We start from the raw sequence: 57671 nt of genomic DNA, 5'->3' as shown, positions 1-57671 counted from the left end.
GTATTAATACGGTTCGAAGCACGCGGATTTAGTTCGAAGATACTTGTCTGGTTACTTAGCTGAATACATTGCATTCCTATGTCAATGATGATGATACCGGCGATGATACCGACAAAGGTGTTTTCACCGACGAAGAACAACAACCATGCAAAGAGAATCAAACCGCAGCCGATAAAGTTGAAGCGGCGTACGCCTACCCGTTTTACGTATCTTCCGACAAAAGAAGCAGTCAGTGCACCGGCTACTCCGCAAAGTCCCAGCATACCGATTACATCGCTGTTGGCGAAGAACGGAGCTTGTCCCATTTTAAAAGCCAGACAGGACCACATGGCAAGGAGGGAACCGAAATTCAGTGCCGCCCGAATCGAATAAATGCGTAGTTGCGGATATTCTTTCACTAAGGCTAACAGAGATTTCATCAGGTCGCTATATTTTCCTTGGAAGTTGGTTTGAATATCGGGAAGGACTTTTAATACAACAATCGCGCAGATAAACATCATGCCTGCAGCAATGTGATACATTTCCCGCCAGCCAATCAGTTCACCGATAAATCCGCTGACGACACGTGAAGCCAGAATACCGGTCAATAGTCCTGATAAGACAATTCCTACGTTTCTGCCTTTATGTTCCGGACGGGAAAACTGGGCGGCTATGGGAATGAATATCTGTGGAATCATGGAACAGACTCCCGTGAGGAATGAAGCGATGAGTATCAGATGGAAGCTGTGTGTCAGGGCAATCGTCAAGAGGGAGAAGATCAGGACGGTGAAATTGACAAGGATGATTTTCTTTCGTTGATATAAGTCGCCTAAGGGGGTGATGAACAACAGTCCTGCCGCATAGCCTATTTGCGTGACCATGGCAATCAGGTTAGTTCTGAACTCTGATATGCCAAGTTCATGGCGTATCATATTTAATAGAGGTTGGATATAATAGATGTTGGCTACCGAGACACCTGCCACAATAGCAAGTGTCCAGAGGATGGATGCCGGTAGTCCTCCGTTTTCTTTTAATGGCTGTTTCATGCGGCAAAGATAATAAAATAAGATGTTTATTCGATGAAGAAAGTAGTGGAAACTGTGTTGCCTTCTCCGTCTACTGCCGTCAGGGAATGTTTGCCGGGAGCGGGTTGCAGGGAAATTTTGTGGAAATCCTGCGTCTGTGTCTGATAAGTGTCGTCAAGATGCCAAAAGATAGTCGCATTGGGGTTGCTGTGTGCCAGTTCGACCGTGAGAAACCCTTTACTGCCGTCCAATTGTTTGGGCAACTTGATATGGGCGTTCATCGGAGGGTAGATGAACTGCATGGATTGGAAAGAATCTTCTCCACAGCCGGCTTTGAAAGGTGGCAGTGGTTTGTATTCCGGATGGTGCTGCTTATAGTACCATTCCCATACAGGTGGCAGGGCAAACCATGATTTCTGAATGGTAGGTTCGGTATTTGCACAGTTTTCATAGATGCGGTGGCTTTCGTCAGCAGATAGAGTGACGAGATGATGGTAAGGACAAGCCTCTGTCCGTAATCCGGCAGGAAGAATCAATACGGTATCAGTTTCTTCACAGAAACGTCCTTTCAGATGACCGGACTGGCGGCATATTTCTGCATCAACGAAAACGCCTGTGGGACGTTCGAACCACGGTGAAGAAGGGAGGTAACTGAATATATCGAATAATACAGGACCGGCTGTTTGTGCACCAACCAATCCGGGCTTTCCTTCTCCGGTTGCATTGCCTACCCATACGCCTACTGTATAGCGCGGAGTCACCCCCACTGCCCACGCATCACGGAATCCGTAGCTGGTTCCGGTTTTCCATGCGATAGTTTGCATGGATGGAATTGATTTCCAGTCAATCTCTTCGGGACGGTTGACTTCTGTTAAGGCGGAGAGGGTGAGCCAAGCTGCTCCTGTTTTAGCCGAAGTGGTTTCTTCCGAATCCTCTTCTACGGAGAGAGGACTGGAGTTACTTTGTTCTCGTTTTTCCTGCTTGTTATGATTGCTTTTATGATTACGGCTTGTTTGCTTCGTATCATTGTTTATTTGCTCTGTATTTTCTGTTTCCAGTAGTATCTGTGCTTCCTTTCCTTGAGATACGGTCGGGGAGGGGCTGCTGGAAAGGCTTCGTCCCATTTGTGCATAGGCATTCGTTACATCCCATAATGTTGCTTCTGCACCTCCTAAAATTAGTGACAAACCATAATGAGAGGCTGTCCGATTGATGGTCTTGAATTCCATCTGTTGCAACAAATGGTGAAACTTGGGTACTCCATATCTTTGTAACATGGTTACAGCCGGGATATTCAACGAACGGGCAAGGGCTTCGGAAGCGGGGACTGCTCCTTCAAACTGCATACTGAAGTTTTGAGGAGTAAATCCGTTGATATTAACCGGTACATCCGGCAACAGCATTTTCGGCAGTAAACTTCCTTCCTGTAGCATGGCATTGTAGAGAAAGGGCTTTAAAATACTACCTGTACTTCTGGGAGCTTGGATCACATCTACTTGGCTTCCTCCTTGTTTACGGTCGAAATGTACATTTCCGCAGTATGCTACTACTTGATTGGTGGGAATGTCGATAACCAGAATTGCCAGGTTGCGGATATCACTTCGATTAAACTCGTTGCTCCACCGTTCTGCCAAACTCTCTATGTGGCTTTGTATTCCTCTGTCTATGGTTGAACGGGTATATAGCCCGTTTCTTTCCTGATAGAAACGACTGACTAGGTGGGGAGCTATTTGAGGAAGCGGATGCGGCTCGTCGGGTAACGGTTCGCTGACAGCTAATTCATAGGTGGATGCGTCGATAATCTCTTCTTCAAGAAGTTGCTTTAATAGACGGTTGCGTTTGGAAAGCAGTGTCTTTCGTCCTTTGGATAGATGGATCATGGCAGGGGCATTGGGGAGGACAGCCAGCATAGCCGATTCCGCCCATGATAAATCTTCGGCAGAATGACCGAAGTAACGCCAGGCAGCAGCATCCAATCCTACAACATTTCCTCCGAATGGTGCATGAGAGACATACATGGATAAGATTTCCTCTTTGGAAGCCCGAAATTCCAGACGGGTAGCCCATATCATTTCAACGACTTTCTCTCCGAGAGTTCTAGGTTTGTTCCGGGCGAGACGAATGGTTTGCATGGTAAGGGTACTTCCTCCGCTTACGACACGTTTGTTCTTTAAATTTTGATAGAGTGCCCTTCCGGTAGCTAACGGATTAACTCCCCAGTGGTGATAAAAGTGTTTGTCTTCAAAGGTAATGAGGCATTGCTTGATTTTTTCGGGTGTTGTCTTTCGGGGAGGAAACCGCCATTGACCGTCCGATGCGATACGTGCTCCCAATAATTCTTCATTTCGATCAGTCACAACGGTAGAGTAGGGTACATGAAACAGTTGCCGGGGAAGGCAAAAGATGTATCCTATTATCAAAAGAGTAATGCTTATAGTCATTACTTTCTTAGTGACAGATAATCGTTTGAAGAATTTTATAGGATTCATTTAAATATTAAAAGCTAAGAGACATATCTTTGTGACAAATGATTAAGTACGAAATAATAAGGTACGAAATAATTAGGCACGGATTACACGGATTACGCGGTTTAAGTGAACGAGTAGAACCGTGAAATCCGTGTAATCCGTGCCAAATATTATCGGCTGACAGTTGTTCTTCCTGCTTTGCTTCGTGCCTGTACGTTTACATCATACATTGCTTCACATTGAACGGCAGGGAGAATAAAGTTACCGGCATAGGTCGCTTGTAACCTGACAGTGAATACCTTTGTCTCACCGCGGCGCAGATTGAAATAGGTCAATACCCTGTCATCACGTATATCCTGATAGCTGTACTTGCTGACTGATTGACCGGAGCCGTCGGCTGCTGCGTTTTCCGTTTCGGGAGCAACCATTCTTTCATTGTATATTTCCCAACCGGACGGTATGATATGCGTCAGTGCCAGATTAGTGTAATCGGAAGTACCGCTAATATTGGATATTGAGGTGATAGCCATAAAGTCAGTTCCCTGTATGATGTCATTGACAGAGAGCGGTGTACCGTTTAGGTTAGCATATCTTATATCCATGCGGAGGTTATCGCTGATAGCTGGTAACGTATCGTTTAATAACTGCGTACGTGTGATAAGGTCTACGCTAAGTGCTCCCTTTCCTTGATTCTTCACAGAAACAGTGCCGGATTTTGGAGTGGTAGCGATCTCTTTTTCAAACACAGCTTTGGCTGATTTTACAGCCGGTTGCTGTTTATCGTTCCATGACCATACAAAATCCAGTGTGCCTGATAACTTTTCTGCCAGACGTCCCATTGCCATCAGAGCAAAAGCGGTAGATTGTGTACTGAACCAATCCTCTTGTGACAGATTCTTAGAAACGACTTTCGCTTGTTGTAAAGCATCCCGTTCCCGGTTCATCAGGATGAGTGTTTCCAAAATCATTGCTTCGTCACGATCGGAAGAACCGTAAATCTGATTCATGGAAGAGTAGGGGTTCACCGTTGTTTCTACATTATACACAAGTTCTTCAGCCGGTTTCATCTTTCCGGTCAGTGCGTATGCGGCTGCCAGTCTCCATTTGGCCTGAATTGATAATCCGGTCTGTTCTTTCATTCGGTTCATAGCTCCATATTCCGGTACTCCTGCCAATGCAAGGGTATATAAACGGAAGGCTTGTTGCAATTCCGACTGCCATTGCTGCCAACCGCTTGCCTCCTGTGGCATACGCCAGTTTTGTGCGGCTGCACGTTGGAAGCGCTTCCACTTGTTCAGTACATTCGCATGAACGGCATATCCTTTTTCTTGTGCCAGCGTCAGGAACATTCCAGCATAAGAACTAATCCATTCGTCGGCAGCAGCATTCCCCGGCCAATATACAAATCCGCCGTTGGGGAGCTGACGACCATAAATCTGCCGGATAGCTTCCTGTACATTCGTCTTTATCTTTTCGGCTTCCGTCTTATCTATCGTCTTGAATTGAGCGACAAACAGAAGAGGCAGAGCCTTGGAAGTCAACTGCTCCGTGCAATGGTGCTGATAATTGTATAAGAAGTCGAACCGACGGCTGATATCTACCGAAGGTATGCGGGATACTTCCAGCTTGATCTGATTATTTGCGGAAGAACTGCTTAGGTTGTATGACAATTCTTTGCTTTGTCCGGCTTCTATCCATTGACTGTTGCGCAGGGTTACTACCGGATTCGGATTGCGTACGTCTATTTCAATGGTTTCTTTGGTTTGTTGTCCGCTGCCATTTGCTGTCAGGTGGATCGTAGCCTTTCCGGTTTTGCTGCCTGTTTTTAAGGTAAAGAAGACAAGCTGGTCTCCCGGTTGGGTGAATTTGAGCGATTGTTGGTTAGTTCCTACAATCTGTACTCCTCCACCGGATGCCTGAAGGGATACGGTCACATTCTTTACTTGATTCTCCATCGCAAAGATATTGACCGGAACGGTAATTTCTTCCTGAATACTAAGCACACGGGGCAAAGTAGACAACATCATCAATGGAGTTCGTACGAAGGCAGTCTTTTCCGCATTGCCATAAGCACCGTCCTGTCCGGCAACCACCATGGCACGTACCGAACCTACGTACATCGGAAGTTTCAATGTATGCGTCTGGCTCTTTCCTTTTCCCAGATAGAAAGGACCTATAAACTTGACTACCGGTTTAAAACGGTTTGCTTTAGCATCGGCAGGTTTCAGTGTGGCGTCTCCACCTGTGCTGAAAAGCGAACTGTAGCTTCCGGCAGAAGCTCCCAATACATTATCATACATATCCCATGTCTGGATGCCAAGCGCTTCGCGTGAATAGAAATCATTCCATGGGTCCGGGGTCTTGAAGTTGGTAAGATCCAATAAACCGTCGTCTACAATCGCCAATGTATAAGTCATCGGTTTACCGCTCTTTTCGCTGACGGTCACGTTGAAGTTGGTTTCCGGGCGTAACACTTCCGGCATCTGTATCTGCGGTTGCAATACTGTCTGACTGTTAGTGACAAATACTGGAACAACACCGTACATACGGATAGGCAGGTCGTTGACTGTTTGCGCATGAGGCTGTAACAGACTGATATGCAAATATACGTTCGGAGTCATCTCCGGCGTAATCTTGAATGTATATTTCGTATCTCCTCCGTTGGAGACTTCTATCCATTCCTGACGTAATACTGTCGAACCGTTTTCGATAGATACCAGTGCACGTCCTCCCGCTGCTGCAGGAATAATGGCTGTGGCTGTTTCTCCAATTTCATACAAATCTTTGTTCAGAGAGAAAGCAAGCATCTTGATACCGCTGGGATCTGTTTTGCTCGAACGTCCGCGCCATTCCGGCCAGTCTATATAAACGGTTCCTCCAGTGGCATGTCCGCTCTCTTTGTCTTTTACGTAAACCAAATATCGTCCCCATGACGGATAATCGATGCGGAACTTGAAGGATGCTTTCCCGCCTCTTGTCTGTAAGTTGCCGCTGGCAACAGGTGTGATGGAACTGTTGTTGATGTAAGTGCCAAAAGATTCACCGCTGTTCTCCCACCACCAGCTCCAGCCGATGCGGTATATTTTGTATTCTAGATTAGTACGGTTCACTAACTGTCCCTGCGTGTTTACAGTCACAATATCGAATACGTGATCTTTGTCCGTTTCAATATATTTGCCTTTCGGTTGGTTCAAGTTGATACCGACGTAAGATGTAAATGGCGAGAACGGGATTGTTTGGGTGTAGATGCTGGCATCTCCTCCCGGTTCGAATACACGGGTGGTGAAAGTTGCATTCAACATACCCGGTGCTTCGGTTGCGGTCGGAACTTTCAGTGTGACGCTGGTTTTTCCTTCTGCATCCAGTGTACCGTCGAATATATCAGTTTTGATAGTTGTGAAATTCGTGGCCGGATTATTGAAGATATATTGTCCGTAATTCTTAAACTGTGTATTCACTTTAGATAAAGACATTTCTATTTTAGCTTTCAATTTGGAGGCAGTGGCTCCTGTCAGCCAGGTTGAAGTGAGTGGGGCGTAGACATCCTTGTCCGTAGCTTGAAGAATCTTCGGCAATGCCAGGTTTATTTTCAAGCGGTTGGGCTTTATGGTTTCGATACGCAGACCTTTGTGGAAGGTGGTTCCTCCTACTTTAATATATGCATTCCAGAGCCCGGTTGGATCTGTAGCCTGTGTCGGAACGTCGAATGTATAAAATCCGTTCATTCCTTGCGTTGAAATCATTTTGGTGTAGAACTGTCCTCTCGGATTGTATATTTCCAGTGCTACGGGATGCTTGTCGGGGATTCTCTTTTCGCGGTCCTCCAATATAAAGGAAATGTACAATGTGTCTCCCGGTCGCCATACTCCTCTTTCGCCATATATGAATCCTTTCAATCCCTTTTGAATATCTTTTCCTCCTACATCGAATCTGCTGACGGACTGTTCTTCACCGTCTACGACACGCACATACGCCTTTTGCTTTTCCGATTCTGCCACGATAATGAAAGGTACGCCCTTCGGAGTGATTTCAACGAACCCGTCTCCATTGGTCTCTCCCTTTCCTATGGGCTGTAACTGGAAGTTATATGCTGTTACTTGTGCTTTTCCTATCGGTTTGGTGTCCAAAATATTGCTTACGGCAATCCATAGTTTGTTCAGTGAATTCCGTTTTACAATCATCCCCAGATTGGAAGCAAACACATTACATGCAGCAATTCGGTCTGAATTCATATAATAAGATGGATGGCATGGATTGTCGCGTTCCGTCCATCGGTACACGCTCCAGTCCATTGTTCCTCCGTTGTAATAATAGTAAGCTTCGGGCGTATTCCAGATGGCTTCATCTTCTTCAGACAAGACACTTCCGCTTACTTTGGTCAACCCGTCGGATGTGTTACTGTCGGCGAATTTCATATCCTGATTCTCGTTTCCTCCACAAGGATAAGCGGAGTATTCCTGACGGAATGAAAGTATGACACGGTATATGGCACCCGGCTCCTGATGAATCAACCCGGCAAGGTCTATTGAGTAATCTCCCCAATGATGAATATCTTTGGAAGCATCTTTGGCAAGCCATAATGTTTTCTTGTAAACCAGTCTTCCCGAGCGGCGTAGTTCATTGGTCGAGGCGAGTGAATTGGTTTGCATGAACATCAATACATTATTCTCGAAGATACGAATCACGCTCAAGTCCACAGCATACAGGTTGACAGCCCTGAAAGGAATAATCAGACTTTTCGAGTCGGGCAGGATGGCGGCGGAGGTAGACATTTCTACTTGTGGTTTCAGACTAACTTCACTGAACGAGATCGTATGTGAAGTTCCCAGCGCTTTACCTTGACTGTCTTTGACTCCTTCATGGATATTCAACGTCAGTTTGTTCTGTGTGTTTGCTTCGAAATAGATGAAGACTCTGTTCTCGCTGATTTGGAAGATAGATGAAGAGACTTCCGGAATCTCAATCAGTCCTTTTAAATCCTGGGTAGTGGATAAAGGAGCGGAGAAAACAATCTCAATTCCGTTTTCCGGTTGTTCAATGCGTTCGGCAGACATAAAACGGAAGCAATCTTTAGCCGGTATCAGCACTTCTTCGCTTTGTTTACGGTCAATGCCAGCCGGGCTACCATTGGCTGTAATGGTTAATGGGTAATCATCAGCTTCTCTGGGTATTTGTCTGATGTTGAACTGATACCGGGTAAGGTTGTCTGTCGCGGTGACTTCTACCGGATAACTCTTCTTGCCATCGCTGGCAGTCAGCATCTTTTCCACTTCCTCTTTTTTCACTACATCGCTGAAGCGTATTTCTCCTTTAATATTTATTTCATCCGGTTGGGCAGCTGTAATTGGTAACGACTCCAACTGCAAAGTGAAGTTACGTTCCTGCACACGGAATGAGAAGTTGAACTCTTTTAGTTTTTTGTCCACTTCAATGAAGTCTCCAAGCCGGAAAGTTCCTTCGTAGAGCGTTCCCGGTTTCAATGCTCCTTCTTCCGGCACAAACTCAATGGTGTTGTTGCTTACCCAATATGCTTTTCCTTTTAATGAAGGGGAAAAGCTGAACGGATTGTTTTTTAACTCACTGTTCAGATCCACCATGGGTTGGTCATGGGTCAACTCTATGCGTATGGTTGAATTCTGTGAAATAACTCCTCCCGTATACGCATTTACATACGGTGCATAATCGGCAGAAGGAATGATGTCTTTTTGAGTACGTGTGCATGAATATAGGCCCACAGTCATCATGATAAGTAGGAGTAGTCCGGTAGCACTAATGCTACGTGTAGTCTTTGTTAGTCCCATAGCGATGAGTTTTTTTATAGTTCAACAAACAAATATACAGTTTTTATGCTAAATCCTTTGTTATTCTGATTATTTTTGCAAGTTCTTAATCAATTTATTTATGGGGAAAAAGAAAGAATACAAAGATGCCAATCGACGATTTCTGAAAAAGCTGTCATTTCAGGAAGGTGTTTTCGCATTGCCGTGTGGAATTTATTACAAAGTTTTGGAAACTGGTGAAGGTACGATTTCTCCGGGTGCGCGGAGTATTGTTACCGTGCATTACAAAGGAAGTCTGATTGATGGCCGGGTATTTGATAATTCTTATGAACGTACTTGTCCCGATGCCTTACGTCTTAGTGATGTAATAGAAGGGTGGCAGGTAGCACTTCAGAAAATGCACGTTGGGGATAAATGGATCATCTATATACCTTATGCAATGGGATATGGTATTAAATCTTTTGATTCTATTCCTGCTTACTCGACATTGATATTCGAAGTGGAACTGCTTGGAGTTGCATAGAGGTGAGCTATATACGATCAGATGCATGGATATTTTTCTTTTAGCTTCTTCATAAAGGATTTGCTTTTGCAAAGGTAGCTAAAAGTAGAAATATCCGGTAATAAAAATATGCAGCTTTGGAGACATTTAATAATGCTGACCTATCTTATAGTTCCTTTATGTCCTTGGCAGAATTATCTTCTGCCAGTTCTTTAATCTCTTTATTCAAAAACACAGAAAGTACAGTTCTTACTACAACAACTCCGCCCAAGATTGCCAGCTCATCCAAAGTAGGATCAACTACAGTTTTCAGAATGTCGGATGCGATTAGAAATTCCAGTCCCAGCAAAAGGTAACTGCCGAAATCTGCTCTAAGCTGCCGGATATTATTAATGGTATAAGTTCCGTTGAACCGTTTTATCTCATTGCGCAGGAAGGCAACGAAACCAACGAGCACACCATAGGTCACAATCAGTAGACTGATAACACTGATGATAGTGGCGAGTGTATTTAAGAATGTGAGTAGCATTGTTGTATAATGTTTAGTATCTGTTATATAAACAAGCGAAGTTGTATATTAGTTCTTAAATAGATCTTTCGTTAGGATTGAGTTCTCAATCTAATTTGTGTATCAATAAAATACAAATCTCCATCTATTCCATAAAGTATCGCCTGTGTACTCAAAGTTGTTCAGCTTTACAACTATATCTTCATCTCCTGTATAGACTCATTTTCTCCATCTTTACTTAAGAATTCTATATTCAAATTAGAGGGGGGATCCATAAATCGTCTGAATTGGCAAATGAAATTAACTCTTCAATTTGCCTTCTCTTATAGCTCTCTGTTGGTCCAAACGTTCTTGTTGCTTCCTTTTTTCTTCTAATGAGGCTGGCTGCTTGCTCCATAATGCTATTGACTTGCGAGTACGCTCTATCCATTGCTTGTGAAATTCGTTGATGTATTCCATAATTTTATTGATTATGAACTTATGCAGATATGGTTATTAGGTTTATATCCAACAAAGTTCAGTTGATAAATTAGCATTGTTATATAATAATTCTTTGGTGTTTATGCCAATATCTTTTTATAAATATAGAATGGAAACGCTATTCCAAAAGTTTTTGTTTTTAAATAAAAATAGGAGAGTGCTGTATTGAGGACTCTCCTTATGTATAAAAGTAATAAATTACTTACCCAAAGCCTGAGCTCTGTCAACAGCACAAGCTACTGTACAACCTACCATCGGGGTGTTACCAATTCCCAGGAATCTCATCATTTCTACGTGAGCAGGAACAGATGAAGAACCAGCGAACTGAGCGTCTGAGTGCATACGCCCCATCGTATCTGTCATACCGTATGAAGTAGCGACACTGCATCCCTATAATTCAATCAAATTAATCGTAAATGATTGTTTTACAGGTTAATATTGAAATGTTTTAAAGAACGCTCCAGATTATAAATCTCTCTGCTTTGAATAAATGGTCGTGAATAAGTCACAAACCTTATATATTTAGTAATGCTGTTACTTCATTTTTTAGTTTTGGCAAATGATTAATAACCATACTCCAAAGTATATCTACGGATAGACTATCATAGCCATGTATGATATAATTCCTGGCATCTACTATTTTACGAGAATTGGTTATAGCTATATCTTTATCAACTTTTAGTATTCTATTCATAGCTTCACCAATAATTTCTATGTTTCTTTCAACGGCTCGTCTAAGGCATAGGTTACTATAGAAGTCATCATAAACTTTAGGAGCATTGCCGAAGAAACTTTCTACTTCTTCAATGGCAGTTAGAATATCTTGCAAGTGTTTCTTTATTAATTCATCCATAGATTAAAGTTTTAGTTGCATCCACATTCTTCTTCAAATATGGATTCTTAATAGTCTGTTCTTCCAGTAAGTCTACTTTTCTACCAAACAAATTTTCTAAAGCATATTTGAAATCAAAGAAATTATCAAAGTAATCGCTTACTTCTGCCTTATTAAAATCGACAATTAAATCAACATCGCTGTTGTCATTAAAACGACTCGTAAGAACAGAACCAAAGACAAATAATTTATGTACCTTATGTTTTTTGCATAGGTCAATTATCTTTTGGATATTATTTTCAATCAGCTTCATAGGTGTATCTCCTTTCAATGCAAAGATAATTAATAACTCTTACTTTAACAAGGTATCATTAGGGATAGTTGTATTAATACTCTACTTTTTTTGCATTGGACTAATAAATACTTTCTTTTTTAGTTTAAAGTAGTATCTATATTCATCTTAGTAAAGTGAAATCAGTATTAGGTAGGAATACAAAACTAAACTATATTAGAAAGGTAGGAGAGAGGTAAATCAGCAGTTCAACCTACGAACATACTGAAAATAAAAATCCCCATAACCTTATCAGTTACAGGGATTTACTATATGGTAATTATTTGAATTACTTACTCAAGGCCTGAGCTACGTCAACAGCGCAAGCCACTGTACAACCTACCATAGGATTGTTACCAATTCCAAGGAATCCCATCATTTCTACGTGAGCAGGAACTGAGGATGAACCGGCGAACTGAGCGTCTGAGTGCATACGACCCATCGTATCTGTCATACCGTATGAAGCAGGACCGGCAGCCATGTTATCCGGGTGAAGAGTACGACCTGTACCACCACCTGAAGCTACAGAGAAATATGGTTTACCAGCAAGAACACGTTCTTTCTTGTAAGTACCTGCAACTGGATGTTGGAAACGAGTCGGGTTAGTAGAGTTACCTGTGATAGATACGTCTACACCTTCTTTCCACATGATAGCTACACCTTCGCGAACGTCGTCAGCACCATAACATTTTACTTTTGCACGAGGACCGTCAGAGTAAGCGATTTCGCGAACAACTTTCAGTTCACCAGTAAAGTAATCGAATTGAGTCTGAACGTATGTAAAGCCGTTGATACGAGAGATGATCTGAGCAGCGTCTTTTCCAAGACCGTTCAAGATACAACGCAACGGTTCTTTACGTACTTTGTCTGCTTTAGCAGCGATTTTGATAGCACCTTCAGCAGCAGCGAAAGATTCGTGACCTGCCAGGAAAGCGAAACATTTAGTTTCTTCACGCAGCAACATAGCAGCAAGGTTACCATGGCCGATACCAACTTTACGGTCGTCAGCTACAGAACCCGGGATGCAGAATGCTTGCAGACCGATACCGATAGCTTCAGCAGCTTCAGCAGCGTTTGTACAACCTTTTTTAATAGCAATGGCAGTACCTACAACATAAGCCCATTTTGCATTTTCAAAACAGATAGGCTGAGTTTCTTCACACGTTTTATAAGGATCAAGTCCATGAGCTTCACAGATAGCGTTAGCTTCTTCGATATCTTTGATGCCGTTAGCGTTCAAAGCAGCGATAATCTGTTTGATACGACGGTCTTGGCTTTCGAATTTTACTTCTCTAATCATTGTTTCTTTCCTCCTTATATTATTCGTGACGTGGATCAATAGATTTAACTGCTCCCTGTTCTGCTGTTACGCGTCCGTAAGTACCTGTAACTTTCTTCAAAGCTTCGTTAGCATCAGTACCCTTCTTGATTTCGTCCATGAACTTACCCATGTGTACGAATTCGTATCCGCAGATTTCGTCGTTCTTGTCCAAGAAGATTTGTTTGATATAACCTTCTGCCATTTCAAGGTAACGAGGACCTTTAGCCAAAGTACCATAAAGAGTACCTACCTGGCTACGCAGACCTTTACCCAAGTCTTCCAAACCTGCACCGATAATCAAACCACCTTCAGAGAAAGCTGATTGAGTACGTCCGTATACGATTTGCAAGAAAAGTTCGCGCATTGCAGTGTTGATAGCGTCACAAACAAGGTCAGTGTTTAATGCTTCAAGAACTGTTTTACCCGGAAGGATTTCAGAAGCCATAGCAGCTGAGTGAGTCATACCAGAGCAACCGATTGTTTCGATCAAGGCTTCCTGGATGATACCTTCTTTAACGTTCAGTGTCAGTTTACAAGCACCTTGTTGAGGAGCGCACCAACCGATACCGTGTGTCAAACCAGAAATATCAACGATTTCTTTAGATTTTACCCATTTGCCTTCTTCGGGTATGGGAGCCGGTCCGTGGTTAGGACCCTTCTTTACAACACACATGTGTTCCACTTCGTGTGAATAAGTCATAATTAGCTCTTTTTTTAAGTGATATAATTAAAAATACGTAGTCACGATTCTCTAAATCGCCCACAAAGGTAGTCGATTTATTTGTTTCTGCAAATCGCCTTTTATTACTTTTTTGTGAAAAGAGACAAATCTGTTTACGTTTTTTCGTCGTTTGTAAAGTCGGGATTGCATTTGTGAAAGATTGAGACCGCGAGAACTATCTATCCTGTGCTTTGTTGTTATTAGAAAAAGAAAATTTATGGAACTGAATCAGATAGATATACATTATTCAATAGCGGCAATTTGCGTTATTTCATCTGCGCTTGTGTTTTATACGATAGGTGTTTGGGGAGAACGTCTTCAAAGGAAATTAAAGTTTTGGCATATCATTTTCTTTCTTCTCGGGTTGCTGGCCGACACGGTGGGTACAAGCCTGATGGAGCATATTGCCGAACTTACTCATCTGCATGACGAAATGCATACGGTGACAGGGGCAATTGCTATTCTTCTGATGTTTGTACATGCGTTATGGGCGATATGGACCTATGTGAAGGGAACGCCTATAGAAAAGAGACATTTTAATCGTTTCAGCATTGTAGTTTGGTGCATTTGGCTTATACCTTATTTAATAGGAGTTTATTTGGGGATGCGATTACATGTATAATAAACAGCCTGAATAGAGCCGGCTATTCATAAATCACCTTACAATATTCTTGTCGGCTGACGATAGCCGGCGATTCGGACAACTATCGTTGTCTGATTAGCCGACTAGAGTTGACTGGATAGCCGACTGGAGTCGTCTGTTATTAAACAGTTGCTTTTCATTCGGGATATATATGCTATTTGCCTGTTTCTATTAATATAGCAAGTATTGGTTCTCACTATGTGGTGAAACTGTGAAATACATATTCTGTGAAGGATGTGAATACCGTGTTTTATATGATTTGTTCACAGGAAGTGTCTGTAAATGAGATGATATGGATCGTGTGAAGAACGTGGAGGACGGATAATGAAGTTAAGATTGGCAAGATTATGGAGAGATTATTACTGGATGTAGAATAAAATTCGTAGCTTTGCTGCATCATTATATAAAGAAGATTATGATCGAAGTTGTAGAATCAGCCTTACAAAAGGCTGCGGGTGAAGGAATGGATGAATTTATCCAGGCGTTTACAGATAAATATAAAGAGGTAATTGGTGGTGAATTGACTGCGGAAACGATGCCTTTGTTGACGGGAGAACAACATTCTTTGCTGGCTTATCAGATTTTTCGTGATGAGATGATGGTTGGCGGGTTCTGCCAATTGATTCAGAATGGCTATGGTGGTTATATATTTGATAATCCGTTTGCGAAAGTGATGCGTTTGTGGGGGGCGGAAGAGTTTTCGAAATTAGTTTATAAGGCTAAGAAAATCTTTGATGCCAACCGGAAAGATTTGGAAAAGGAACGGACGGATGATGAATTTATGGCTATGTACGAGCAATATGAAGCTTTTGATGAGTTGGAAGAAGCCTATTTAGAGATGGAAGAACAAGTCACAGCATTGATTGCAAGCTACGTAGATGATCATTTGGAACTTTTTGCAAAAATAATAAAGTAACGGATGCAGTATTTTTTAAGTACTTGCATTTATTAATTATGAATTAGAATTTATATCTTTGCAAAATCTAAAAAATATGTTTATGAAACAAGTGAAATTTTTCTTGGTGGCTTTGATGGCTGTGGTTATGGGTATGTCAGTTACTTCTTGTATGAATGGAGATGATAACCACAATGTTACAATGACTGTTCCTGTTAAGTATAATTATGGATCATTTCTGATGGGGGATGCAACTACGAAGTTGGTTCCAACTACAGAATTGGGCTTTTTGGATGGAAATATGTATATAATTTCATGCCAATATGACCAATCACAGGTGACAGCAAACAGTACTAGTATACCAGTTACTTTGCTATCTACTCCGCTTTGTATTGACCCTAAAGACAATGAGAGATTAAGTGCAATTAAATCAGAGCCTACTAATCCTCTTTATTCATTGGATAAGCAACAGTCAAGTCTGGTATATTATGACAAAAATACGATTGTTTTGACAATGCCATATTGGGGGAAAGTTACCAATTCCAGTGTTGAAGAATCAGAAGTAAAAAAACACTCATTTATTCTTTACTATAATCCTGATGAAATAAAGAGTACTGATACAAAGTTGAATTTATATATTAGTCATCGTGTAAATGATGAAGAAGGTGAGAGTGTGACTCGTTCTAATTTTACATATGCATATAGAGCATATTCAATTAGTTCAGCTCTTAATGCGTTTAGTAGTAAAACAGAAGGTAAGTTACCGAAATATCTGGTATTGAAAGCTCAAACCAATAATTCGAAAGATGAATTAAAAGAAGAGAATGGAGAAACTTCGGTTGAATATGATTACGCATTTACAGAATAACATTGAATTACAAAGAACTATTTAACATAGCAATGAAATTGATTTCCTCTCCGGCCAAGGCCTGGGAGGAAATTTCTATGGAAGAGGATAGGCGAAAAGTATTTATGGCTTTTGTCTATCCTATGATTGGTTTATGCGGTCTGTCCGTATTCATCGGTTCGTTATTGACGAATGGGTGGGGAGGTCCGCAAAGTTTCCAGATAGCTATGACCAATTGTTGCGCCGTAGCTGTAGCCTTGTTCGGTGGCTATTTTCTGGCAGCTTATGCCATCAATGAAATGGGAACAAGAATGTTTGGCATGCATAGCAATATGCCGTTGACACAACAGTTTGCAGGATATGCATTGGTTGTGTCTTTCCTGCTTCAGATAGTAACCGGACTATTACCTGATTTTAGAATTATTGCTTGGTTGCTGCAGTTCTACATCGTCTATGTGGTATGGGAGGGAGTTCCTATACTGATGGGAGTAGAAGAAAAACAACGATTAAAATACACCCTTTTGTCGTCTGTATTGTTAATACTATGTCCGGCGGTGATACAGATCGTGTTTAATAGGCTGACGGCCATACTTAATTAATGAGTAAAGATGAAACAACCTCCTGTAAATATAAAGAATAAACGGGCTACGTTTGATTACGAGCTGATAGATACCTACACAGCAGGTATTGTATTGACCGGTACGGAAATAAAGTCCATTCGTTTGGGAAAAGCCAGTCTGGTAGATACGTTTTGCTATTTTACGAAAGGCGAATTGTGGGTGAAGAATATGCACATTGCCGAATATTTCTATGGATCGTACAATAACCATACGGCACGTAGAGAGAGGAAGTTGTTGCTTAGTAAAAAAGAATTGGAGAAACTTCAGCGGGAGATGAAAAATCCCGGCTTTACGATTGTCCCTGTACGCTTGTTTATCAATGAGAAAGGTTTGGCGAAACTGGTAGTCGCTTTGGCGAAAGGTAAGAAAGAATATGATAAACGAGAATCTATAAAGGAGAAAGACGACCGTAGAGATATGGCAAGAATGTTCAAGCGGTAAGTAAAACCGCTATAAGATAAACACCGGACTGCGAAGAGTCTGGCAGAAGATGGCAGAGTAGGTAATTAGGTATTAATGTGATAGGGTAATGAAAAAGACAATTTCTCAAGTCGTATCCGAGCGCATCCTTATTCTGGATGGGGCAATGGGTACAATGATTCAACAATATAACCTCAAGGAAGAAGATTTTCGTGGTGAACGGTTTGCGCATATCCCCGGACAGTTGAAAGGGAATAACGACTTATTGTGTCTTACACGTCCCGACGTGATTCAGGATATTCATCGTAAATACTTGGAAGCAGGTGCGGATATCATCGAAACCAATACATTCAGTTCGACTACAGTTTCTATGGCTGATTATCACGTAGAAGAATACGTGCGTGAGATGAATCTGGCAGCCGTAAAACTAGCCCGTGACCTTGCCGACGAGTACACTGCAAAGAATCCCGATAAACCGCGTTTTGTAGCCGGTTCTGTGGGACCAACCAATAAGACTTGCTCTATGAGCCCGGACGTGAACAATCCGGCTTATCGTGCTTTGAGTTACGACGAACTGGCTGCATCCTATCAGCAACAGATGGAAGCAATGCTTGAAGGTGGCGTAGACGCCATTCTGATCGAAACAATCTTTGATACCCTGAATGCTAAAGCTGCTATTTTTGCAGCCGAACAAGCAATGAAAGCAACAGGTGTCGAAGTGCCTGTCATGTTATCTGTAACGGTGTCCGATATTGGCGGACGAACATTGTCCGGCCAGACATTGGACGCATTTCTTGCTTCCATGCAACATGCCAATATCTTTTCTGTCGGTTTAAACTGTTCTTTCGGAGCCCGCCAATTGAAACCATTCCTTGAACAACTGGCAGCTCGTGCACCTTATTATATTAGCGCCTATCCGAATGCCGGATTACCGAATAGCCTGGGTAAGTATGACCAGACACCTGCTGATATGGCTCACGAAGTGAGAGAATATATCGAAGAAGGACTAATCAATATCATTGGCGGCTGTTGTGGAACGACGGATGCCTATATTGCCGAATATCCCGCCCTCGTGAAAGGTGCTAAACCACACATCCCTGCTCTTGCACCGGATTGTATGTGGCTTTCCGGGCTTGAACTGTTGGAAGTCAAACCGGAAATTAACTTTGTAAATGTCGGCGAACGTTGCAACGTAGCCGGTTCTCGTAAGTTTCTTCGTCTGATAAACGAAAAGAAATATGATGAAGCTCTCTCCATCGCCCGTCAACAAGTGGAAGATGGTGCCTTGGTGATTGACGTCAATATGGATGACGGACTGTTGGACGCAAAGACAGAGATGACTACTTTCCTGAATCTTATCATGTCCGAACCGGAAATAGCCCGTGTTCCGGTAATGATTGACTCTTCCAAATGGGAAGTGATTGAAGCCGGCCTGAAATGTCTGCAAGGAAAGTCAATCGTTAACTCCATTTCTCTGAAAGAAGGTGAGGAAGTTTTCCTCGAACATGCCCGTATCATCCGCCAATATGGAGCGGCCACCGTCGTAATGGCTTTTGATGAGAAAGGTCAGGCAGATACAGCCGCCCGTAAAATAGAAGTTTGCGAACGGGCTTACCGTCTTTTGGTAGATAAAGTAGGTTTTAATCCTCATGATATTATTTTTGACCCCAATGTGCTTGCCGTAGCCACAGGGATCGAAGAACATAATAACTATGCTGTAGATTTCATTGAAGCTACCGCATGGATCAAAAAGAATCTTCCGGGTGCTCATATTAGCGGAGGAGTCAGTAACCTTTCTTTCTCTTTCCGTGGCAATAATTATATCCGTGAGGCGATGCACGCTGTATTCCTTTATCATGCCATTCAGCAAGGAATGGACATGGGGATTGTGAATCCGGGTACTTCCGTGTTATATAGTGATATCCCGACCGATGTATTGGAAAAGATAGAAGATGTCGTCTTGAATCGTCGTCCGGACGCAGCGGAACGACTGATAGAATTGGCGGAATCGCTGAAAGCAACTATGAGCGGAACTGCCGGACAACCAGCTGCCAAACAAGATGCGTGGAGAGAAGAATCCGTTCAGGAACGCTTGAAATATGCCTTGATGAAAGGAATCGGAGATTTCCTTGAACAGGATTTGGCGGAAGCATTGCCGCTTTATGATAAAGCAGTCGATGTGATTGAAGGCCCGTTGATGGATGGAATGAATTATGTAGGCGAGTTGTTTGGTGCCGGTAAGATGTTCCTTCCCCAGGTTGTGAAGACTGCCCGTACGATGAAAAAAGCCGTAGCTATCCTGCAGCCGATTATCGAATCGGAAAAAGTGGAAGGAAGCGCCGCGGCTGGAAAAGTGTTGCTGGCAACTGTAAAGGGCGATGTGCACGATATTGGAAAAAATATTGTAGCGGTGGTGATGGCTTGCAATGGTTATGATATTGTAGACTTGGGAGTGATGGTGCCGGCGGAAACCATTGTGCAGCGTGCCATTGAAGAAAAAGTGGATATGATCGGATTGAGTGGTCTGATTACTCCCTCTTTGGAAGAAATGGCGCATGTGGCTTTGGAACTCGAAAAAGCAGGACTGGATATTCCTCTTCTGATTGGTGGGGCCACTACATCGAAAATGCATACGGCATTGAAGATTGCTCCTGTCTATCACGCTCCGGTGGTACATCTGAAAGATGCTTCCCAGAATGCAAGTGTTGCTTCCAAATTATTGAATCCACAGCTGAAAGCCGAATTGGTGAACGAACTGAATAGCGAATATGAGGCGCTTCGTGAAAAAAGCGGTCTGCTGAAACGTGAAACGGTTTCATTGGAAGAGGCGCAGAAAAATAAGTTGAATCTGTTTTAAATAGTATCACAATGAAAAAGATTTTCTCTTTCTTATGTCTGATTGCAGCAATAGTTGTTGCTATGAGCGCATGTTCTTCTACCAAAGAAGAAAAAGGAACGTCCGAAACCGGAAATGCTGCTTTGGATAATATCTTCGCACGTAAAAGTGTGCGTACTTATCTGAATAAGGGAGTGGAGAAAGAGAAAATAGACTTGATGCTTCGTGCCGGAATGGCTGCCCCTTCGGGTAAAGATGTCCGTCCTTGGGAATTTATAGTAGTATCCGACCGTGCCAAACTGGATTCAATGGCTGCTGCGCTTCCTTATGCAAAGATGTTAACCCAAGCCCGTAACGCTATCATTGTCTGCGGAGATTCTGTACGTTCGTCTTATTGGTATTTGGATTGTTCAGCAGCAGCGCAAAATATTCTGTTGGCTGCCGAAAGTCTGGGACTGGGGGCTGTATGGACAGCTGCCTATCCTTATGAAGACCGTATGCAGGTGGTACGCAAATATACCAATCTACCTGATAATATCCTTCCGCTTTGTGTCATTCCTTTCGGCTATCCGGCTACAAAAGAGAACCCGAAACAGAAATTTGACGAGAAAAAGATACATTATAATCAGTATTAGTAAGCAAAAGTTTTGTCTTTTCAATAATTTCCTTACATTTGCAACGCTAATTAAAATCTGATACGCAAATGTTTGGAATAGACGACCCTTTTATAATTCTGCCTTACCTTCTTTCGGTGGTATGTGTGATCTTTGCTGCCTGGTTTGGGCTGAAGTATTGGAATAAGGACGACGAAAAAGACGAAACTCGATGAATACATTTACACTTGGCTTGATTGTGATAGGATATCTCCTGTCACTTGCTTACCTCGGCTTTTTGGGATACAAGAAAACAACGAATACCAGTGACTATCTGGTAGGCGGACGTCAGATGAATCCTATTGTTATGGCACTTTCTTACGGTGCTACGTTTATCTCTGCATCTGCTATTGTAGGTTTTGGAGGAGTGGCGGCAGCTTTCGGAATGGGTATTCAGTGGCTCTGTTTCCTGAATATGTTTATTGGGGTTGTCATCGCTTTTATCTTTTTCGGTTTGCGTACTCGGCGTATGGGTGCAAAATTGAATGTGAGCACTTTTCCTCAATTATTAGGCCGTCATTTCCGTTCCCGTAATATACAGGTATTTATTGCTGCTGTTATTTTTGTCGGAATGCCGCTTTATGCAGCAGTTGTGATGAAAGGTGGAGCTGTATTTATCGAACAGATCTTTCAGATTGATTTCAATATCTCTTTGTTGATATTTACATTGGTTATTGCTGCTTATGTTATTGCGGGCGGTATGAAAGGGGTCATGTATACAGATGCTTTACAGGCAGTTATCATGTTCGGTTGTATGCTGTTTCTGTTATTCTCTCTATACCAGGTGCTCGGTATGGGTTTTACCGAAGCGAATAAAGAGTTGACTGCTATTGCTCCGTTAGTCCCGGAAAAATTTAAAGCATTGGGACATCAGGGATGGACTGCAATGCCTGTTACAGGTTCACCACAATGGTACTCACTTGTTACTTCCCTTATTTTAGGAGTAGGAATCGGATGTCTTGCGCAACCCCAGCTAGTGGTTCGTTTTATGACTGTGGAAAGTAGCAAACAATTAAACCGCGGTGTATTTATCGGTTGTTTCTTTTTGATTATAACAGTAGGAGCTATCTATCATGCCGGAGCTTTGAGTAACCTTTTCTTCCTGAAAACAGAAGGAGCGGTTGCTACCGAAGTAGTGCAGGACATCGATAAGATTATTCCATATTTTATTAATAAAGCGATGCCCGACTGGTTTGCCGCACTGTTTATGTTATGTATCCTTTCGGCCAGTATGTCTACACTAAGCTCGCAGTTCCATACAATGGGGGCTTCGGTAGGTTCTGATATCTATGGAACTTATAAACCCCGTTCGCGGAATAAACTGACCAACGTGATTCGTTTGGGAGTATTGTTTTCTATTCTGGTCAGCTACATTATTTGCTATATGTTGCCTCATGATATTATCGCCCGTGGAACTTCTATCTTTATGGGGATTTGTGCTGCAGCTTTCCTTCCAGCCTATTTCTGTGCCTTATATTGGAAGAAAGCTACTAAGCAGGGTGTCATGGCAAGTCTTTGGGTCGGAACAATTGGTAGCCTGTTTGCTCTTGTATTTCTTCATCAGAAAGAATCTGCAGCATTAGGTATCTGCAAAGCATTATTTGGACGGGATGTATTGATTACCACTTATCCTTTCCCTGTGATTGATCCGATATTATTTGCCTTACCATTATCTGTATTAGCCATCATCGTAATCAGCTTAATGACCAAGAATAAGTATTAAGTATCAAGTATTAACCGTGACCTTTGAGGTGCTTATCCGCATGGCGTAATACTTAATACTTGTTTTCACGCTTTTATTTTCTTCTTGTAAGATTCGTAGCGCGACATGATATCACGGACGAAATTGTAAGTCTCGATACCACGGAAATACCCGTTTTTGCAGACAGGGTCGGTAAAGTATTCTTCATTGCTTTTGAGCAGGATGAAGTTTTCTACATTGTCTTTCCATACCAGTTTGTTCTTTCCGTATTTTTCGGCTAGCGCCATGGCATCGTATATATGTCCTAAGCCGGCATTATAAGATGCCAGAATGAAGTTGAGTCGTTCCTGTTTGTCGGGAATCATGCTGAAACTGCGGTCGGTGGCGGCGATATATTTAATGGCTGCTTTCACACTTTCCTCCGGATTCTGCTCCTTGCCGGGAGGTACTCCCATTGCCCGGGCGGTGGCAGGCATTAATTGCATCAGTCCTTTAGCGCCGGCCCAGGAAACAGCGGTGGTATCGAAATTAGATTCAGTATAGGCTAGTGACGCCAGCATACGCCAATCCCATCCGATATCTTTGGAATACTTTCTGAATAAATCATCATAATGAGATATTTTCCCCTCTTTCAATGAAAGGATAGGAGAGTGGGGCATCATTTTACTATTCTCAAAATAACGTTTCATACTGGCAGTGTAGGCAGGAGAAGTCATATTTTCCTGATGCCATTTAGTAGCGGCGGCTGCCAGTTCGGGGCTGTCTTTTCGTACTGCCCACGAAGACCGTTGATCGAAACTGATAGACAGATCGATATTTAAATTAGGATAATAGGTCTTATTTAATTTTGCCAAGTCATTGTCGGCTACTGTATACGGAATTTTTCCTTGCGCCACTTGCGTTATCAAGTCCTCGATGGTAGTACTGTCATTGGTAACTTCATGAATCCGGATGCCGCCTCCTAATTCGCTGTTCAGATTGACGAGGCGGTCGTAATATTTCCCCGGCTTTACGTATATATCTTTTCCTACCAATTCGGTTACGTCTTTTAATGGCTTCTGTTTTCCTCTTCCTTGCTGAACGATTACTTGATGGGTGATGACATCTTCACCACAATAAAGCAGACTGTCTTTCCACTCTTTGGTGATAGGCAGATTATAGGCAATCATATCTCCTTCGCCTGCCCGCAATTTTTGAATCATCTCGTCAACGCTTTTGGCAACTTCAATCCTAAGCTTTAGTCCCAGACTTTTGGCAAACTGCTCGCTAAGTTCATACTGGAATCCCATTTCCTGTCCCCGGTAAATAAAATAGGAAGTAGAGCTATACAATGTCAATACAACGAGTTCGCCACTATCTTTTATTTGTGGAAGATCACGTGCGGATTCATCCGTTGTACTATGTTGTTTGTTCCGGCATCCGAACACACAACAGAACAATACGAGGAATAAAGGGATAATCAGTGTCTTGACATTCATACCTGACATTTTGCTTTTAACTCTCAACTCTCCATTCTCCACTCTCAACTCTTCAAGTGTTTTTTGATATACATAGTCAGTATATCAATAGCTACCTTATTACTGCCGCCTTCCGGTACAATAAGGTCGGCATATCGTTTGCAAGGTTCGATAAATTGCAGGTGCATAGGCTTTAAAACCCGTGTGTAGCGTTCCATTACAGCTTCGGCAGTACGTCCGCGCTCAATAACATCTCTTTGGATAACACGTATCAGGCGTTCGTCGGGATCGGCATCTACAAAGATTTTAAGGTCCATCATATTGCGTAGCTTTTTATCACATAAAGCAAGGATTCCTTCAATGATAACCACTTCACGAGGTTCGATATGAATCGTTTCGGGCTGGCGCGTACAAGTGAGATAAGAATAGGTAGGCTGTTCGATGCTATTTCCTTCTTTCAGCATCATGACATGTTTGGATAGTAGGCTCCATTCAAAAGCATCGGGATGGTCAAAATTGATATTCTGGCGTTCTTCAACCGGGACATGACTACTGTCTTTGTAGTATGAATCCTGTGGTAAGAGTACTACTTCCCCTGCGGGGAGACTTTCTATAATTTTCCGTACGACGGTGGTCTTTCCGGAGCCTGTTCCGCCTGCTATTCCTATAATTAACATCTCTTTAAATGTATATTTGAACCAAATAGAGTATTTTTGCATTACTATTAATGCGATGATTGCATTAACAAGACAAATATAGAAACAATTCATTAAAATAACAACGTAATGGTAAAACACATTGTATTATTTAAGTTAAAAGACGAAGTTCCTGCTGAAGAGAAACTGGTAGTCATGACTAAATTCAAGGAAGCGATAGAAGCTCTTCCTGCTAAAATCTCTGTCATTCGCAAAGTGGAAGTCGGATTGAATATGAATCCTGGTGAAACATGGAATATTGCGCTTTACAGTGAGTTTGATACACTAGAAGATGTGAAATTCTACGCAACACATCCCGACCACGTAGCTGCCGGTAAGATTTTGGCTGAAACGAAGGAAAGCCGTGCATGCGTAGACTATGAATTATAAACCCCAAAAATAAAGATGAGAAAAATAATTTCTTTCCTGCTTTTAAGCTTTGTTGTATATGCATTGCAAGCGCAGATCAAAGATCCGGTAAAGTTTAAAACAGAACTGACACCTCTCTCCGATACGGAGGCAGAGGTGGTGTTTACGGCTGCCATTGATAAAGGTTGGCATGTTTATTCTACCGACCTGGGAGATGGCGGTCCTATTTCTGCAACATTTAATGTTGATAATAAATCGGGTGTCGAGCTTGTCGGTAAACTGAAACCTGTGGGCAAAGAAGTAGCTACTTTCGATAAATTGTTCGAAATGAAGGTACGTTATTTCGAGAATACAGCAAAGTTTGTGCAGAAAGTGAAATTTACGGGTGGAGCTTACGCGATAGAAGGTTATCTGGAATACGGAGCTTGTGATGACGAGAGTTGTCTGCCTCCTACTCAAGTGCCATTCAAGTTTTCGGGAGTAGCAAAAGCCGGAAATGCTGCCGCAACGAAAACAGAACAATCGAAAGCAGAACAACCGGAACAAAAAGTAGTGGATAAGGCAGATAAGAAAGAAGAGGCAACTTCTGTTGCTTCGAAAGACTCATCTGCTATGATGGAGTTGGTGCCTGCAACTACAACGGAAGCAGCCACGGATATTCAGCCGGCAGTTGCCTCCAGTGAACTTTGGAAACCCGTTATCAGTGATCTGCAAGCATTAGGTGAGGAGCACGGTCAGGAAGATATGTCTTGGATATATATATTCATTACAGGGTTCCTTGGAGGATTATTGGCTTTGTTCACTCCTTGTGTGTGGCCGATTATTCCAATGACAGTCAGCTTTTTCCTGAAACGCAGTAAAGACAAAAAGAAAGGAATTCGTGATGCGTGGACGTATGGTGCATCTATCGTCGTGATTTATGTGGCATTGGGTTTGGCTATCACGTTGATTTTCGGTGCCAGCGCATTAAACGCTTTATCTACCAATGCTATTTTCAACATTCTCTTCTTCCTGATGTTGGTGATTTTTGCCGCTTCATTCTTTGGAGCGTTTGAAATCAGACTACCCTCGAAGTGGGGAAACGCAGTAGATAGCAAAGCAGAATCTACGACCGGATTATTAAGTATTTTCCTGATGGCTTTTACGCTTTCATTGGTATCTTTCTCTTGTACAGGTCCGATTATCGGATTTCTGCTGGTACAGGTATCTACCACAGGAAGTGTGGTTGCTCCGGCAATCGGTATGTTGGGATTTGCCATTGCTTTGGCATTGCCATTTACACTTTTTGCCCTGTTCCCGTCTTGGCTGAAATCTATGCCGAAGTCCGGCGGATGGATGAATGTAATCAAAGTAACGCTGGGTTTCCTCGAATTGGCGTTTGCGCTTAAATTCTTGTCGGTAGCTGACTTGGCCTACGGTTGGAGACTGCTTGACCGCGAAACATTCCTGGCTCTGTGGATTGTAATCTTTGCTTTGCTTGGATTCTATCTGTTGGGTAAGATCAAATTTCCGCATGATGACGATGATAATAAGGTGGGAGTCACCCGCTTCTTTATGGCATTAATCTCTTTAGCGTTCGCTGTATATATGGTTCCCGGTTTGTGGGGAGCACCATTGAAGGCTGTATCTGCATTTGCTCCGCCTATGCAGACGCAAGACTTCAATTTGTATAAGAACGAGGTACATGCGAAATTCGATGATTATGATTTAGGTATGGAATATGCCCGTCTGAACGGAAAGCCCGTTATGCTCGACTTTACCGGATATGGTTGCGTAAACTGTCGTAAGATGGAAGCAGCGGTGTGGACTGATCCGAAAGTGAGTGATTTGATTAATAACGATTATGTACTGATTACTCTCTACGTGGATAATAAGACTCCGTTGACCGAGCCCGTAAAGATAATCGAGAACGGTACAGAACGTACTTTGCGTACTGTCGGCGATAAATGGAGTTATCTGCAACGTGTGAAATTCGGAGCCAACGCCCAGCCTTTCTATGTATTATTGGACAATCAGGGCAAACCGTTGAATAAGTCGTATGCTTATAACGAAGATATTCCTAAGTATATCGAATTCTTGCAGACCGGATTGGAGAATTATAAGAAAGAGAAATAACGATTTCTCTGATAATCATCACTCTGATAATCATCAGGTCTGAATAATGAATAAATGAAAAGCAGTCTCATCCTTTTGGTGAGGCCGCTTTTTGAATAGAATAACTCTTTGCTACTGTTACTTTATTTCGAAAAAGGTTTCCAGTCCGCTTTGACTATCAGTGCCGATCCTTATCTTGAACTTACCCGGTTCCACCTCTTTTTTCATATTAATATTCCAAAAGCTCAGTTCGTATGAGGAGAGTTCGAATACTACTATTTTTTCTTCATTTGGACTTAACTCTATCCTTTTAAACCCTTTTAGTTCCTTTACTGGACGAGTGACGGAACCGAAAAGATCCGATACATAGAGTTGAACTACTTCTGTTCCTTTATATTGCCCTGTATTTTTCACTTTGACGCTAATTGAAAGCGTATCGTTCGGAGTGAGTACGGTGTGGTCTGTTTTTAAATCGGAATATTCGAAAGATGTGTATGACAGACCATATCCGAATGGGAATAAAGGTTGTGCTCCTAAATCGAGATAATAAGAAGAGTGGCCTAATACTGACTGTTTGGCATTTAAAGGTATTTCGTCTAAAGACTTTTCTTTTCCTGTAGCCGGACGCCCGGTATTGGTGTGATTATAGTAAATGGGAATTTGTCCTGTTGCTTTTGGAAAAGTAACGGGTAGTTTGCCGCTAGGTGTGGTCTTACCAAATAAAATATCTGCCAGTGCGTTACCGCCCATCGTTCCCGGATGCCAAGCATATAATACAGCATCGGATAGGTTTAGCTCCTCATTGATAATCAATGGGCGTCCGGCCATGATAACTGTAATGAGCGGCTTATTTGTTCCGCTTAATATTTTGATAAGTTCGGATTGTGCTCCTTGTAGCTTTATATCAGCCAAACAATGCGCTTCGCCTGACAGGATGGCTTCTTCACCGATAAAAGCTATAATGACATCTACTTGGCTTGCTTTTGCCAATACCTTATTGAAATTCATCTTATTTTTATCTCTGCTGTACTCCAGACCTTTCACAAAATGAATTTCCACTTTGTCGCCATACATTTCACGCAGTGCTTTTACAGGAGTTTGTGTTCTCTCTGTTTCTCCGTCCATTGTCCAGGTTCCGAGTTGATCGTGAGGAGCATCGGATAATGGCCCTACTATCAGGATACTTTTTATTTTCGGAGATAGCGGTAATGTGCGGTTCTCATTTTTCAATAGGACGACAGATTCTTCCGCAATCTTTTTTGCAATAGCTAGATGCTTGTCCGAATAGGTTTCTTTTTTCTTATTAATATCAGTGTAAGGATTGTCAAATAGTCCGAGCCTGAACTTTAATCTTAGTACATTTCGTACCGCATTGTCCAATGTCTCTTCGGTAATTATCCCCTTGGCGATTAATTCCTCTATATTCTGAATAAAGGCTTTGGAAGACATATCCATGTCCAGTCCGGCTTCTATCGCTTTTCGGGCTGCATCTTTCCGGTCTTCAGCGAAGCCATGTTTTATCATTTCCGTTACAGAGCCCCAGTCGGAAACTACAACCCCGTCAAACTTCCATTCTTTGCGAAGAATACCCTTTAATAGTTTTTTGTTTCCTGTAGCCGGAATCCCATCATTATCATTGAACGAAGTCATAATACTGGAACAATTGGCTTTTACAGCTTTTTCGAAAGGCGGAAGATAGACATCTCTCAACTGTCTTTCGGGAATATGAGTTGAATTATAATCACGTCCTCCTTCTACAGTCCCGTATCCGATAAAATGCTTGGCGCAGGCAGCCATTGATTGTGGATTTGATAAATTATCACCTTGAAATCCGTTTACTACGGCAACAGCCATTTGTTCCGTGAGATAGGTATCTTCACCAAAACTTTCGGCTATGCGTCCCCACCGGGCATCTCTGGATATGTCTATCATGGGTGCAAATGACCATCTGACACCATGCTCCGTGGCTTCTATGGCTGCGATTCGTGCCCCTTTCTGTATCAGTTCCGGATGGAAGGTGGCAGCTTGTCCTAATGGAATGGGTAACATTGTTTTGAAACCATGCACGACGTCGCGTGTGAAAACCAGGGGGATACCGGTTCTTGATTGTTTGTAGGCGATTTCTTGTAACTCATTGACGATTTCGGGTTCGGTAACATTCATAACCGAACCGATTTCTCCTTTTCGTATCAATATCTTCAGATTTTCAATTGTACCGCGTCCGTCAAGTTGGTTCAACTGCCCTGCTTTTTCACGGATAGTCATACCTGATAGGGTTGAATCAATCTTTTGCTCTAAATATGTATTCTCATTCTGGGCATGGGAAAAACAAAATATTGATAACAGATATAGCAAACACAAAATCTTTTTCATATACATATAAATCTTATTTTACGGGTATGAATAGTACAGCGTCAGCAATGACCGCCCCGCTTGTATCTCCGGTGGATATTTCTATATATGGCATGGAGCTTTTTTGAAAGTTGTATGTTCCCAGTTCTATCCATTCTCCCGTAGTTTGTCCTTCTATTCTCACGCTGTCTTTATGTATGACTCTTGTCCAACTATCGATTCCGTTCGAAATGGAATATGTGATAGCCGGTGATATATCTTTTCTCATGTGATAATAAGTATAGACTTTGTATTTTCCTTCATGTTCCATATGTGGGCTGAAACGGACAGGCGAACCGTTGCGAACTTTGGATTTCAGGAAAGTGGGACCATATCCTCCTTGTTTTTTTATAACTTCCCAATCATTATTGATGGATAAGTCCAGTTCGCTGTCGTCAATCAGTATCTCGGAAAAACTATCGTCCAATAGGGGATTTTCGTGTAGCAATGCCTGTACTTTTTTTATATCGACGGTTTGTACGCTTCCTGTGTTTATGGCTTCTGCTGCGGCGATAGCGGCAGACTGTGCCAATACCATAAATACCGGTTCCATACGGATGGAACCATAGGCAATATGACTGGCGGAGAGACAAACGGGAACGAGCAAGTTCTTACATTCTTCTTCCTTTGGGATGATGGAACGATAGGATATGGGGTAGGGGAGCCCACCGCCGATTTCTACATTTCCTTCATTTTTTACTATGTACTTACCATCTTTTTTTACGAGTAACCGTTGGCAGTTGTGTGAGTCCATGGTATATGCAGCCATACCGATACCATCGGTAACTGTTTCTCGTCCTTCGCAATGTGCTTGCGTCATTACATAATCCCCTGTCATTCTGCGGCTTTCTCTGATATATAGTTGAGGCGACCAATGGTTGTCCTCGGTATATTCGTCTTTGGGATAACCCCATGCCTGTATTTCGTCTCTTAATTCTTGCGGAACTCTGGGGTCGGTCTTGTAGAAATAAAGTAATCCTTGGGTATAGTCTTTATGTGCTTTTATGATTTCTGCCCTTTCTTCGTAAGATGCTTCCGGATAGTTATGATTCATTCCAATCATATCAGTAGAAAATCCTCCCCGGTTATTTATATCCGTCTTATTGTTTGGCATCCGGCTCCAGATAAAATAATGGTTTAGTTTCCTTTTATTGGGTTGGGCGTCAAACAGGCGTAGCAGTAACTCGTATTTGGTGGAATCATAATTTTCCGGGCGGGTGATTTCTATTTTGTTGGCTGGATTGTCGGTGAGGCAAATGCGGTAATTATAGGCTTGTACTAACTTGTCGCCCGTACCGTCCGATGAGAGTGCGGCAGGACTGATTCCCCATAATAATCCGCTTGTGGAATCACCTTTTATCTTGTATGGGTCTACTCCATCCGGAAACTGGTGTCCTTTCATCAGTTGGACGCCATTATAAGTTTCACCATACTGTTTGTTGTCTTCCCGGCCTATTATGTAGGAAACTCCTGCTTTAGCCATCAGGTCACCCTCATAAGTACAGTCGATGAATACTTTGGCGGCTATGGATTTGCCGAGTTTTGTTCCGTCGGAACTTTCAAGGGTGATATTTTTTATATATCCGTTGGCAAGTTGGACGTCTGTGATTCTGTATTTGTATAAAACCTTGACATCCGCTCGCTTAATGTAGTCATTAAAGAGGCTGTCCGCTACTTTGGGTTCGAATATCCATTGTTCCAGTTTGCCGTAATAAGCTCCCAAACGGCGGTAAAAATCTTTTGATAATCCGGTCACCACTTGTTTGTTTCCTATATCGGTGAAACCAAGCCCACCAGAAGTCAGTCCGCCGAGGCGGCTTTGCGGTTCGATAAGCAACACCTTCTTATCCAACATCTTGGCAGAGTATGCTGCTATTACTCCGGCGGAAGTGCCGCCGTAGATACATATGTCGTACTCTTCTTTCGGGTTGCTTTTACAACTGAACAGAAAAGTAAGAACAGTTAATAATAGAATCAGGTTCTTCATATCCGGTTTCATTTTACGTTAAACTTAACTTTTTGTAGGTCTTTGTCCAAAGAACTGCCGCCCACCATGACGGTAAACGTGCCCGGTTCGAGCACATATTCGGCTTTATGGTTATAGTAGGACAGGTCTTCTTTGTTCAAGCGGAATGATACCACTTTGTTTTCTCCTTTTTCCAAAAGAATACGTTGAAAACGCTTCAGTTCTTTCACCGGTCGGGTGGTGTTACTGTAATCATCCCGAATATAAAGTTGGACGACCTCTTCTCCTTGCCTTTCTCCTGTGTTACTGACATTCACAGTAATCTCTATTTCTTCGTTGGCGTGATAATCAGCCTTATTTACTTTAAGCTGGTCGTACTTGAAAGAAGTATAGCTTAGACCATATCCGAAAGGATAAAGTGGTGTTTTGTCCCCGTCAATATAAGGATGGAGAAATTGGGACGGTTTGTGATTATATACCGTTGAAATCTGACCTACGTGCCGTGGAATAGTGATGGGTAACTTTCCGCTGGGATTTACTTTGCCGAAGAGGATTTCTGCAATTGCTTTTCCACCCATTGACCCCGGTTCCCAGGCTTCAATAACAGCCGGGATATTTTCAGCAATCCATCTGGTGGCAAGGGGACGTCCGTTTATCAGGATGACGATAGTAGGAACTCCTGTCTTGTAAATAGATTCCACAAGATAATCCTGTTTACCCCAAAGAGTGATGTCCATACGGTCTCTGTTTTCTCCGCATGTTTTCTCTTTCCAATGTTGCCGGAAAGAGTCTTCGCCAACTATGACGATTGCCAAATCCGAAGACTTTGCTGTTTGTATGGCCTCTTCTATTTTGGCACTATCCAATGCTCTCATATTCCAGCCGACATCTACATAATTTATCTGTGTACCGGATGCTTCCTCTTTTATGCCTTCCAGTATGGTTGATACATTCTTCTCCGGTTGCTCAAATACCCAGTCGCCCATGATTGATTGGTTATTGGCATTAGGCCCTGTCACGAGTATCTTTTTGAACTTTCGGGTGTCAACGGGAAGCAGACTCTCGTTTTTCAATAGGACGATGGAGCGCCGGGCGATTTCCAGTGCTGTTTGCTGATGTTTTTTGGTGAAAACCGTTTTCTTTATTCCGGCTTCCGTAACATACCGGTTCTCGAATAATCCTAGCCGGAACTTGGCTTCCAGTATCTTGGCGCATGCTTTATTAACTCTTTCTTCCGTCAGTTTTCCTTCTTTTATAAGTTTCAGGATGGCATCGAAAAAAACAGGGCCATGCATATGCATGTCTACTCCGCCATCTACGGACAGGAAGAATGCATCGGTTGTATTCTCGGATATCCGGTGGCGTGTGCTGATTGCTTCCATATCCATCCAGTCGCTTACAATGAACCCGTCGAATCCGTATTCATTCCGCATAATGTCGGTCATCAACCATTTGTTTGCATGACACGGGATCCCATTCAATTCGTTATGTGCTGGCATAAGGGTAAAAGGTTTAGCTTCTTGTATGGCTGCTTTGAATGGGGGTAAAAAGAAGTTTCTTAGTTTGCCTTCACTCAATTCTACCGGGCCGGCATTGGTTCCGTTATTGGCTATTCCCCCTGCAACCAAATGTTTGGCGCAGGCTAATACGGTATTTAGTCCTGTAAGATTGTCTGTTTGCAGACCTTTTATGGATGCTACTCCCATGCGGGATACCAGATACGGGTCTTCTCCGAATGTTTCTCCTACTCTTCCCCAACGGGCATCACAGGCTATTTCTATATTTGGAGTGAATGCCCAGTGAGAACCTGTCACACGCATTTCGAGGGCTGTCTGCCTGCTTGCCTGTTCTATTAAATCGGGCGCAAATGTGGAAGCCATTCCTATTGGAGACGGGTAAATGGTAGAGCCGCTGACGAGCCCGTTTCCATGTATGGCATCAATCCCTATCAGCAAGGGAATTTTCAAACGGCTTTTTTCCGCCAACTTTTGCAGATGATTGGCTTCCGCAGGAGTCAAGACATGAAGAAATGAACCGATTTCTCCCTGTGTGACCATCCGTTCCACTCCTGTGGAGTGCAATCCTTTGTAAAATCCTCTGGCATGACCGTTCAGTAACTCTTCTTCCGTGATATTCTTTTCCGCGTCGCGCATATGTTCCAGACCTACATACTGGCACATTTGGGCAACCTTTTCTTTCAGCGTCATTAAGGACATCAGATTTTCCACTCTTGTTTGGACTGACTGGGAAGGGTCAAGATAAAGCGGTCGTTCAGGTATGTCATTAGCTCCGAATACTAAGGGCTGAAAAGTAATTAGCAGGATGAATAATAATTTTATTTTCATTGTTTTATAGATAATAATTTCTAATCCGCCCCTATTTTTGTCATAAATAAGGGCGGTTTAAGAATTAATTTATTTTGAGAACCGGGTTATTTTTCCACTTTCATGTCGATGGTGACATTTCCTTTTGAGCTGCCGCTGGCAAATGACCTGACAATTATAATGCCATATTTGTCGGCAACAGTTTTGAATCCGATGATAGAGCCTACTCCCAGCTTGTTTGTCAGTTTCTCTACTTCTGCTTCGGATGAGTTCGTGTAGAGATTCTGAATCATTTCAGCAGAATTGATTGCTAAGAATTCGTCCGGCGTCATTTGGATAACTTTCAGTTTCGTACTGTTACGATGTTCCCAAGTTGTTATTGCATCCGGTGCTTTGAAAATAGCTTCGATGCTTGCATCAGACGGGGATACGAAATAATAGCCGTATGAACCGTTACTATAGAATAGGGTAATGTCGATATTGGCTGATTTGGCAGCAGCTCCGTCTCGTACATAAATTTCTCCGTTAGTAGTATTTAAGAAAGGTCCTGCGTCTGTACTGGCTTGTGCTCCGATTTTAAGTGTGTAGAATTCATTTATGTCTAATTCTACTGCTCTCGTTACCTCTATGCTATATTCACTTCTTACGATACCACCGTTAGCATCCATCACTTCAAATGTGAATGACAGGGTTTGTCCGGCATTCAAATCAGTAGTTGTGTATGAGAATACATAGGTATCACTGTTGGGATTCTCAAATGTCTCTTTGGTTAAATCTGTAATTTCCAGACCTTCGAGATATGTTTTTATGCTTCTTAATGTTGTTGCGGAAGTAATCTCAATGTCGAACGTTACCACTTCTCCCGCAGTAACCGTTTCCGGTGCGGTATCAGGAATCTTTATTTCAATTTCCGGTTTGGCAGCCTGGATGTAAACTACATATTCGGCAGTGGATTTCTTTTCCTCATTGTCAGTTGCCAGTATTACAAAGTTCAGTGTTTTACCTACTTCCTCCGATTTTATGGTGTATGATACGCTGTATGAGTCTTTATCCGTATTTCCCGGATATTCTTTGGCACTTCCGGGTATTTCTTGTGAGTCGAGCATGGTAACGACTTTCTTAATACCGGCTGTGCCTGTCATCTCAACAGAAAAACTGAGTTCTGTGCCCGGATAAGCAATGACTGGTTCGTCTCCGACTTTCGTGAACTTAATAGTCGGTTTCGGGTTCTGTTGTATAGTTTCATCGTCACTGTCACATGCAATGAAGAAGATAGCTGTGAGGCACAACAAGATGCCTAAATTATATTTTAATAGTTTCATAGTCGATAATTTTTTTATTGAACTGAAAATGGAATAACCGCACTTGCTACTTTCTTGTTTTTCACATCGCGCACAAAGACTATCAGACGATAGTTACCGACCGTTGAGGGAGCCTTGAATGTAATTTCCTTTTTAGTGTTATCATCTATTAATCCGGTGATGCCATCCGGCAGGCTGCCGTCTGAAGAAGCCGTCTTTTCCTTCATAATCATCCAGTCGTAGGTCAGTGCATCCCCATCCGGGTCGGTGGCTGTGACTTTAGCTTCGTTGGATGAGTTCGGGCTGACAATAATAGCGTCTTCCGCTTTTTTGCCATTCATCAGTATATCATTACGGGTTGCTATTACTGGAGCCCGGTTCTTCGGATAACTTCCTGTCCATGCATATTGCATGGCATCGACTGCCGGGAAGGTATATCCTTTTTTGTCGAACAGCCCGTACCAGGTCAGTACTTCTCCGTGAGTCTGGTATCCCCATAAGAATACGAACGAACCTAAGCAACCGTTGTCCTTATTGACGGCTATATTCTCTTGGTAGGCTTTCAGATAGTCAGCTTCTTTTTCACTACTGGTCTGTTCTACTAAACCTCCCCACGGCAGCACTCTTTCGGGTTCGGGATTCATTTGCCAAGTGCCGCGAGGCCCGAACTCCGTAATCATATACGGCTTGGTCCAGCCTGCGGACTGAAGATTGCCTAATACTCCCGGCAGGTTAGGCGCATACGTATTGACTGAAAGAATATCTATATGCGGAGCTTTTTCTATAATATTTTTTATATGGTTCACATTAGAGGAAGCCAATGTCGTTGTAGTGGGATGATTAGGATCGGTTTCATGAATCATCTTGGCTATGTCATTGATGGCATCCCATAGTTTGAGATTGGTGTAGCTTGCTTCCGCTTCATTTCCTATCGACCATACCAAAAGTGCCGGATGATCCTTGAAACGTTCGACTGTCGCTTTCATTTCATCAAATTGAGCTTTTACCGCCGCTGCGTTGTTGTAATCGAAACCGTCGGTTTCTCTTTTTATGTAAAGTCCGAAATTGACATAGAGTCCTTTTTCCTGAGCGGCATCCAGAATGGCTTTACTTTTGTCGGATACTCCGTATGTCCTGACGACATTAGCACCGAAATCGGCTGCTTCAGCATAGAAGTTGTTGCATGCGGCCCCTTTGACATATAGTTCTTGACCGTCTGCCAGTAATCTCCATTTCCCGTCGACTTTTGATGTCTCAACTTTAACGGGGGGAACAATTGGCTTTTCTTCAAAAGAGCCTTTAGGTATTGTATAGTTGTCTCTGTCTGAACATGCAACATTCAGTACGGTGGCAAGCACAAAAACTGAGGTTATTATGTATTTTAGTTTCATAACTTTATTTTTTAGTGGGTACTGATAATAATTGTCCGTCCTGCAGTAATTTATACTTCAATACATCATAAGATATTTTCTGGACAGGTAAATTCGAATCTATTGCCAGAGCGGCGGCTGTGGCTGCCGATTGTCCTAATATCATATATACTGGTTCCATCCTGATTGTACTATAGGCAACATGAGAAGATGATAAACATACGGTTGCCAATAGGTTGGCACATTCTTCCTCTTTAGGAGTCAGTGAATAATAACTGATGGAGTAGGGAATGGTAGGGGCGAATATAGTACCCTCATTTCTTAATTTGCCCTCTTGGTCGATGACGCGGGATACATAATGGCAGTCCAGGGCATAAGAACCCAGTCCCACCGAATGTTCGACCGGCGTACGATCTGTTTTGCGTACATTCTTTTCTGTCATTACAAATGCTCCGATCATCCTGCGGGCTTCCCGTACGTATATTTGATAAGGGAAATTTTGGGTGTCAGTGAATTCGTCTTTAGGCAATCCCCAGTCCAGCATTTCTTTGCGGATATGTTCTGGTACACGTTTGTCATGTCCCAGAAACCACAACATGCCCAGCGCATAATCTTTATGTAACTGCTCTATTTCCTGCCTGGTTTTATAGTCGGCTTCTGCATAGTTATAACTTGCTCCGAAGAAGTCCAGATGGTTGGTATCCGTTTTCTTGTTAGGCATAGGAGTCAATGTTATAATTTGCTGGAGTTTTGTTTCCGGTTCCAGTTTTAGCATACGTGCATATATCTCATACCATAACGGATTATAGTTCTTCGGCTTTTGAATAGATATACGGTTATCGGGGTCGTTTGTCAGAGTCATTCTGTAGCAATAGGCTTGCACGCGTTTGTCCGCATCCCCTTGTTTGCCCCATTCCCGATCTGTAACGTAGGGCAAGGCACCTGATTTTACATTCCCTTCCTTAATGTAAGGGCTTATTTTTGTCAGGTCTTTTCCTTGTTTGTAATTGAGACGGATGCCATTATAGGTTTCCCCGTATTGCAGGTTTGATTCGCGTCCTACTGTGTAGGATACTCCTGCACGTGCCAGAAGATCGCCTTCGTAGGATGCGTCTATAAACATTTTGGCTTCAATAACCTTTCCATTCTCCAGTTGGATGCTCCGGATTATATTCTCTTCTTTCCGGACGTTCTTATTTAGGTCGAGCCGGTGGTTGAAAAGAATTTCTACTCCTGCCGTCTTCAGCATATCCCGCATAATTCGTTCGGCTACTGAGGATTCATAGACCCATTGTATCTGCCTTTCATCATTTTTCCCTCTATATGTACGCTTTAATGTCGAAACCATGAATGATTCCCTGTCTTGGTTGTGCCATACTTCAGGTTGCAGATAGTAGTTGTATATTTTGTTGTAGAATTCTTTTGTTATACCACCTATCAGGTCATTACGGTTCATGTCGGTAGCGGTCAGTCCTGACGTGACAAGACCGCCTACATGGTCGTTTTTCGATATAAGCACTACTTTCTTACCCATACGTGCGCCTTGTATTGCAGCAATTACTCCGGAAGCTGACTCTCCATATATACAAATGTCATATTGTGGAGTATTGGCAAACAAGCCTGTAACGAAAGAACAGAAAAGCAGTGTTAATATGGTAATTTTTTTTCTCATCTTAATTATATGTATGTTGTTTCAATGATGTGATTATTTGTATCCTATATTTTGAGGGAAGTTTTCGGCTCCCATATTGATAACTTCCGCTTCGGGGATCGGCCATCTCACAAAGTGAGGGTTGGCGGGCAGATTGTTACGTCCGAGAATGGATGCAGGGATTTCCGGATCTCCGGCGTATGCCTTGATTTGTTCGATAAGTATTCCAAGACGTTTCAGAAAATACCATCTGTCGCCTTCGAAAGACAGCTCGCGGGCTTGTTCGTCCATAATGTCTTTCATGGTTAGCACACCGGTGAATTTGTCGTTTCCGGCTCTTTCCCATGTTTTGTTAAAGTAGTATTTAGCCAACGTCTGGTCGTTTTTCATCAAGGCTGCCTCGGCTGCCATTATATAGGATTCGGCAAGACGGTACACTATCACATCTTTATAACTGCGTGTCTCCGAAGCGGTGCGCGTCCATTTATCTCCGTACTTGATACATCCCGGATATACATTCTTATTGATGCTTCCATTCTTATATAATGGGAAATAATCTCCGGGTTTTACTGTAGCCGAACCGTATGTGATGTTTTTATCAGTCGTATTTTTGTACTGGTGTATGTAGTACTCTTGATAACGTTTGTCCTTAGCCTTGTCATACAGTGAGAATAAATAGGGGCTGGGGAGACATCTTCCGTAAGTATATCCCCAGTTGTCATAAGAACAGGCATATTCTGCGGTTCCACCGATTTCGGTACGGTATTGGGCGATGAAATAGGCTGCATAGTAATTGCCTTTTGGAGTGGCATTGGATAAATTACCGCCCGGATTTTTACTCCACTGTTGCACCATCAGCGCTTCTTTATGATTCAAGTCTCCGGCATTAAATACTTCATTCAATGCAATCAAGTCAAAATGTCCCGATTTCTCTATTTCTTCCACTTGTTCCAGAGTCGTATCCCAGTCTTTGAGCCATAATGCGGCTTTGGCTTTCATATGACGGGCGGCAGCCTGGGTGAATCTTCCCGCTTCGTCGGATACCCAGTCGAGGTTTGTAATGGCATACTCCAAATCCTCGTAAATCAAGTCGAACACTTCTTTCTCGGAAGCGGCATGAAAATCTCTCGGATCGTTGACGTTTTCGGCAGTAGTCGGCTGTATGTTCAGCCATATCCTGTCGAATGTGCGGTATAATAGGAAATAAGACTGCGCTCTGAAACATTTTGCTTCTGAGACGGTGGCCCGTAAGGAAGGAGTGTCTTCCAAGTCCTCGGCTGCGGCAATTATTTCATTGGCTTTGCCTATGATTTGATACATTGTACGCCACATGAATCCTACCTGGCTGGCGGACGGCTTTAAATAATTAGGGTCATAGATGCCGTAAAAGTTACCGGTTCCGCCATTGGTTACAGCTAAATCCGTACCTCTTTCCAAAGCGAAGATGGTGGCATTTTCAGTATCATTTGCGTAGTAGCGTTGCAATGCATATAGTGCATTGACCGCGAGTTTTAGCCCTTCCGGTGTTCCGAATACGTATTCGGAGCTATACTTCGTCTTGTGTTCTTCATCTAGGAAGTCGGAGCAGGAAGTAGTAAAGAGGAAGCAGGCTGTAAATATAAATAATATACTCTTTTTCATGATTTTATCTTATTAAAATGTCACATTCAATCCAAATAATACAGTCCTGGGTTCGGGATAATCTCCCGGAGTTTGTTCCGGACCGTAAGCCTGTACATCGGTTTTCGTCCAGAAGTTAGACAGTGTCATATAGAGTCTCAGACTTTGCATGTATGCTTTGCTGATAAGAGCACGGGGGAAGTTGTATCCGAAAGTAACGTTTCGCAGACGGACATACGAGGCATCCTGATAACCCAATGAACTGATATATGCGGGAGCTTGCGTCATGTTGGGCGCAGGGGCTTCATTAGACGGGTTATTCTGTGTCCAGTAATTGCGTCGGATACCATTTCGCTTGGCTGTCAAGTCACCACCATTCTCGAATGTCGTCAGATAAGGGTTGTATATCGTTCCTCCATGAGAGATATACAGGTCGGCGGATAAGTCGAATCCTTTGTAGTTGAAAGATGTGCCGACCGTACCTATCCATTTGGGGTCACGTTGCATCACTACTCTGTCATCGGCTGTTATCTGATTGTCGTTGTTGACATCGCGCAGTTTGATGCTGCCCGGAGTAGCTGTCGGCATATGAGAATTGGCGATATCGTCATCTTTTTGCCAGATGCCGTCAAATACATAGTCGTAATATACATTCATCGGATATCCGACAAACCATTTGTTGTTCACGTCATCAAGCGGTTTGCCATTCTCATCGACTTGTCCGTCTATCTTTTTAATTTCATTCTTGTTCTTGGTGAAAGTGAAGTTGACATCCCATCTGAAATCTTTGATTTTGACGGGAGTGGTATTCAGCGTTATTTCGATACCATTATTCTTCATTTCCGCCAGGTTTACAGTCTGGGTGGAATATCCGAGCGAGCTTGGGATAGACTTGGTGACAAGCAGGTCGGTAGTCTTGGTATTATAGTATTCTATCGTACCATTGATTCTTCCGTTGAAGAATCCGAAATCAAGTCCGATATTTCCGGAAGTGGACGTTTCCCATTTCAAGTTAGGGTTGGTCAATTCCGTTCCGGGTAGATAACCGATGATGGTCTTGTCACCGAATTCGGTCAGGTATCTATCTGTCAAACCAAGTGATTTATAAGGGGTAACGCCTTGGTTACCGACCGCACCGTAACTTAAACGGAGTTTCAGGTTGGACAGCCATTTGGCTTCTTTTAAAAAGGATTCTTCATTTATCCTCCAGGCAAAAGCTCCCGAAGGGAAATAACCGTATTTGTTATTCTTTCCGAAAACGGAAGAACCGTCCACACGCAAAGCGAAGGTGAACAGGTATTTCTCGAACAGGTTATATCTGACACGTCCCAAGAAAGATAATAGTTTTCTATCAGATAATTCCCAGGTAGGCGTACCATATTCATTGGCAGAGCCTATCGCATTATAAGTCAAATCATCGTTTGCGAATCCGGTACCGTTTATTCCTAGATTTTTCCATTCGATGACATTGACACTTTGCATAAAGGTTGCGTCGAAATGATGGTTCTTATTGAAATCCTTCACGTAGTTGACTATATTCTCGAACAGGTAGTCGTTAGAGAAACTTGTGCCGGCAGTCGCTTTTCCATTGTTATTGCGTCCTGTCGTATGCTTTGTCCCCTGATAAGTGTTGCTATGGACAGTCCTGGTATTCAAACTTCCGTTTGCACGGTATGATAAGTCCTTTGTGATTTTCCAGTCCACGAAAAAGTTGATCAATAGCCGGTCGGTCTGGCTTTTATTGTTTGAGTAGTCGATATTCCATAATGGGTTGTAGTGGGATTCTCCAGCTTCGGTTACATCTTCACGCAAGGAACCGTCGTCATTATATACTTTTGCCAGAGGCGGCATGGTGATAAATGAATTGAAGGAGCCGTCTGCTGTTTTCTTCCATGATTTGGTGTATAAGAAGTTCGTGCCTATTGTCAGGTTTTTCAGTAGTTTGTGGTCGATGTTCAATCGTCCGCTCAAACGTTGGAATCCCGAATTTGGAACCATACCGTTTTGGTCAAAATATCCCAGTCCCAGAGCGTACTTTGTTTTGTCCCCGCCGGATTGTATCAAGATGTCGTGCTTTTGTTGCCAGGCGGAGCTTATCATTAGCTTTTCCCAGTCAACATACTCTCCTGATTTAAAAACGTCGAGCATCAACCCTCTGAAACAGTCGGTTTCATCATAGCTAAGATTGGCATTATAGTATGCTTCCTTGCGTAAAGCAGCCCATTCCTCTCCATTGTAAAACTCAAAGTTCTTATGGATACTTTGTGAAGCGGCGTAGGTGTTATAACTGATTTTCATCTTTCCGGTCTGTCCCCGTTTGGTAGTGATTAGTATGACACCATTGGCTGCGCGTGCGCCATAGATTGATTGGGAAGAAGCGTCTTTCAGAACTTCGAGTGATGCTATATCGTTGGAGTTTATATCATCTATACTAGTCATCGGGACACCGTCCACGATGTAAAGAGGATCATTTCCGCCGGAAAGCGAACGACGTCCCCGGATCAGAATATTCGAACTGCCACCGGGAGCGGCATTGGACATGGTAACCTGCACACCGGCAGCTTGTCCTCTCAGCATTTCACCCAGGCTAGAAGAGGGGGTAGAATTCAGTTTCTCGGAAGTTACGGAAGATATAGCGCCTGTGACATCACTGCGTTTCTGTACACCGTACCCTACTACTATTACTTCGTCCAGCAGCTCGCTGTCTTCTTTTAGTATGATACGCGCCAACTCTTTACTGTTCGCTTTGACCTCGGTTGTTTGATACCCGATGTATGAGAACTGAATAGTAGCATCTTCGGTTACGTTTGCCAAAGAATAGTTTCCGTTAATATCGGTAATGATACCGTTTGTCGTACCTTTTACTAATACATTGGCACCGATAATGGGTTCACCGTTCTGGTCTGTAACTGTTCCGTTGACGGTTTTGGTTCTTGTTGATTTTATTGTTTCCTGGCTTTTTTGTTTGCCGACAGAGATGGTATTATTTTTCTTATTGAAATATAAATTGGTCTGTACTGTTATCATGCTCAAAATATTTTCTAACGAGCTATTGCGTGCTTTGATTGAAATACGTGGGGCGGCATTTACAATTTCCTGATCATAAAAGAATTTGTAGCCGGTCTGTTTGCTTAATTGATTGAATACATTTTCTACAGTTTCATTCTTGACATCCAGCGTAATGTTTTTCTTTTCTTGTGCCTGTATGTAACAAGGCAATGATGACAAGCATACGAATAGTAAAAAAGCTAAAAATGAATGTACATTTCTGCCTTTCCTTTTTATATTAGGAAGATTATTCATAAATTTGTACGTTTTAGTAATTGAATAGATTATTTAAAACAAAGACTTGTAATACGAGATACGTTATTCACACGGGTCGAAACGAATGAATATCCGTCCGGATTACGGAATAGGGGCTTCTCTGAGAGACAGCTCCTATTTTTCAGAGATGGAATTAACCGGGTGCTTTCATAATATGTCTTTTTAAAATTATAAGTTAAATATTCAAGGTTCTACAAGGTAATACACACCGTAAACTATATACTAGGGTGTGATTAACATCTTTTTGCTATTTATATAACAATATGTGGTTGCCTTCCTTCTTATACCGGATACCACTTGTATATTCGATAGATTGAAGAACTGCTTCCAGGCTCTTGTTATCGTGTTCTCCGGAAATCAGATTGTTGAATTTACCGTTGGCAAATGTAATATGGCAATTGTACATTCGTTCCAGTTCTTTTGCCACGTCACGTATCGGAGTACTGTTGAAACGCAGACCGCCTTTTTTCCATATGGCTACCGGACGCTCTTCCCGTCGTTTGCTGTATTCGCCCGAAATGGTATTGATAAGTACCTGCTCTTTGCCTTTTAACCGCATCATCGCTTCCGGCAAATCTACCTGCACCTTTCCGCTTTCCACTTCTACAGAAACGATTTCATCAGAAGAATAGGATTTTATATCAAAGCAGGTTCCTAGTACACGTACATCGAAACGGCGGGTACTGACAATGAAAGGTTGTTCTTCATTTCTGTGTACCTGAAAATATCCTTCACCTTCCAGTACTATTTTACGCTCTTCTCCTGTGAAATTATTCGGATACCGGACATGTGAGCAGGAATTTAGTGTTAGTTGGGTGCCGTCGGGCAGAAGAAGTTGTTTTCGTTCGCCATAAGATGTTGAGGCTTCCAGATAGATAATCTGTTGTTCATTCAGATGTTCCAGATAATGAATTCCGCTCAGTACCAGGCAAACGATTGCTGCAGTGCTGGCGGTAACAACTGCGATACGATGGAACCAAGTACGTTTTTTATGTTCTATGTGTTTCAATAATTGACGTGCCTCTCGTTTATAGTGTTCACGTTCAAGATCTGTATAAGGTTGCTGTGTGGCGGTTTCTTCCCAGACATCGGAAGACAACTCATTGAGTGTTTCATGATTATCCGGGTCGTGCAGGCTGTTCAGTAGTTGCCGGGCATCCTCTGTTGTATAGAGATCGTCCAGATAACGGCGATATAGTTTTTTATTATTTTCTGTATTCTTCATATTCTGTTATTTAGAATTCGGGTATATCTTAATTTCCCCTTTGTATAATTAGTACACAAAGAAAAAGAATGTCTAGGGTATAGTTAACTTCCTTTAACTGTATATGCCGTTAGAAACCATCTCCCGCTAAAGATTGAGGCAGATAAGAAGTAAAATTAGGTCAGTGCCGGTAACAGAGTGTTTTTCTAAATACGTACGAAGCGAACGCAAAGAAGATGAGATATGTTCTTGTACCGTATTGACAGAAATCTCCAATGCTTCTGCTATTTCTTTATGAGACATTTGTTTCTCACGGCTCATTTCGAATATTTCTCGCTGGCGGGAAGTCAGTTGTTCCAGTGCATGAGATATAAGTCTCTGTAAATCATTGGCAATGATTTCATTGTTCGTCTCATTACTGTAGTCTATAGCTTGTGAAAGGATTTGCTCTTTCAGTCGGTCTTCGCTTGCCAGTTCGCGCAAATGGTTTAGAATCCGATTGCGCATGATTGTATATAAATAAGAAGAAAAAGATGTGTTGGGATTAATAAAACGACGACTTTCCCAAATCGTAGTGAAGGCGTCCTGAAAGATATCCTCTGCGTATTCGCGTGATTTGAGAAAACGCATCGCAAAATATATCAGGCGATTTTTATAAGCCGCATAAAGTTCACAGAATGCATCTTCATCTCCGGCTATCAGGCGGATGACAAGCGAACGTTCATTACCGGGAATATTTGTTGCGCACATATAGCATTTTAGGTTTCAATTCACAAAGGGATTGTTAGAATGTCACAAACGTACGTAAAATCCGGGAAATAAAAAAGGAAAGAAGTCGCTAATCTTTTTCAGATTTATTTCAGTATCATGATTTTTCTTTGTCGGAGATTATTTATTATCTTTGCAACTTTAACCCGATAATCAATGAGTAGAATAATATTAAATACTAAGATTTGGCTGTTTGTGTTGTTGTTTGGAATGTCGTTTCCCGCATGGGCACAAAGTGATGATTTCAATACATGGACTAAATTTAAGGTAAATTATAAGATAGATTCTCGTTTCTCGGTTTCAGGCGATTTGGAATTACGTATGAAGGATGATGTAAGTCGATTAGATCGTTGGGGACTGACAGTTGGTGGAAGTTATCGCCCTTGTTCTTTTTTGAATCTGGGAGTGGGATATGAGACCCATCTTCGGAATTTGGGTGATTCAGACTGGAAGTTGAGACATCGCTATCATATATCTGCCACTGCCAACTTTCGTTATCAATGGTTGAAAGTGTCTTTGCGGGAGAGGTTTCAGCAGACTTTTGACCGTGGTGATTCTGAAACTCGTCTACGTTCTCGTTTGAAGTTATCCTATGCTCCTACAAAAGGAATCGTTTCTCCTTATTTTTCTGTTGAAATTTATCAAAGTCTGGATGATACCTCTTTTTGGAGAGCAGACCGTATGCGCTATCGTCCCGGAGTGGAGATTGCTTTAGCCAAACGTTGGTCATTGGATGCATTTTATTGTTATCAATATGCATCTTCGCAAGGCAGACACATTGCCGGAATAGAAGTGGGGTATTCTTTTTGAAATAAATGACGGATAGTAAATAATAACCAATGCTAATATAATAATGTGGAGTTCAGAATGTCTTGTTTTTGCATGTGTTATGTAAATGGCTGATTACGTGCTTTTTATATAAAAGATTAATCTTTTTAAAGGAAAATATTTCTTTTCTTAACTATAATCTGTACTTTCGCTTCCACATTTCAAACTGTAATGTGGGAATTTAAGATTCTACAGTTGCAACAGACGTGTTGTATGGTTTTTCATAACCGAAAGTGAATACTTCCTCTTATGGCATTCTTTCTGCTCAATCAAGAATTTCTTTTTTTGAACTAATAGAAAAACAAAATGAAAACATGCCATAACCTATTTGTGGGAGTAGGTTTTTTTATCCTTTGTTGTACTATGTTTACTGCTTGTGTAAACCATATTTCGGAGGAAGAAGGGGAAATCATTAATAATGGAGATATTCCGTTGAAGTTTGTAGCTGATATTCATGAGATTATGAATACTCGTGTAGTAAACAATAGTTTTGGAGAAAAAGATGAAGTGGGATTATTTGCACTTGCAGGAACTACTACAATGCAAGAAGAACGTTATGCAGATAATCTTCATTTTGTGCGTTCATCTACTGGTGAGTTTGTATCTGATGAGTCGGTTTACTATCCGGATGATGGAGTTACATTGAATTTAATCAGTTATTATCCATATCAGAATAGTGGAGTAGCAATGGGGGAAAGTTCCATGCAAGTGACCGTTGCAACAACTCAAGATAAACTGGATGATTATTCTCATTCTGATTTTCTAGTTGCTTCCAAAAAGGAAGTATTAGCCAGTAAAGATGCAGTTGCTTTGACTTACAATCACCAGTTTTTTCGTATGAAAATAGTCCTTGTCCCCGGAGAGGGAGAGAATATAGAAGAAATACTGTCTGTGAAACCTACACTTTCGGTGAGTGGCTTTTATACTAAGACCATTTATGATTTTCAGAAGAAAACATTCTCTGCCTATTCTGAAGAGAAAGATATTACTCCTGCAGGAGAATGGGAAATAAAAGACGGTCGACTAGTAGGAAAAGAGCTTATTTTGATTCCCCAAGAGGCGACTGTTGGGTATCAATACATAACATTGGAAGCTGCCGGCAAACTATATACCAGTTTATTACCATCCACTTTACAATTGGAAAGTGGAAAACAGAGAGAGTTGGAAATAACGTTTGTATCGGCCGAAGATATATTAATGAGTAAAGTGAACGGAGAAATCGGGGATTGGGATGGAACAGAAGTGGATCATACCGAATCGGGTATTTTGCATAAATACATAGATGTATCGAAGCTGACTTTTGAAAAATCGAATGTGTACAAAGTGATACATTCGGGAAAACAAGTAGCCGAAATATGTAAAGAGTATCTTGTTACTCCGGATTTTTCTTCTCAAGCGATTGTTGCCTATCCGATGAAAGAAGACGGTAGCGTTAATTTATCTCAAGGGATTGTAGCACAGTTATTAGGAAAATCAGGAAAAGTGAATGGTGGAAGTGTATCATGGAATATGGAAGATCATTCATTAACCTATGTGGATGGCACCTTATTGGCTCGTCATAATGTTTATGTGCTGGCAGACGGAACAATCTCCTTATCAGTAACACTGGCAGATGATGTGTTACCTGTTTTGGCACAGGAAGATATTGTTCGTGATGTTCGTGGAGGAGTCATCCATAATTATCCGTTAGTGAAGATCGGAACTCAATACTGGATGAGGAGTAATTTGGAGACATCTTTATATGTAAACGGTGATGCGCTCCCTAAATTGAATCAGGTAACAGCAAATATAGCCGGATATTTGCAATCTACTACAGAGCGTTATTTTTATACCGCTAATGTTGCGCTTTCCGGTAGGATCTTGCCAACTCACTGGAGTATACCGAATTGGGAAGACTGGAATATTTTAAAAGACTACTTGAAGGGGGAAGCTTCTTTGTTGAAGTCAGGGACCTGGTTGTCCCTGAAGACGGAAGAACAAGTGCAACCTGCAACTAATTTATCCGGTTTTAATGGTATTCCTGTAGGAATGTATGTAGGGGCTTTCCAAGCAGATTATGAGAACAAACATTTGGCATATTGGACATTGGACAATACAAATGCCACCATCGATACTAAGGTTTTCTACATGAAAAGTGATACGAATATCATAGAAGAATCTAATGCGGGTATTGATACGAAAGCTTTCGCTATTCGTTGTATTAGAAAGTAAATCAGTGAAAATTGCATCTCCTTTTCATAAATTGCTTATATTTGGGAAGTAAAACTAACTAAAAGAGAGAACTATGAAGAAGATAATAAATCCCTGGAAGGGTTTGGAAGGGTACAATTGTTTCGGTTGTGCTCCTAATAATGAAGCTGGAGTAAAAATGGAATTTTATGAGGATGGTGACGAAGTAGTGAGCATTTGGAAGCCACGTCCCGAGTATCAAGGCTGGATTGACACTTTGCATGGCGGTATTCAAGCAGTTTTGATGGATGAAATCTGTGCGTGGGTGGTGCTTCGTAAACTACAAACGACTGGAGTGACTTCGAAGATGGAAACCCGTTACCGAAAATCTGTTGATACCAAAGATTCTCATATAGTATTGCGCGCCTCTATTAAAGAAGTGAAGCGGAACATTGTCATTGTTGAAGCAAAATTATATAATGAGGATGGAGAAGTATGCACAGAATCGGTTTGTACCTACTTTACTTTCTCGAAAGAAAAGTCGAAAGACGAAATGCATTTTACGAAATGTGATGTAGAGCCGGAAGAGATATTGCCTTTAATTTGAAATAAAAACTCAAGTTTTTGTGATAAATGTTTGGTGGTTTCAAACAAATGCTTTACTTTTGTCGCAGTTAATAAAAGAAATATGAAATATACAACTACACATCATCATCATCATTTTCCTAACGAATAATCGGTGGGCGTGGATGATATTGTGTATAACTATATAAACGATAACTAAGGCTTGCCGAATACGGTAAGCCTTTTTTATTTCTCAACGCATATTATAATTAAAAATTAAATAAAGTTATGTTAAGAATCGCAGTACAAGCCAAAGGACGTCTCTTCGAAGAGACAATGGCACTTTTAGGAGAGTCGGATATTAAGTTGAGCACTACAAAACGTACCTTATTGGTGCAGTCTTCCAATTTCCCTATTGAAGTTCTATTCCTTCGTGATGATGATATCCCGCAGACAGTGGCTACCGGTGTGGCAGACTTGGGAATTGTTGGCGAAAACGAATTTATGGAAAAGGAAGAAGATGCGGAAATCATCAAACGTTTGGGATTCAGTAAGTGTCGCCTTTCATTGGCTATGCCGAAAGATATTGAATATCCCGGTTTGTCATGGTTTAACGGTAAGAAGATCGCTACTTCTTATCCGGTTATTCTTCGCAACTTCCTGAAGAAAAATGGTGTAAATGCTGAAATTCACGTGATTACCGGTTCCGTAGAAGTGTCTCCGGGAATTGGATTGGCTGATGCTATTTTTGATATTGTAAGCTCCGGTTCTACGTTGGTAAGTAACCGTTTGAAAGAAGTGGAAGTCGTAATGAAGTCGGAAGCATTGCTGATTGGCAACAAGAATATGAGCGACGAGAAAAAAGAAGTGCTCGAAGAACTGCTGTTCCGCATGAATGCAGTAAAAACAGCCGAAGATAAAAAATATGTATTGATGAATGCTCCGAAAGATAAACTGGAAGAAATCATTGCTGTATTGCCGGGTATGAAGAGTCCTACGGTGATGCCGTTAGCACAGGAAGGCTGGTGCTCTGTCCATACAGTACTTGATGAAAAACGTTTTTGGGAAATCATTGGAAAACTGAAAGGACTGGGAGCAGAAGGCATTTTAGTACTGCCAATTGAGAAGATGATTGTATAAATATATATATAGGCACAGATTTCACGGATTACACAGATAATGTAGTCGCTAATCCCAGATACCGTGTAACCCGTGAAATCCGTGCCTAATAAGATATAAACTATGAAATTGATTAAATATCCCTCAAAAGAACAGTGGACGGAACTTTTGAAACGTCCGGCACTGAATACGGAAAATTTGTTTGACACTGTTCGCTCTATTATAAATAAGGTAAGAGCAGAAGGTGACAAAGCCGTCTTGGAATATGAAGCTACTTTTGATAAAGTCACCTTGTCTGCGCTTGCTGTGACTCCTGAAGAGATACAGGTTGCCGGAACATTGGTAAGCGATGAACTGAAAGCAGCCATCTCCCTGGCAAAACAAAATATTGAAACCTTTCATGCTTCCCAACGTTTTATCGGAAAGAAGGTAGAAACAATGAACGGTGTGACTTGCTGGCAAAAATCGGTAGGAATCGAAAAAGTGGGATTGTATATTCCGGGTGGAACAGCACCACTTTTCTCAACTGTATTGATGTTGGCTGTTCCGGCTAAAATTGCAGGATGCAAGGAAATCGTACTTTGCACGCCTCCCGATAAGAATGGAAATATTCATCCGGCTATTCTTTTTGCTGCGCAACTGGCAGGTGTCAGTAAAATATTCAAGGCTGGTGGTGTGCAGGCTATTGCCGCTATGGCCTATGGAACGGAGAGTGTACCTAAAGTATATAAGATATTTGGTCCAGGTAATCAATATGTGACAGCTGCCAAACAGTTGGTAAGCCTGCGTGATGTAGCTATTGATATGCCTGCCGGTCCTTCTGAAGTCGAAGTTCTGGCTGATGCATCTGCCAACCCGGTTTTTGTAGCAGCAGATCTTTTGTCACAGGCAGAACACGGAATAGATAGTCAGGCTATATTGATTACTACTTCCGAGAAGCTTCAAACAGAAGTAATGGCGGAAGTAGAACGTCAATTAGCCGAATTGCCCCGTCGTGAAATTGCTGCAAAATCATTAGAGAATAGTAAACTGATTTTAGTAAAGGATTTGGATGAAGCATTGGAACTGACTAACGCATACGCGCCGGAACACTTAATAATAGAAACGGAAAACTACATGGAAGTAGCAGAGCGTGTAACAAATGCCGGTTCTGTTTTCCTTGGATCGTTAACTCCCGAAAGTGCCGGTGACTATGCTTCCGGAACAAATCATACCTTGCCTACCAACGGTTATGCCAAAGCATATAGCGGCGTCAGTCTGGATAGTTTTATCCGCAAGATTACGTTCCAGGAAATTCTTCCGGAAGGAATAAAAGCTATTGGTCCCGCTATTGAGGAGATGGCGGCTAACGAACATTTGGACGCGCATAAGAATGCGGTCACAGTTCGTCTCAAAGCAATTCAAAATTCATAACTTAAAATTTAAAGAAGTGAAAACATTACAAGAATTAACCCGGCCGAATATCTGGAAATTAAAGCCTTACTCTTCGGCACGTGATGAATATAAAGGAGTCACCGCTTCTGTTTTCCTGGATGCAAACGAAAATCCGTACAATACGCCTCACAACCGTTATCCGGACCCTATGCAGTGTGAACTGAAAACATTGTTGTCGAAAATTAAGAAAATATCTCCCGAACATATTTTTCTCGGAAACGGCAGTGATGAAGCCATCGACTTGGTCTTTCGTGCTTTTTGCGAACCGGGTAAAGATAATGTAGTAGCTATCGATCCTACCTATGGAATGTATCAGGTCTGTGCCGATGTAAACGATGTAGAATATCGGAAAGTTTTGTTGGATGATGACTTCCAGTTCTCTGCTGACAAATTGCTGGCAGCTACCGACGAGCATACCAAACTGATTTTCCTTTGTTCGCCTAATAATCCGACGGGAAATGATCTGCTTCGTTCCGAAATAGAAAAGATTCTTTGTCAGTTTGAAGGATTGGTAATGTTGGATGAGGCTTACAATGATTTTTCTAAAGCTCCGTCTTTCCTCGAAGAGTTGGATAAATATCCTAATCTCGTCGTATTTCAGACATTCTCCAAAGCCTGGGGATGTGCTGCTATCCGTTTGGGAATGGCTTTTGCTTCCAAAGAGATTATTGATATTCTTAGTAAAATCAAATATCCCTATAATGTCAACCAGTTGACTCAACAGCAAGCCATCGCCATGTTGCATAAACATTATGAGATAGAACGTTGGGTGAAAACTCTGAAGGAAGAACGTGACTATCTGGAAGCGGAATTTGAAAAGCTTCCATGTACCATTAAACTGTTTCCGTCTGATGCGAATTTCTTTTTGGCAAAAGTGACGGATGCCGTGAAAATCTACAATTATTTGGTAGGTGAAGGAATTATTGTGCGTAATCGCCATAACATTTCGCTTTGCTGCAACTGTTTGCGTGTGACTGTCGGTACCCGTGTAGAGAATAATACACTATTAGCCACCCTTAAAAAATACCCGGGATAATTTATGAAGAAGAAAGTATTATTTATAGATAGAGATGGTACGTTAGTGATCGAACCTCCTGTAGATTACCAACTCGACTCATTGGAGAAGTTGGAATTCTATCCGAAAGTATTTCGTAATTTAGGTTTTATCCGCAGCAAACTTGATTTTGAATTTGTGATGGTCACCAATCAGGATGGATTGGGTACATCTTCTTTCCCGGAAGAAACGTTTTGGCCTGCCCATAATCTGATGCTTAAAACATTGGAAGGAGAGGGGATTACTTTTGATGAGATTCTGATAGACCGTAGTTTCCCTGAAGATAATGCGCCCACCCGTAAACCACGTACCGGAATGTTGACGAAGTACCTAAATAATCCGGAATACGATCTTGCCGGAAGTTTTGTTATAGGCGACCGTCCTACGGATGTGGAACTTGCCAAAAATATGGGTTGCCGGGCAATCTATCTGCAAAATTCACCTGAAACCCTGAAAGAAAAAGGATTGGAAGAAGTCTGCGCCCTTGCAACGACCGACTGGGATCAGATAGCCGAATTCCTTTTTGCCGGAGAACGGAAAGCGGAAGTACGTCGTACAACAAAAGAAACAGATATTGATGTGACTTTGAACTTGGATGGAAACGGCGCTTGTGACATCTCTACCGGTCTTGGCTTTTTCGACCACATGCTCGAGCAGATTGGAAAACACTCCGGTATGGACTTGACAATCCGTGTGAAAGGAGATCTGGAGGTAGATGAACATCATACGATCGAAGATACTGCTATTGCATTAGGAGAATGTATTTACCAGGCTTTAGGTAGTAAACGTGGAATTGAGCGTTACGGCTATGCTTTACCAATGGATGATTGTCTTTGTCAGGTTTGTCTGGACTTTGGTGGTCGTCCCTGGCTGGTTTGGGATGCCGAATTCAAGCGTGAGAAGATAGGGGAGATGCCAACGGAAATGTTCCTTCATTTCTTTAAGTCACTAAGTGATGCGGCAAAAATGAATCTGAACATCAAGGCGGAAGGACAAAATGAACATCATAAGATAGAAGGTATTTTTAAAGCCCTTGCCCGTGCCTTGAAAATGGCAATCAAAAGAGATATCTATCATTTTGAACTTCCATCCAGCAAGGGAGTACTTTGATCTTTTTATAATAATAATATAGACTTATGCAGAAAAGAATCCTGTTGAGCCTACTTTTGGGAGTAATCTTCTCTATATCTATTTTTAGTCAGAATTTGAAAGTAGAGAAGATTACTCTTCCTGATAGTGAATTAACCAATCTGTACAAGATCGATTCGGGTGTATATCGTTCAGAGCAACCTTCGCATGAAGACTTTAAAGCTTTAGAAAAGTATGGTATTGGCGAAGCTCTCAATCTCCGTAATAGACATAGTGATGATGATGAAGCCGCAGGAACAAACGTAAAGCTTCATCGGGTAAAGACCAAAGCTCATTCCATCAATGAAGAACAGTTGATTGAAGCATTGCGTATTATAAAGAATCGTAAAGCGCCGATTGTTATCCATTGCCATCACGGATCAGATCGCACAGGAGCTGTTTGCGCACTTTATCGAGTGGTATTTCAGAATGTTTCAAAAGAAGACGCGATTCATGAAATGACTGAAGGCGGTTTTGGCTTTCATCGTATTTATAAAAATATCATTCGGAGGATTAAAGAAGCGGATATAGAGCAAATAAGAAGAAAAGTTATGTGTACAGAGGGATTTTAGTATGTAATTTTGTGCAGATACATGTCTTGCTAAAATGTTGTATCGAAGCTATGATGAGGCGTTATATTTTCTCAACTATTCTCACTGCTATGAGAAAAAATTCTCACTATAATGAGAAAATCTTCTCATAGTAATGAGTATTTTTTCTCATAGCAGTGAGAATAGTTTGATGTTTGTACTTCCCTATAAATTCTCTATTTCTTTAAGCCACATAGCTGAATTGGCATCACTAGGCATCCTCCAATCCCCCCGTGGACTAATAGAAATACTTCCAACTTTAGGGCCGTCCGGTAAGCAAGAACGTTTGAACTGCTGATTGAAGAAACGACGGAAGAAAGTGGAAAGCCATTTCTTGATGGTTTCTTCATCATACGTATCTTTGAATGTCGTTCTTGCCAAATAGAATATCTTGGAAGGCCGGAAGCCGAAACGTAAGAAATAATATAGGAAGAAGTCGTGCAGTTCATAAGGACCTACCAAATCTTCTGTTTTCTGTTTAATTTCTCCGTTCTCATCCGCCGGAATCAATTCCGGGCTAATAGGAGTGTCTACAATATCAAGCAAAGTAGCTTTCGAGTTTTCGTCCATACCGTTTTCTGCCACCCATTGTACTAAATATTTCACAAGTGTTTTGGGAACACTCGCATTTACCCCGTACATGGACATGTGATCGCCGTTGTAAGTAGCCCATCCCAATGCAAGTTCGGATAAATCCCCTGTGCCGATAACCATTCCCCAAGTCTGATTGGCCACATCCATTAGTATTTGTGTACGTTCGCGCGCTTGAGAATTTTCGTATGTAACGTCATGCACATTCACGTCATGTTCTATGTCTTTAAAATGCTGGATACAGGCATCTTTAATACTAATCTCACGGATGGATATACCTAATGATTTCATTAGATCAATGGCGTTATGGTAGGTGCGGTCGGTCGTACCAAAGCCCGGCATTGTGATTCCAAGAATACCTTTCCGGGACAATCCCAGTTTATCGAAAGTCTTCACGCAGACGAGCAGTGCCAGTGTTGAGTCTAATCCACCTGAAATACCAACTACGGCTGTTTTGGCTCCGGTGTGAACTAATCTTTGTGCTAGTCCGGCCACTTGGATAGAGAATACTTCTTCGCAATGTTCATTTAGCTCAATTCCTTGTGGTACAAAAGGATGGGCGTTGAACTTCCGGGTTAAGGTCAGTTCTTTGCTGTTGACAAATTCTGTTGCGATAGAAACCGCCTTCTTGTCTCCTAAATTTGCCTGATTAGCGGCGAAGGTAGTATTTATCCTGCGTTCTGCCCGGATGCGTTCCACATCAATTTCGCTGATAATCAGTTGCTCTTTCATACTGAAACGTTCGCTGCGTGCAAGCAGTGAACCGTTTTCATAAATCAGCCCATTACCGGCAAAAACCACATCGGTAGTAGATTCTCCAAAGCCACAAGACGAGAATACATATCCGGCAATACAACGTGCAGATTGTTGGCTGATGAGAGAACAAAGATAATTGTTTTTTCCAATGCCTTCATTATCAGCAGACATATTGAACAGAATCTCTGCCCCTTGCAGTGCCAGTGAGGAACTTGGAGGTATAGTAGACCAAAGGTCCTCGCATATCTCAATGCCAAAAGTCGTATCTGAAGTCTCAAAAAGCAGATTTGCACCTATGGGAACGATTTGTCCACACAGGCGTACGTTGTTTGTAGTCAACTGAAGCGCTGATGTGAACCAACGTTGTTCGTAGAATTCTTTATAATTCGGCAGATAGGTCTTGGCTGCAACTCCCAACACTTTCCCTTTCTGAATCACTACGGCTGCATTGATTACTGTCGAATTGACAACGACAGGCATGCCAACAATAGAAATGATATCTAATTGACGGGTGTTATTCAGAATTTGCATCAGCCCCATTTCTGCTTCTTCCAGCAAAAGTTGTTGTCCGAATAGGTCACCACAAGTATATCCGGTGATACTCATTTCCGGGAAAATAATGATCTGCACTCCTTTTCCTTCAGCCACTGTAATCAGACTTTCTATCTTCTCTACATTGAATTTACAGTCAGCCACTTTTACGTGTGGCACGGCTGCAGCTACTTTTACAAATCCGTAGTTCATCTTATACCTTATTTATATATAATGAGTGCAAAAATAGGAAATAGTTTTGAATAATTATCTTTTCTATATTGAATCCTCTTAATAAGCTATTTTGTATGAGTTGTGATGTTGTTATTTGAGCAATTAAAGTAACTATCAAAATGAACGTTTATATTCAACTATCATTGAAATATGTTGTGGATTTATTTTCATTTATGGGTTTGTGTACTTAAATATGTATCAAAAAGATATAAGTGGAAATTTGGTATAAAATATGCGACATATTGTTTCTTTTATTTAAATATAATATATATATTTGTAGCCAAAATAAAACAATATTAGAAGTGTATAACACCTAAACAGAACAAGTGATATTAGTGTTTAATTTATAACTTAAGAGAGCAGATGGTCATACATTTAATTCACACAGCAGTAACACGAAAAATCTATTTGGATATTTGGCGCAATATTAAGAATTTGCCAAGTTAGTCTATTCCTATTCTATATTTATAGATAATAATAGCCTGTCCCAAGTCGGTGCAGAAAATGCATAAACCGATTTTGGGAAAGGAGTGTATTATTCTACGCAAAGACTGCGTATTCCTTATTGTAGATAAATCTATAAAAATAAATCAATTTCATTAATTTAAAATCAAAGTATCAAAGATGAGAAAATCAATTCTCTTGTTTGTACTCTTTACTCTGACAAGTATCCCCCTGTTGCTTTTTGCACAGGGTGGATATCAGGTAACGGGACACATTATTTCGGCGGAAGACAATCAGCCGATGATTGGTGTGTCTGTTTTGGAGAAGGGTACGACGAACGGAGTAATTACCGACATGAATGGTAATTACAGTATCACAGTGACGAAATCTCCCGCCACTTTGCAGTTTTCTTATGTCGGTATGAAAACGGTAGATAAGCAGGTGACTGCTTCTACTCGTATAAACTTGACAATGGAAAATGACGCGCAGATGGTGGACGAAGTAGTGGTAGTAGCGTACGGTGTACGTAAAAAAGGTACAATAGCCGGTTCTGTATCCACTGTGAGGGCGGAAAAAATGGAAAATGTACCTGCTGCCAGTTTTGACCAGGCATTGCAGGGACAGGCACCGGGATTAATGGTTATGTCCGGTTCTGGTGAACCGAGTGTAGCTGCTTCATTTCAGATTCGAGGTATCAATTCTTTGAGTTCGGGGACTTCTCCCTTGTTTATCCTTGACGGGGTGCCTGTATCTAGTGGTGATTTCAACACTTTGAACCCAAGTGATATCGAATCGATATCCGTATTAAAAGATGCCTCTTCTACCTCTATCTACGGAGCGCGTGCGGCAAACGGTGTGGTGGTGATAACTACAAAGCGCGGTTTGGCCCTAGACAAAGCTAAAGTAACATTTCGTACTCAATTGGGCATCTCTCAGTTGGCTCAGGATAAATGGAACCAGATGAATACTGAAGAACGTATTCTGTTTGAGAAAGAAGTGGGATTGGATAAAGGAAAAGACTATGATCTTCTTCGTAAAACCGATATTAATTGGCTTGATGTGGTATTTAATGACAAAGCTATGCTGCAAAATTATGAAGTATCGGTGAACCGTGCTACTGACCGTTTAAATT

General features: G+C 41.9%; 42 protein-coding genes and 1 pseudogene (2 of these 43 only partly in view). 21 read left to right on the top strand and 22 right to left on the bottom strand.

Translation table 11 applies throughout. The features are described 5' to 3' along the window. The 3 genes from BSAG_RS01755 to BSAG_RS01765 form a co-directional block, all read right to left on the bottom strand. On the bottom strand, positions 1–1025 hold the 5' portion of the coding sequence (locus BSAG_RS01755; protein WP_004315999.1) for an MFS transporter. The gene continues 151 nt to the left of window position 1, outside the view; the window shows 1025 of its 1176 coding nt (coding positions 1–1025); its start codon is at positions 1023–1025; its stop codon lies off the left edge, out of view. A 26-nt stretch (positions 1026–1051) separates the two neighbouring features. Then, positions 1052–3493: a penicillin-binding protein 1C gene (pbpC, locus tag BSAG_RS01760; RefSeq protein WP_008997756.1), complete on the bottom strand. Its 2442-nt coding sequence runs from the start codon at positions 3491–3493 to the stop codon at positions 1052–1054. Between the two features lie 149 nt (positions 3494–3642). Further along, positions 3643–9273, bottom strand: coding sequence for an alpha-2-macroglobulin family protein (locus BSAG_RS01765; protein WP_004315997.1), 5631 nt, complete (start codon positions 9271–9273; stop codon positions 3643–3645). A gap of 100 nt (positions 9274–9373) precedes the next feature. Here BSAG_RS01765 and BSAG_RS01770 point away from each other — a divergent pair, with 100 nt between their 5' ends. Continuing rightward, positions 9374–9775: an FKBP-type peptidyl-prolyl cis-trans isomerase gene (locus BSAG_RS01770; protein ID WP_004315996.1), complete on the top strand. Its 402-nt coding sequence runs from the start codon at positions 9374–9376 to the stop codon at positions 9773–9775. A gap of 145 nt (positions 9776–9920) precedes the next feature. Here the strand turns inward: BSAG_RS01770 and BSAG_RS01775 are convergent, their stop codons facing one another. The 6 genes and pseudogenes from BSAG_RS01775 to BSAG_RS01795 all read right to left on the bottom strand — a co-directional run bounded on the left by BSAG_RS01775 (position 9921) and on the right by BSAG_RS01795 (position 13926). Further along, a complete protein-coding gene (locus BSAG_RS01775; RefSeq protein WP_004315995.1) occupies positions 9921–10283 on the bottom strand; it encodes a DUF1622 domain-containing protein in 363 nt (120 codons plus the stop codon). Between the two features lie 657 nt (positions 10284–10940). Further along, positions 10941–11114, bottom strand: a pseudogene (locus BSAG_RS24645) (GGGtGRT protein); the annotation flags it as partial. A 142-nt stretch (positions 11115–11256) separates the two neighbouring features. Further along, positions 11257–11595, bottom strand: coding sequence for a DUF86 domain-containing protein (locus BSAG_RS01780; protein WP_004315993.1), 339 nt, complete (start codon positions 11593–11595; stop codon positions 11257–11259). After that, positions 11588–11887 (bottom strand): nucleotidyltransferase family protein, encoded by a 300-nt coding sequence (locus BSAG_RS01785; protein WP_004315992.1) that lies wholly within the window; start codon positions 11885–11887, stop codon positions 11588–11590. Before BSAG_RS01785 ends, BSAG_RS01780 begins: the two co-directional genes overlap by 8 nt. 307 nt (positions 11888–12194) lie before the next feature. Continuing rightward, entirely contained in the window at positions 12195–13205 is a 1011-nt protein-coding gene (locus BSAG_RS01790; protein ID WP_004315991.1) for a GGGtGRT protein, read from the bottom strand. 19 nt (positions 13206–13224) lie between these two features. Further along, positions 13225–13926, bottom strand: a complete 702-nt coding sequence (locus BSAG_RS01795; protein WP_004296942.1) for an iron-sulfur cluster assembly scaffold protein — start codon at positions 13924–13926, stop codon at positions 13225–13227. Positions 13927–14164: 238 nt separating this feature from the next. Here BSAG_RS01795 and BSAG_RS01800 point away from each other — a divergent pair, with 238 nt between their 5' ends. From BSAG_RS01800 to BSAG_RS01835, 9 genes are all read left to right on the top strand, one after another. Beyond that, complete coding sequence (locus tag BSAG_RS01800; protein WP_004315990.1) at positions 14165–14569, top strand: HsmA family protein; 405 nt, start codon at positions 14165–14167, stop codon at positions 14567–14569. A 436-nt stretch (positions 14570–15005) separates the two neighbouring features. Continuing rightward, positions 15006–15506, top strand: a complete 501-nt coding sequence (locus BSAG_RS01805; RefSeq protein WP_008021714.1) for a DMP19 family protein — start codon at positions 15006–15008, stop codon at positions 15504–15506. 82 nt (positions 15507–15588) lie between these two features. Continuing rightward, positions 15589–16353, top strand: coding sequence for a hypothetical protein (locus tag BSAG_RS01810; RefSeq protein WP_008997755.1), 765 nt, complete (start codon positions 15589–15591; stop codon positions 16351–16353). A 32-nt stretch (positions 16354–16385) separates the two neighbouring features. Next, entirely contained in the window at positions 16386–16931 is a 546-nt protein-coding gene (locus BSAG_RS01815; protein ID WP_004315986.1) for a Yip1 family protein, read from the top strand. A gap of 9 nt (positions 16932–16940) precedes the next feature. Further along, on the top strand, positions 16941–17393 hold the full coding sequence (gene smpB, locus BSAG_RS01820; protein WP_004310798.1) for an SsrA-binding protein: 453 nt from the start codon (positions 16941–16943) through the stop codon (positions 17391–17393). 88 nt (positions 17394–17481) lie between these two features. Continuing rightward, on the top strand, positions 17482–20229 hold the full coding sequence (gene metH / locus BSAG_RS01825) for a methionine synthase (protein WP_004315985.1): 2748 nt from the start codon (positions 17482–17484) through the stop codon (positions 20227–20229). Positions 20230–20240: 11 nt separating this feature from the next. Further along, positions 20241–20843: a nitroreductase family protein gene (locus BSAG_RS01830; RefSeq protein WP_004315984.1), complete on the top strand. Its 603-nt coding sequence runs from the start codon at positions 20241–20243 to the stop codon at positions 20841–20843. A gap of 68 nt (positions 20844–20911) precedes the next feature. Continuing rightward, a complete protein-coding gene (locus tag BSAG_RS26230; RefSeq protein ID WP_004296931.1) occupies positions 20912–21037 on the top strand; it encodes a symporter small accessory protein in 126 nt (41 codons plus the stop codon). Next, positions 21034–22584, top strand: coding sequence for a sodium:solute symporter (locus BSAG_RS01835; RefSeq protein WP_004315983.1), 1551 nt, complete (start codon positions 21034–21036; stop codon positions 22582–22584). Before BSAG_RS26230 ends, BSAG_RS01835 begins: the two co-directional genes overlap by 4 nt. 65 nt (positions 22585–22649) lie before the next feature. On the opposite strand, the gene BSAG_RS01840 is transcribed toward BSAG_RS01835, so the two are convergent. Together BSAG_RS01840 and udk are read right to left on the bottom strand one after the other, a co-directional pair. Then, the gene (locus tag BSAG_RS01840; RefSeq protein ID WP_004315982.1) at positions 22650–24041 is read right to left on the bottom strand and encodes a transglycosylase SLT domain-containing protein; all 1392 of its coding nucleotides are present in this window, start codon (positions 24039–24041) and stop codon (positions 22650–22652) included. Positions 24042–24085: 44 nt separating this feature from the next. Continuing rightward, positions 24086–24697 carry a uridine kinase gene (gene udk, locus BSAG_RS01845; RefSeq protein WP_032811070.1) on the bottom strand — a complete coding sequence of 204 codons (612 nt, stop codon included), beginning with the start codon at positions 24695–24697 and terminating at the stop codon, positions 24086–24088. A gap of 108 nt (positions 24698–24805) precedes the next feature. On the opposite strand from udk, the gene BSAG_RS01850 reads away from it, so the two are divergent. Together BSAG_RS01850 and BSAG_RS01855 are read left to right on the top strand one after the other, a co-directional pair. Further along, positions 24806–25105 (top strand): Dabb family protein, encoded by a 300-nt coding sequence (locus BSAG_RS01850; protein ID WP_004315980.1) that lies wholly within the window; start codon positions 24806–24808, stop codon positions 25103–25105. A gap of 15 nt (positions 25106–25120) precedes the next feature. Then, complete coding sequence (locus BSAG_RS01855; protein ID WP_004315979.1) at positions 25121–27199, top strand: protein-disulfide reductase DsbD family protein; 2079 nt, start codon at positions 25121–25123, stop codon at positions 27197–27199. Positions 27200–27316: 117 nt separating this feature from the next. On the opposite strand, the gene bglX is transcribed toward BSAG_RS01855, so the two are convergent. From bglX to BSAG_RS01905, 10 genes are all read right to left on the bottom strand, one after another. Next, positions 27317–29557, bottom strand: a complete 2241-nt coding sequence (gene bglX / locus BSAG_RS01860; RefSeq protein WP_004315978.1) for a beta-glucosidase BglX — start codon at positions 29555–29557, stop codon at positions 27317–27319. Positions 29558–29564: 7 nt separating this feature from the next. After that, complete coding sequence (locus BSAG_RS01865; RefSeq protein ID WP_004315977.1) at positions 29565–31556, bottom strand: FAD-dependent oxidoreductase; 1992 nt, start codon at positions 31554–31556, stop codon at positions 29565–29567. Between the two features lie 8 nt (positions 31557–31564). After that, a complete protein-coding gene (locus tag BSAG_RS01870) occupies positions 31565–33880 on the bottom strand; it encodes a glycoside hydrolase family 3 N-terminal domain-containing protein (protein ID WP_008018506.1) in 2316 nt (771 codons plus the stop codon). Between the two features lie 86 nt (positions 33881–33966). Then, entirely contained in the window at positions 33967–35181 is a 1215-nt protein-coding gene (locus tag BSAG_RS01875) for a hypothetical protein (RefSeq protein WP_004315974.1), read from the bottom strand. Positions 35182–35195: 14 nt separating this feature from the next. Beyond that, positions 35196–36551, bottom strand: a complete 1356-nt coding sequence (locus BSAG_RS01880; protein ID WP_008997754.1) for a glycoside hydrolase family 2 TIM barrel-domain containing protein — start codon at positions 36549–36551, stop codon at positions 35196–35198. Between the two features lie 4 nt (positions 36552–36555). Continuing rightward, a complete protein-coding gene (locus BSAG_RS01885) occupies positions 36556–38202 on the bottom strand; it encodes an FAD-dependent oxidoreductase (RefSeq protein ID WP_004315972.1) in 1647 nt (548 codons plus the stop codon). A 33-nt stretch (positions 38203–38235) separates the two neighbouring features. Continuing rightward, complete coding sequence (locus BSAG_RS01890; protein ID WP_004315971.1) at positions 38236–39822, bottom strand: RagB/SusD family nutrient uptake outer membrane protein; 1587 nt, start codon at positions 39820–39822, stop codon at positions 38236–38238. A 12-nt stretch (positions 39823–39834) separates the two neighbouring features. Next, on the bottom strand, positions 39835–43104 hold the full coding sequence (locus BSAG_RS01895) for a TonB-dependent receptor (RefSeq protein WP_008018504.1): 3270 nt from the start codon (positions 43102–43104) through the stop codon (positions 39835–39837). A 268-nt stretch (positions 43105–43372) separates the two neighbouring features. Further along, a complete protein-coding gene (locus BSAG_RS01900; protein WP_004315969.1) occupies positions 43373–44350 on the bottom strand; it encodes a FecR family protein in 978 nt (325 codons plus the stop codon). 126 nt (positions 44351–44476) lie between these two features. Next, on the bottom strand, positions 44477–45079 hold the full coding sequence (locus BSAG_RS01905) for an RNA polymerase sigma-70 factor (protein ID WP_004315968.1): 603 nt from the start codon (positions 45077–45079) through the stop codon (positions 44477–44479). Positions 45080–45253: 174 nt separating this feature from the next. Between BSAG_RS01905 and BSAG_RS01910 the strand changes: the two genes are divergently transcribed. The 8 genes from BSAG_RS01910 (at position 45254) to BSAG_RS01945 (ending at position 53965) form a co-directional block, all read left to right on the top strand. Further along, a complete protein-coding gene (locus BSAG_RS01910; protein WP_004315967.1) occupies positions 45254–45907 on the top strand; it encodes a DUF2490 domain-containing protein in 654 nt (217 codons plus the stop codon). Between the two features lie 324 nt (positions 45908–46231). Further along, a complete protein-coding gene (locus BSAG_RS01915) occupies positions 46232–48136 on the top strand; it encodes a fimbrillin family protein (RefSeq protein WP_008018503.1) in 1905 nt (634 codons plus the stop codon). A 73-nt stretch (positions 48137–48209) separates the two neighbouring features. Further along, positions 48210–48701 (top strand): PaaI family thioesterase, encoded by a 492-nt coding sequence (locus tag BSAG_RS01920; RefSeq protein ID WP_004310812.1) that lies wholly within the window; start codon positions 48210–48212, stop codon positions 48699–48701. A 245-nt stretch (positions 48702–48946) separates the two neighbouring features. Continuing rightward, on the top strand, positions 48947–49798 hold the full coding sequence (hisG, locus tag BSAG_RS01925; RefSeq protein ID WP_004310813.1) for an ATP phosphoribosyltransferase: 852 nt from the start codon (positions 48947–48949) through the stop codon (positions 49796–49798). Positions 49799–49900: 102 nt separating this feature from the next. Next, positions 49901–51190 carry a histidinol dehydrogenase gene (hisD, locus tag BSAG_RS01930; RefSeq protein WP_004315965.1) on the top strand — a complete coding sequence of 430 codons (1290 nt, stop codon included), beginning with the start codon at positions 49901–49903 and terminating at the stop codon, positions 51188–51190. Beyond that, entirely contained in the window at positions 51150–52247 is a 1098-nt protein-coding gene (gene hisC, locus BSAG_RS01935) for a histidinol-phosphate transaminase (RefSeq protein ID WP_050427313.1), read from the top strand. The genes hisD and hisC overlap by 41 nt, the downstream gene beginning before the upstream one ends. Positions 52248–52250: 3 nt before the next feature. Further along, complete coding sequence (gene hisB / locus BSAG_RS01940; protein ID WP_004315963.1) at positions 52251–53375, top strand: bifunctional histidinol-phosphatase/imidazoleglycerol-phosphate dehydratase HisB; 1125 nt, start codon at positions 52251–52253, stop codon at positions 53373–53375. Positions 53376–53401: 26 nt separating this feature from the next. Further along, the gene (locus tag BSAG_RS01945; protein WP_004315962.1) at positions 53402–53965 is read left to right on the top strand and encodes a dual specificity protein phosphatase family protein; all 564 of its coding nucleotides are present in this window, start codon (positions 53402–53404) and stop codon (positions 53963–53965) included. A gap of 183 nt (positions 53966–54148) precedes the next feature. On the opposite strand, the gene BSAG_RS01950 is transcribed toward BSAG_RS01945, so the two are convergent. Continuing rightward, a complete protein-coding gene (locus tag BSAG_RS01950; RefSeq protein ID WP_008018502.1) occupies positions 54149–56074 on the bottom strand; it encodes an NAD(+) synthase in 1926 nt (641 codons plus the stop codon). 645 nt (positions 56075–56719) lie between these two features. On the opposite strand from BSAG_RS01950, the gene BSAG_RS01955 reads away from it, so the two are divergent. Further along, positions 56720–57671, top strand: the 5' portion of a protein-coding gene (locus BSAG_RS01955; RefSeq protein ID WP_004310819.1) for a SusC/RagA family TonB-linked outer membrane protein. Its footprint extends 1994 nt past the window's final position; only the first 952 of its 2946 coding nucleotides appear in the window; it begins with the start codon at positions 56720–56722; its stop codon lies off the right edge, out of view.

The organism is Bacteroides sp. D1, from assembly GCF_000157095.2.
Taxonomy (GTDB): domain Bacteria; phylum Bacteroidota; class Bacteroidia; order Bacteroidales; family Bacteroidaceae; genus Bacteroides; species Bacteroides xylanisolvens.
The sequence above is the reverse complement of the archived record's forward strand: the minus strand, read 5'-3'. Positions and strand labels throughout refer to the sequence as shown.

Coding starts and splice junctions, on each gene's coding strand:
- pbpC (WP_008997756.1), bottom strand. CDS start 3,493: ATGAATCCTATAAAATTCTTCAAACGATTATCTGTCACTAAGAAAGTA.
- BSAG_RS01765 (WP_004315997.1), bottom strand. CDS start 9,273: ATGGGACTAACAAAGACTACACGTAGCATTAGTGCTACCGGACTACTC.
- BSAG_RS01770 (WP_004315996.1), top strand. CDS start 9,374: ATGGGGAAAAAGAAAGAATACAAAGATGCCAATCGACGATTTCTGAAA.
- BSAG_RS01775 (WP_004315995.1), bottom strand. CDS start 10,283: ATGCTACTCACATTCTTAAATACACTCGCCACTATCATCAGTGTTATC.
- BSAG_RS01780 (WP_004315993.1), bottom strand. CDS start 11,595: ATGGATGAATTAATAAAGAAACACTTGCAAGATATTCTAACTGCCATT.
- BSAG_RS01785 (WP_004315992.1), bottom strand. CDS start 11,887: ATGAAGCTGATTGAAAATAATATCCAAAAGATAATTGACCTATGCAAA.
- BSAG_RS01790 (WP_004315991.1), bottom strand. CDS start 13,205: ATGATTAGAGAAGTAAAATTCGAAAGCCAAGACCGTCGTATCAAACAG.
- BSAG_RS01795 (WP_004296942.1), bottom strand. CDS start 13,926: ATGACTTATTCACACGAAGTGGAACACATGTGTGTTGTAAAGAAGGGT.
- BSAG_RS01800 (WP_004315990.1), top strand. CDS start 14,165: ATGGAACTGAATCAGATAGATATACATTATTCAATAGCGGCAATTTGC.
- BSAG_RS01805 (WP_008021714.1), top strand. CDS start 15,006: ATGATCGAAGTTGTAGAATCAGCCTTACAAAAGGCTGCGGGTGAAGGA.
- BSAG_RS01810 (WP_008997755.1), top strand. CDS start 15,589: ATGAAACAAGTGAAATTTTTCTTGGTGGCTTTGATGGCTGTGGTTATG.
- BSAG_RS01815 (WP_004315986.1), top strand. CDS start 16,386: ATGAAATTGATTTCCTCTCCGGCCAAGGCCTGGGAGGAAATTTCTATG.
- smpB (WP_004310798.1), top strand. CDS start 16,941: ATGAAACAACCTCCTGTAAATATAAAGAATAAACGGGCTACGTTTGAT.
- metH (WP_004315985.1), top strand. CDS start 17,482: ATGAAAAAGACAATTTCTCAAGTCGTATCCGAGCGCATCCTTATTCTG.
- BSAG_RS01830 (WP_004315984.1), top strand. CDS start 20,241: ATGAAAAAGATTTTCTCTTTCTTATGTCTGATTGCAGCAATAGTTGTT.
- BSAG_RS26230 (WP_004296931.1), top strand. CDS start 20,912: ATGTTTGGAATAGACGACCCTTTTATAATTCTGCCTTACCTTCTTTCG.
- BSAG_RS01835 (WP_004315983.1), top strand. CDS start 21,034: ATGAATACATTTACACTTGGCTTGATTGTGATAGGATATCTCCTGTCA.
- BSAG_RS01840 (WP_004315982.1), bottom strand. CDS start 24,041: ATGAATGTCAAGACACTGATTATCCCTTTATTCCTCGTATTGTTCTGT.
- udk (WP_032811070.1), bottom strand. CDS start 24,697: ATGTTAATTATAGGAATAGCAGGCGGAACAGGCTCCGGAAAGACCACC.
- BSAG_RS01850 (WP_004315980.1), top strand. CDS start 24,806: ATGGTAAAACACATTGTATTATTTAAGTTAAAAGACGAAGTTCCTGCT.
- BSAG_RS01855 (WP_004315979.1), top strand. CDS start 25,121: ATGAGAAAAATAATTTCTTTCCTGCTTTTAAGCTTTGTTGTATATGCA.
- bglX (WP_004315978.1), bottom strand. CDS start 29,557: ATGTATATGAAAAAGATTTTGTGTTTGCTATATCTGTTATCAATATTT.
- BSAG_RS01865 (WP_004315977.1), bottom strand. CDS start 31,556: ATGAAGAACCTGATTCTATTATTAACTGTTCTTACTTTTCTGTTCAGT.
- BSAG_RS01870 (WP_008018506.1), bottom strand. CDS start 33,880: ATGAAAATAAAATTATTATTCATCCTGCTAATTACTTTTCAGCCCTTA.
- BSAG_RS01875 (WP_004315974.1), bottom strand. CDS start 35,181: ATGAAACTATTAAAATATAATTTAGGCATCTTGTTGTGCCTCACAGCT.
- BSAG_RS01880 (WP_008997754.1), bottom strand. CDS start 36,551: ATGAAACTAAAATACATAATAACCTCAGTTTTTGTGCTTGCCACCGTA.
- BSAG_RS01885 (WP_004315972.1), bottom strand. CDS start 38,202: ATGAGAAAAAAAATTACCATATTAACACTGCTTTTCTGTTCTTTCGTT.
- BSAG_RS01890 (WP_004315971.1), bottom strand. CDS start 39,822: ATGAAAAAGAGTATATTATTTATATTTACAGCCTGCTTCCTCTTTACT.
- BSAG_RS01895 (WP_008018504.1), bottom strand. CDS start 43,104: ATGAATAATCTTCCTAATATAAAAAGGAAAGGCAGAAATGTACATTCA.
- BSAG_RS01900 (WP_004315969.1), bottom strand. CDS start 44,350: ATGAAGAATACAGAAAATAATAAAAAACTATATCGCCGTTATCTGGAC.
- BSAG_RS01905 (WP_004315968.1), bottom strand. CDS start 45,079: ATGTGCGCAACAAATATTCCCGGTAATGAACGTTCGCTTGTCATCCGC.
- BSAG_RS01910 (WP_004315967.1), top strand. CDS start 45,254: ATGAGTAGAATAATATTAAATACTAAGATTTGGCTGTTTGTGTTGTTG.
- BSAG_RS01915 (WP_008018503.1), top strand. CDS start 46,232: ATGAAAACATGCCATAACCTATTTGTGGGAGTAGGTTTTTTTATCCTT.
- BSAG_RS01920 (WP_004310812.1), top strand. CDS start 48,210: ATGAAGAAGATAATAAATCCCTGGAAGGGTTTGGAAGGGTACAATTGT.
- hisG (WP_004310813.1), top strand. CDS start 48,947: ATGTTAAGAATCGCAGTACAAGCCAAAGGACGTCTCTTCGAAGAGACA.
- hisD (WP_004315965.1), top strand. CDS start 49,901: ATGAAATTGATTAAATATCCCTCAAAAGAACAGTGGACGGAACTTTTG.
- hisC (WP_050427313.1), top strand. CDS start 51,150: ATGCGGTCACAGTTCGTCTCAAAGCAATTCAAAATTCATAACTTAAAA.
- hisB (WP_004315963.1), top strand. CDS start 52,251: ATGAAGAAGAAAGTATTATTTATAGATAGAGATGGTACGTTAGTGATC.
- BSAG_RS01945 (WP_004315962.1), top strand. CDS start 53,402: ATGCAGAAAAGAATCCTGTTGAGCCTACTTTTGGGAGTAATCTTCTCT.
- BSAG_RS01950 (WP_008018502.1), bottom strand. CDS start 56,074: ATGAACTACGGATTTGTAAAAGTAGCTGCAGCCGTGCCACACGTAAAA.